Annotated in this window: 59 protein-coding genes and 2 tRNA genes (1 of these 61 only partly in view); 31 read left to right on the forward strand and 30 right to left on the reverse strand. The window is 50.5% G+C overall.

Annotated elements, in window-relative coordinates; all coding sequences use genetic code 11:
* Positions 1-1,746, reverse strand: the 5' portion of a protein-coding gene (locus SE18_RS14330) for an ABC transporter ATP-binding protein (RefSeq protein ID WP_054535151.1). 141 nt of this gene lie to the left of the window's left edge; only the first 1,746 of its 1,887 coding nucleotides appear in the window; its start codon is at positions 1,744-1,746; its stop codon lies off the left edge, out of view.
* 142 nt (positions 1,747-1,888) lie between these two features.
* Here SE18_RS14330 and SE18_RS14335 point away from each other — a divergent pair, with 142 nt between their 5' ends.
* From SE18_RS14335 to SE18_RS14340, 3 genes are all read left to right on the forward strand, one after another.
* Positions 1,889-2,596 (forward strand): zinc metallopeptidase, encoded by a 708-nt coding sequence (locus tag SE18_RS14335; protein WP_152976652.1) that lies wholly within the window; start codon positions 1,889-1,891, stop codon positions 2,594-2,596.
* Between the two features lie 51 nt (positions 2,597-2,647).
* Entirely contained in the window at positions 2,648-2,770 is a 123-nt protein-coding gene (locus SE18_RS28165) for a hypothetical protein (protein WP_269083554.1), read from the forward strand.
* Between the two features lie 104 nt (positions 2,771-2,874).
* Positions 2,875-4,296: a protein kinase domain-containing protein gene (locus SE18_RS14340; protein WP_054535152.1), complete on the forward strand. Its 1,422-nt coding sequence runs from the start codon at positions 2,875-2,877 to the stop codon at positions 4,294-4,296.
* A gap of 277 nt (positions 4,297-4,573) precedes the next feature.
* On the opposite strand, the gene SE18_RS14345 is transcribed toward SE18_RS14340, so the two are convergent.
* The 13 genes from SE18_RS14345 to SE18_RS14405 form a co-directional block, all read right to left on the reverse strand.
* Positions 4,574-5,680 (reverse strand): NADH-dependent flavin oxidoreductase, encoded by a 1,107-nt coding sequence (locus tag SE18_RS14345; RefSeq protein ID WP_054535153.1) that lies wholly within the window; start codon positions 5,678-5,680, stop codon positions 4,574-4,576.
* Positions 5,681-5,827: 147 nt separating this feature from the next.
* Positions 5,828-6,055 (reverse strand): hypothetical protein, encoded by a 228-nt coding sequence (locus tag SE18_RS14350; RefSeq protein ID WP_054535154.1) that lies wholly within the window; start codon positions 6,053-6,055, stop codon positions 5,828-5,830.
* Between the two features lie 12 nt (positions 6,056-6,067).
* The gene (locus SE18_RS14355; protein ID WP_054535155.1) at positions 6,068-6,295 is read right to left on the reverse strand and encodes a DUF6504 family protein; all 228 of its coding nucleotides are present in this window, start codon (positions 6,293-6,295) and stop codon (positions 6,068-6,070) included.
* Between the two features lie 395 nt (positions 6,296-6,690).
* Positions 6,691-7,044 (reverse strand): DUF309 domain-containing protein, encoded by a 354-nt coding sequence (locus tag SE18_RS14360; RefSeq protein WP_054535156.1) that lies wholly within the window; start codon positions 7,042-7,044, stop codon positions 6,691-6,693.
* On the reverse strand, positions 7,037-7,333 hold the full coding sequence (locus SE18_RS14365; protein ID WP_054535157.1) for a hypothetical protein: 297 nt from the start codon (positions 7,331-7,333) through the stop codon (positions 7,037-7,039). Before SE18_RS14365 ends, SE18_RS14360 begins: the two co-directional genes overlap by 8 nt.
* Positions 7,311-7,805, reverse strand: coding sequence for a zinc ribbon domain-containing protein (locus SE18_RS14370; protein WP_054535158.1), 495 nt, complete (start codon positions 7,803-7,805; stop codon positions 7,311-7,313). Before SE18_RS14370 ends, SE18_RS14365 begins: the two co-directional genes overlap by 23 nt.
* Positions 7,806-7,967: 162 nt before the next feature.
* Positions 7,968-8,678 (reverse strand): dTMP kinase, encoded by a 711-nt coding sequence (tmk, locus tag SE18_RS14375; protein WP_054535159.1) that lies wholly within the window; start codon positions 8,676-8,678, stop codon positions 7,968-7,970.
* A 42-nt stretch (positions 8,679-8,720) separates the two neighbouring features.
* Positions 8,721-10,424 carry a R3H domain-containing nucleic acid-binding protein gene (locus tag SE18_RS14380; protein ID WP_054535160.1) on the reverse strand — a complete coding sequence of 568 codons (1,704 nt, stop codon included), beginning with the start codon at positions 10,422-10,424 and terminating at the stop codon, positions 8,721-8,723.
* A gap of 39 nt (positions 10,425-10,463) precedes the next feature.
* Positions 10,464-11,471: a hypothetical protein gene (locus SE18_RS14385; protein WP_152976653.1), complete on the reverse strand. Its 1,008-nt coding sequence runs from the start codon at positions 11,469-11,471 to the stop codon at positions 10,464-10,466.
* A 469-nt stretch (positions 11,472-11,940) separates the two neighbouring features.
* Positions 11,941-12,513, reverse strand: a complete 573-nt coding sequence (locus SE18_RS14390) for a hypothetical protein (RefSeq protein ID WP_054535162.1) — start codon at positions 12,511-12,513, stop codon at positions 11,941-11,943.
* Between the two features lie 4 nt (positions 12,514-12,517).
* The gene (locus SE18_RS14395) at positions 12,518-13,930 is read right to left on the reverse strand and encodes a 4Fe-4S binding protein (RefSeq protein WP_054535163.1); all 1,413 of its coding nucleotides are present in this window, start codon (positions 13,928-13,930) and stop codon (positions 12,518-12,520) included.
* Between the two features lie 17 nt (positions 13,931-13,947).
* Entirely contained in the window at positions 13,948-14,325 is a 378-nt protein-coding gene (locus tag SE18_RS14400; protein ID WP_054535164.1) for a FixH family protein, read from the reverse strand.
* 71 nt (positions 14,326-14,396) lie between these two features.
* Entirely contained in the window at positions 14,397-14,744 is a 348-nt protein-coding gene (locus SE18_RS14405; RefSeq protein WP_054535165.1) for a hypothetical protein, read from the reverse strand.
* A 122-nt stretch (positions 14,745-14,866) separates the two neighbouring features.
* Here SE18_RS14405 and SE18_RS14410 point away from each other — a divergent pair, with 122 nt between their 5' ends.
* The 3 genes from SE18_RS14410 to SE18_RS14420 all read left to right on the forward strand — a co-directional run bounded on the left by SE18_RS14410 (position 14,867) and on the right by SE18_RS14420 (position 16,488).
* Entirely contained in the window at positions 14,867-15,220 is a 354-nt protein-coding gene (locus tag SE18_RS14410) for a hypothetical protein (protein ID WP_054535166.1), read from the forward strand.
* A gap of 91 nt (positions 15,221-15,311) precedes the next feature.
* The gene (locus tag SE18_RS14415) at positions 15,312-15,806 is read left to right on the forward strand and encodes a disulfide oxidoreductase (RefSeq protein ID WP_083469912.1); all 495 of its coding nucleotides are present in this window, start codon (positions 15,312-15,314) and stop codon (positions 15,804-15,806) included.
* Positions 15,799-16,488, forward strand: a complete 690-nt coding sequence (locus SE18_RS14420; protein WP_054535167.1) for a DsbA family protein — start codon at positions 15,799-15,801, stop codon at positions 16,486-16,488. Before SE18_RS14415 ends, SE18_RS14420 begins: the two co-directional genes overlap by 8 nt.
* A gap of 53 nt (positions 16,489-16,541) precedes the next feature.
* Here SE18_RS14420 and SE18_RS14425 read toward each other — a convergent pair whose 3' ends face one another.
* Complete coding sequence (locus tag SE18_RS14425; RefSeq protein ID WP_054535168.1) at positions 16,542-16,955, reverse strand: MerR family transcriptional regulator; 414 nt, start codon at positions 16,953-16,955, stop codon at positions 16,542-16,544.
* Positions 16,956-17,031: 76 nt separating this feature from the next.
* Between SE18_RS14425 and SE18_RS14430 the strand changes: the two genes are divergently transcribed.
* Positions 17,032-17,286: a hypothetical protein gene (locus SE18_RS14430; RefSeq protein ID WP_054535169.1), complete on the forward strand. Its 255-nt coding sequence runs from the start codon at positions 17,032-17,034 to the stop codon at positions 17,284-17,286.
* A 49-nt stretch (positions 17,287-17,335) separates the two neighbouring features.
* On the opposite strand, the gene SE18_RS14435 is transcribed toward SE18_RS14430, so the two are convergent.
* The 9 genes from SE18_RS14435 to SE18_RS14475 all read right to left on the reverse strand — a co-directional run bounded on the left by SE18_RS14435 (position 17,336) and on the right by SE18_RS14475 (position 25,210).
* Positions 17,336-19,006, reverse strand: a complete 1,671-nt coding sequence (locus SE18_RS14435; protein WP_054535170.1) for a hypothetical protein — start codon at positions 19,004-19,006, stop codon at positions 17,336-17,338.
* Between the two features lie 155 nt (positions 19,007-19,161).
* A tRNA-Met gene (locus SE18_RS14440) sits at positions 19,162-19,237 on the reverse strand.
* A gap of 47 nt (positions 19,238-19,284) precedes the next feature.
* Positions 19,285-19,359, reverse strand: a tRNA-Met gene (locus SE18_RS14445).
* A gap of 41 nt (positions 19,360-19,400) precedes the next feature.
* Positions 19,401-20,357, reverse strand: coding sequence for an STAS domain-containing protein (locus SE18_RS14450; protein ID WP_054535171.1), 957 nt, complete (start codon positions 20,355-20,357; stop codon positions 19,401-19,403).
* 128 nt (positions 20,358-20,485) lie between these two features.
* Complete coding sequence (gene fusA, locus SE18_RS14455) at positions 20,486-22,591, reverse strand: elongation factor G (protein ID WP_054535172.1); 2,106 nt, start codon at positions 22,589-22,591, stop codon at positions 20,486-20,488.
* A gap of 166 nt (positions 22,592-22,757) precedes the next feature.
* Positions 22,758-23,231 (reverse strand): 30S ribosomal protein S7, encoded by a 474-nt coding sequence (gene rpsG / locus SE18_RS14460; protein ID WP_054535173.1) that lies wholly within the window; start codon positions 23,229-23,231, stop codon positions 22,758-22,760.
* Between the two features lie 16 nt (positions 23,232-23,247).
* Positions 23,248-23,688: a 30S ribosomal protein S12 gene (gene rpsL / locus SE18_RS14465; protein ID WP_054535174.1), complete on the reverse strand. Its 441-nt coding sequence runs from the start codon at positions 23,686-23,688 to the stop codon at positions 23,248-23,250.
* 365 nt (positions 23,689-24,053) lie between these two features.
* Positions 24,054-24,506, reverse strand: a complete 453-nt coding sequence (locus SE18_RS14470) for a hypothetical protein (RefSeq protein WP_054535175.1) — start codon at positions 24,504-24,506, stop codon at positions 24,054-24,056.
* Positions 24,503-25,210 carry a hypothetical protein gene (locus tag SE18_RS14475; RefSeq protein WP_054535176.1) on the reverse strand — a complete coding sequence of 236 codons (708 nt, stop codon included), beginning with the start codon at positions 25,208-25,210 and terminating at the stop codon, positions 24,503-24,505. Before SE18_RS14475 ends, SE18_RS14470 begins: the two co-directional genes overlap by 4 nt.
* A gap of 134 nt (positions 25,211-25,344) precedes the next feature.
* Between SE18_RS14475 and deoC the strand changes: the two genes are divergently transcribed.
* Together deoC and SE18_RS14485 are read left to right on the forward strand one after the other, a co-directional pair.
* The gene (gene deoC / locus SE18_RS14480; RefSeq protein ID WP_054535177.1) at positions 25,345-26,331 is read left to right on the forward strand and encodes a deoxyribose-phosphate aldolase; all 987 of its coding nucleotides are present in this window, start codon (positions 25,345-25,347) and stop codon (positions 26,329-26,331) included.
* Between the two features lie 4 nt (positions 26,332-26,335).
* The gene (locus SE18_RS14485) at positions 26,336-26,701 is read left to right on the forward strand and encodes a DoxX family protein (protein ID WP_054535178.1); all 366 of its coding nucleotides are present in this window, start codon (positions 26,336-26,338) and stop codon (positions 26,699-26,701) included.
* Positions 26,702-26,763: 62 nt separating this feature from the next.
* Here SE18_RS14485 and SE18_RS14490 read toward each other — a convergent pair whose 3' ends face one another.
* Entirely contained in the window at positions 26,764-27,294 is a 531-nt protein-coding gene (locus tag SE18_RS14490; protein ID WP_054535179.1) for a GNAT family N-acetyltransferase, read from the reverse strand.
* Positions 27,295-27,461: 167 nt separating this feature from the next.
* Between SE18_RS14490 and SE18_RS14495 the strand changes: the two genes are divergently transcribed.
* From SE18_RS14495 to SE18_RS14510, 4 genes are all read left to right on the forward strand, one after another.
* Positions 27,462-27,890, forward strand: coding sequence for a CBS domain-containing protein (locus SE18_RS14495; RefSeq protein WP_054535180.1), 429 nt, complete (start codon positions 27,462-27,464; stop codon positions 27,888-27,890).
* Positions 27,891-27,910: 20 nt separating this feature from the next.
* Positions 27,911-29,323, forward strand: a complete 1,413-nt coding sequence (locus SE18_RS14500; protein ID WP_054535181.1) for an FAD-dependent oxidoreductase — start codon at positions 27,911-27,913, stop codon at positions 29,321-29,323.
* A 1,319-nt stretch (positions 29,324-30,642) separates the two neighbouring features.
* A complete protein-coding gene (locus tag SE18_RS14505) occupies positions 30,643-32,379 on the forward strand; it encodes a S8 family peptidase (RefSeq protein WP_054535182.1) in 1,737 nt (578 codons plus the stop codon).
* Between the two features lie 147 nt (positions 32,380-32,526).
* Positions 32,527-32,826, forward strand: a complete 300-nt coding sequence (locus SE18_RS14510; protein ID WP_054535183.1) for a hypothetical protein — start codon at positions 32,527-32,529, stop codon at positions 32,824-32,826.
* A 90-nt stretch (positions 32,827-32,916) separates the two neighbouring features.
* On the opposite strand, the gene cobT is transcribed toward SE18_RS14510, so the two are convergent.
* Together cobT and SE18_RS14520 are read right to left on the reverse strand one after the other, a co-directional pair.
* The gene (cobT, locus tag SE18_RS14515) at positions 32,917-33,960 is read right to left on the reverse strand and encodes a nicotinate-nucleotide--dimethylbenzimidazole phosphoribosyltransferase (protein ID WP_236706876.1); all 1,044 of its coding nucleotides are present in this window, start codon (positions 33,958-33,960) and stop codon (positions 32,917-32,919) included.
* Positions 33,950-34,642, reverse strand: a complete 693-nt coding sequence (locus tag SE18_RS14520) for a PRC-barrel domain-containing protein (protein WP_054535184.1) — start codon at positions 34,640-34,642, stop codon at positions 33,950-33,952. The genes cobT and SE18_RS14520 overlap by 11 nt, the downstream gene beginning before the upstream one ends.
* A gap of 117 nt (positions 34,643-34,759) precedes the next feature.
* On the opposite strand from SE18_RS14520, the gene SE18_RS14525 reads away from it, so the two are divergent.
* Together SE18_RS14525 and SE18_RS14530 are read left to right on the forward strand one after the other, a co-directional pair.
* A complete protein-coding gene (locus SE18_RS14525) occupies positions 34,760-35,518 on the forward strand; it encodes an alpha/beta hydrolase (protein ID WP_054535185.1) in 759 nt (252 codons plus the stop codon).
* A gap of 102 nt (positions 35,519-35,620) precedes the next feature.
* Positions 35,621-36,406 carry an enoyl-ACP reductase FabI gene (locus tag SE18_RS14530; protein ID WP_054535186.1) on the forward strand — a complete coding sequence of 262 codons (786 nt, stop codon included), beginning with the start codon at positions 35,621-35,623 and terminating at the stop codon, positions 36,404-36,406.
* Positions 36,407-36,470: 64 nt separating this feature from the next.
* On the opposite strand, the gene SE18_RS14535 is transcribed toward SE18_RS14530, so the two are convergent.
* Positions 36,471-36,683, reverse strand: a complete 213-nt coding sequence (locus tag SE18_RS14535) for a hypothetical protein (RefSeq protein WP_054535187.1) — start codon at positions 36,681-36,683, stop codon at positions 36,471-36,473.
* Between the two features lie 139 nt (positions 36,684-36,822).
* On the opposite strand from SE18_RS14535, the gene SE18_RS14540 reads away from it, so the two are divergent.
* The 13 genes from SE18_RS14540 (at position 36,823) to SE18_RS14600 (ending at position 48,506) form a co-directional block, all read left to right on the forward strand.
* Positions 36,823-37,308, forward strand: a complete 486-nt coding sequence (locus SE18_RS14540; RefSeq protein WP_054535188.1) for a hypothetical protein — start codon at positions 36,823-36,825, stop codon at positions 37,306-37,308.
* Positions 37,309-37,664: 356 nt separating this feature from the next.
* Positions 37,665-38,687, forward strand: a complete 1,023-nt coding sequence (locus SE18_RS14545) for a WXG100 family type VII secretion target (protein WP_054535189.1) — start codon at positions 37,665-37,667, stop codon at positions 38,685-38,687.
* Positions 38,688-38,710: 23 nt separating this feature from the next.
* Positions 38,711-39,223 carry a DUF4919 domain-containing protein gene (locus SE18_RS14550; RefSeq protein WP_054535190.1) on the forward strand — a complete coding sequence of 171 codons (513 nt, stop codon included), beginning with the start codon at positions 38,711-38,713 and terminating at the stop codon, positions 39,221-39,223.
* A gap of 4 nt (positions 39,224-39,227) precedes the next feature.
* A complete protein-coding gene (locus SE18_RS14555) occupies positions 39,228-40,328 on the forward strand; it encodes a WD40 repeat domain-containing protein (protein WP_054535191.1) in 1,101 nt (366 codons plus the stop codon).
* A gap of 309 nt (positions 40,329-40,637) precedes the next feature.
* Positions 40,638-41,804, forward strand: a complete 1,167-nt coding sequence (locus tag SE18_RS14560) for a WXG100 family type VII secretion target (protein WP_054535192.1) — start codon at positions 40,638-40,640, stop codon at positions 41,802-41,804.
* A gap of 110 nt (positions 41,805-41,914) precedes the next feature.
* Positions 41,915-42,283, forward strand: coding sequence for a hypothetical protein (locus SE18_RS14565; protein WP_152976654.1), 369 nt, complete (start codon positions 41,915-41,917; stop codon positions 42,281-42,283).
* A gap of 69 nt (positions 42,284-42,352) precedes the next feature.
* The gene (locus SE18_RS14570; protein WP_054535194.1) at positions 42,353-42,679 is read left to right on the forward strand and encodes a hypothetical protein; all 327 of its coding nucleotides are present in this window, start codon (positions 42,353-42,355) and stop codon (positions 42,677-42,679) included.
* 239 nt (positions 42,680-42,918) lie between these two features.
* The gene (locus tag SE18_RS14575) at positions 42,919-44,262 is read left to right on the forward strand and encodes a WXG100 family type VII secretion target (RefSeq protein WP_054535195.1); all 1,344 of its coding nucleotides are present in this window, start codon (positions 42,919-42,921) and stop codon (positions 44,260-44,262) included.
* A gap of 82 nt (positions 44,263-44,344) precedes the next feature.
* Entirely contained in the window at positions 44,345-45,154 is an 810-nt protein-coding gene (locus SE18_RS14580) for a hypothetical protein (protein WP_054535196.1), read from the forward strand.
* A gap of 55 nt (positions 45,155-45,209) precedes the next feature.
* Positions 45,210-45,551, forward strand: a complete 342-nt coding sequence (locus SE18_RS14585) for a hypothetical protein (protein WP_152976655.1) — start codon at positions 45,210-45,212, stop codon at positions 45,549-45,551.
* A gap of 295 nt (positions 45,552-45,846) precedes the next feature.
* Positions 45,847-47,208, forward strand: a complete 1,362-nt coding sequence (locus SE18_RS27835) for a WXG100 family type VII secretion target (protein WP_083469916.1) — start codon at positions 45,847-45,849, stop codon at positions 47,206-47,208.
* Positions 47,209-47,297: 89 nt separating this feature from the next.
* Positions 47,298-48,110: a hypothetical protein gene (locus tag SE18_RS14595; RefSeq protein ID WP_054535198.1), complete on the forward strand. Its 813-nt coding sequence runs from the start codon at positions 47,298-47,300 to the stop codon at positions 48,108-48,110.
* Between the two features lie 3 nt (positions 48,111-48,113).
* On the forward strand, positions 48,114-48,506 hold the full coding sequence (locus SE18_RS14600; protein WP_152976656.1) for a hypothetical protein: 393 nt from the start codon (positions 48,114-48,116) through the stop codon (positions 48,504-48,506).
* Between the two features lie 27 nt (positions 48,507-48,533).
* Here the strand turns inward: SE18_RS14600 and SE18_RS14605 are convergent, their stop codons facing one another.
* Positions 48,534-49,097 carry a hypothetical protein gene (locus SE18_RS14605; protein WP_152976657.1) on the reverse strand — a complete coding sequence of 188 codons (564 nt, stop codon included), beginning with the start codon at positions 49,095-49,097 and terminating at the stop codon, positions 48,534-48,536.
* A 116-nt stretch (positions 49,098-49,213) separates the two neighbouring features.
* On the opposite strand from SE18_RS14605, the gene ppgK reads away from it, so the two are divergent.
* Complete coding sequence (ppgK, locus tag SE18_RS14610) at positions 49,214-49,957, forward strand: polyphosphate--glucose phosphotransferase (RefSeq protein ID WP_054535201.1); 744 nt, start codon at positions 49,214-49,216, stop codon at positions 49,955-49,957.
* 28 nt (positions 49,958-49,985) lie between these two features.
* Here the strand turns inward: ppgK and purB are convergent, their stop codons facing one another.
* Positions 49,986-51,362 carry an adenylosuccinate lyase gene (gene purB / locus SE18_RS14615; RefSeq protein WP_054535202.1) on the reverse strand — a complete coding sequence of 459 codons (1,377 nt, stop codon included), beginning with the start codon at positions 51,360-51,362 and terminating at the stop codon, positions 49,986-49,988.
* A gap of 497 nt (positions 51,363-51,859) precedes the next feature.
* On the opposite strand from purB, the gene rpsA reads away from it, so the two are divergent.
* Together rpsA and SE18_RS14630 are read left to right on the forward strand one after the other, a co-directional pair.
* Positions 51,860-53,131, forward strand: coding sequence for a 30S ribosomal protein S1 (gene rpsA, locus SE18_RS14625; RefSeq protein ID WP_152976658.1), 1,272 nt, complete (start codon positions 51,860-51,862; stop codon positions 53,129-53,131).
* A 318-nt stretch (positions 53,132-53,449) separates the two neighbouring features.
* Positions 53,450-55,963, forward strand: a complete 2,514-nt coding sequence (locus tag SE18_RS14630; RefSeq protein ID WP_054535204.1) for an ATP-dependent Clp protease ATP-binding subunit — start codon at positions 53,450-53,452, stop codon at positions 55,961-55,963.
* Positions 55,964-56,005: the final 42 nt, after the last annotated feature.

Below are 56,005 nucleotides of genomic sequence, written 5' to 3' on the forward strand. Positions count from 1 at the left end.
TGCTGCCAGAATCGTCGAAAGTCGGTGGGCAATCACAATGCTGGTGCGATCTTTGAGCAATGGTTGCAAAGCTGCTTGAATTAATGACTCTGAGCGTGAGTCAAGTGCCGAGGTCGCCTCGTCGAGCACCAAAATCCGTGGGTTTTTGAGAATAACCCGTGCAATCGCAATCCGTTGTTTTTCGCCGCCAGAGAAGCGATAGCCTCGTTCGCCAACCACAGTATCGTAGCCATTGGGCAGGCTGACGATCAAATCGTGAATGTTGGCAGCACGGCAGGCAGCTTCTAATTCTGCATCAGTTGCATCGGGCTTGGCATAGCGCAAATTAACCCGCAAACTCTCGTGAAACAAAAAGGTTTCTTGGGTAACCATGCCAATTGCTTGGCCAAGGCTATCCAAATCTAGTTCGCGCACATCAACGCCATCAATCAACACCCGACCGCGACTGGCATCATACAAGCGCGGCAGCAAATAGGTGAGGCTAGTTTTGCCCGCGCCAGAAGGCCCAACCAAAGCCACCAATTGGCCTGGCTTGGCGGTAAAATCAATATCTTCTAAGGCCCATTCGCGGGTGGCAATGGGGCTGATGAGGGTGGTTTCTTGGCCATTGCGTGAGCTAAGAATCGGATCATCATCAGCTTGATAGCGAAACCAAACATGCTCAAATTGCACTTCGCCACGAATGCTATCCAACATTTTGGGTTGGGCTGGGTCGAGAATTTCTTGCGGCAAATCGAGAATTTCAAACACCCGCTCGAATGAAACCAGCGACGAAGCTAATTCAACTCTGGTGTTGACCAAGGTTGAAATTGCCCCATACAAGCCGGGCAAATACAAGGCCAAGGCAATAATATCGCCAGTGCTGAAGCTACTTGAGGTAATTGCCAGATAGCCGCCAAACCAATAGACCGAGGTTACGCCAACTGCGCTGACCAAACCAACCATCACAAAAAACGAGCGCATCACCAACGAGGTGCGAATGCCAAGATCGCGCACTTCGCCTGCATGCTGGCTAAATTTGGCCACCTCATCGTTGCGGCGTCCAAAAATCTTGACTAGCAATGCACCGCTGACATTTAATGTTTCGCCCATTAATGCGTTCATATCGCTGTTGGCTTGCATCTGCGAGCGGGTCAATGTGCGCACGACACGCCCGACGCGCCGCGCTGGCAGCATAAATAATGGCAATACGAGCAAGGCCAATAAGGTTAAGCGCCACTCGATTGTCAACATAATAAAGAGCGTGATGCTGACCGTGATGATATTTGTGATCAGCGTAATCAACGTACCTGTGACTGCCCGTTGCGAGCCAACCACATCGTTATTGAGCCGCGAAACCAATTCGCCCGATTTGGTGCTGGTGAAAAAGCGTAGGCTCATGCGTTGCATATGGTTATACAAAGCGCGGCGCAGATCGAAAATAATGCCCTCGCCAACTAGCGCTGAATTGCGCCGTTGCCAAATATCCAGCAAACCGCCGACCAGGGGAATTGCCACCAAGCCCACAGCAACGAGATTCAGGCGGCCAAGATTGCGCTGTGGAATTGCCACGTCAATCAAATGGCGCACCAACAACGGCGTAATCCGATCAAGCAAGGTTCCGATGAAAATTGTAAACAAGACCACAATGATGCCGCTGCGATAGGGTTTGGCATACCCCCATACACGCTGTAACAACATGCGGCTGATAGTGGGTTGTTCGTCGTCGTTCGCGCGAACAAACCCTCGCCAGCCTCCACCATTCATAGTAGCTCCTTCAATAGTGTTTGAGTGTGCAGATTATTAATGTCATGCTAACACGTCTAGGCCCAGAGCTTGCTATACTTAAGGTTAGAATTTTCTGTCCATGCGGACAGGAACATTGACAAGCATCCTCTGGAGGATACCGATGATCTTCGACCCAATGTATTTCATTTTTGCCATTCCTGGCATGCTGTTTGCTTTCTGGGCGCAGTGGTATGTGAAATCAACATTTAGCAAATATGCGAATGTTGGTAATATGCACCGCATGAATGGCTTTGATGTTGCCCAACGTTTGATGAGTGCCGAAGGTCTCAACTATGTGCGGGTAAATCAAGTTGCTGGCCAACTTACCGACTTTTATAATCCCGCCGATAAATCGATCAACCTCTCGCAATCGTCGGTTACGCCATCGGTTGCTGCAATGGCGGTTGTCGCTCACGAGTTGGGCCACGCCTTGCAAGATCGCGAAGGCTACACGATGTTGCGTTTGCGTAGCTCGATTGTGGGCATTGCCAACATTGGCAGTAGCATTGGCACATGGTTGGTGATGGGTGGCTTGATGTTTGGCGCTGCTTCACGCAGTGGCGGTTTCGGCTTTACCATGGCTTTGATTGGCTTGGCGTTATTTGCTGGCGCGGTGCTGTTTACCTTAGTCACCTTGCCCGTCGAATTCAATGCCTCAAGCCGAGCCAAAAAAATGCTGATCGCCAACGGCCTAGTTAGCCCACAAGACCAAGCTGCGGTTGCTAAGGTTTTGAATGCTGCTGCATGGACGTATGTTGCTGCTGCTGCACAATCAATTTTGACCTTTGCCTACTTTGCATTTCGAGTTTTTGGCGGTCGCCGCGACTAAAAATGCTATACTAGCGCCTAGTACCGCTTTTGATTTAGGAGGAATAATTCAATGGATGATGATTTGAAGCGTCGGGTTGTTTATGGTTTGCTTAGTTTGGCGTTGGGCACGTTGGCCACTCGTTTGGCCTTGTACATCACCAACAAAATTTTGGGCGAGCCAGAAACGATCTAAGCTGCGCCAAATAATTGGCAATGAGAGGCGTATAGTTACGCCTCTTTCTTGTTTAAGCCTGCTATAATCGCGGCACGATTGGCTCATAGACGAAGGAAGCTGCAATGAATCAAACCTTGGCAAATCGCTACCAATTGTTGGCAACGCTTGGGCAAGGCGGCATGGCGACGGTTTATCGCGCCCATGATTTGCTGCTCAAGCGCGATGTGGCCTTGAAGGTTTTGCGGCCAGAGTACGCCAATAATCCAAGCCTGAGCCAGCAATTTAGCGCCGAAGCCCAAACTGCGGCGCAATTGAGCCACGCCCATATTGCCCGCATTTTTGATGTTGGCCACGATCCAAGTGTTGGGCCGTTTTTTGTCCAAGAGCTGATCGATGGCCAAAGCCTTGATCAAATGTTGCCCGTGGTCGCGCCCCAAGCGTTAACGTGGACGCGCGAAATTGCCTTAGCCTTGGCGGCAATTCATCAACAAGGCTATGTGCATTGCGATGTTAAACCACAAAATATTAAAATTAATCCTGATGGCCATGCGATTTTGCTTGATTTTGGCATCGTGCAGCCAATTGGCACGACCAACCACGATCAAGTGTATGGCACGCCCCAATATATCGCGCCAGAACGGGCTGAAGGCGGCGCAACAACTGAGGCCAGCGATATTTACGCTTTAGGGATTATGCTGTATGAGCTGTTAACTGGCCGCGTGCCACTTGATGGCGATTCGGCGTGGGCGATTGTGCAGCGCCATCTAAATGAAGGTGTGCCTGCTTTGCGCCAAGCCTTGCCAGGCACCGCCACTGCCATCGAACAGCTAATCAAGCGGGCGACTGAGCGTGAGCCAAGCAAGCGTTTTGCCTCTGCCCAAGCCTTGGCAGGCGAGATTGAGAGCATTCAACAGGGCGCAAATTCGGCCACAATTTCGATGCCAGTGCGCCAACGCTCTACAGTATCAATTCATAATATGGAAACGACTGCTGTGCGCGTGCCACCAAAAACCGCTGCTTTGGTTCAGTCGCAAGTGCAGCCCACGCCAACCAAAGCCTTGCTTGCCACGCCCAAACCAGCGGCTAAAAAGCAAATTGGCCTAACCCTAGCAGCGTTGGCGTTTGTGGCCGCAATAGCCGTGGCCTTTGCCAAATTAAGCGGCGATTCTGAACAACCTAGCCCAAGTGGTAATCCTGTGGCCGTAGCAACTACCACGCTTGCGCCGGTGGCCGAAGCAACCGCAACCGTTGCGCTCGAAGCGACTCAAGCGCCAGAGCCAACTGCTCCCAGCGAGCAAGCGCCAAGCATGCCCAATTTTGTGGGCCTCAAACGTGGCGAGGCCGAGCAACAAGCCCGCAATTTGGGGCTGAGCATTAATTTTATCGAGCAACCAAACGATCAAGCCAAAGATCGCATTCTGAGCCAAGAGCCAACAGTTGGCAGCCCAATTGTCGCCAACAGCCAAATCAACTTGGTGATTGGGGTCAAAGAGGCCAAAAAGCCCAAAGGCCCAGGCAATGGCAAGGGCAAAGACGATGATTAGAGCGTAGAGCAAAGAACATAGAACATAGAACAAGGATGAGGGTAAAGTCAGAAGGCAAAAATCAAAAATCAAAATCAAAACAAAGAGCATAGAGATTGGAGCAGGTTTTGGAGATTAGGCTATTTAACGCAGAGGCGCAGAGCAGAGAAAAGGATGAAGGATGAAACCACGAAGAACGCGAAGTGATGGTGAACGATGAGGTTTTAATCATCATTGACTAAAAACGCTAGTCTCTAGCCCTTCGTGTTCTTCGTGTTCTTCGTGGTTAATATGCTCGTTATTCGGCGGCGATTTTTACCCAGCCAGCGCGTTGGATGATGCTTTCATACAAAGGCCGTGGCAAGGTGCAAATAATATCGCCATCTTTGGCGGGCAAGGCTTGGCGCAAATCGGTGCGGCCTGCTTTGACCTTATTTGGCCAATCTGGCTCCCACAGGGCTACCCGCCCAAGCGCAACCAATTCAGCGCCATCTTGTAATGGCAATTCTGCTTGCTCAACGGTTTCGATGCCACCAACCGCCATCAACGGCACGCGACCAGCCAATTTTTCAATGACCAACGTGCTGAGGCGTTGGGTTGATTGCGGATCGCGCATTGAGCCAGCAGCATAATTGCCCAACGAAATGTGCAAATAATCCAAGCGGCAATCTGCTAAACGATCAACCAACACTAAGGTATCGTCAAACGTGATGCCTGGATTTTCAATTTCTTCAGGTGAGAAGCGATAGCCCACAATAAACTGATCGCCGACGGCTGCGCGCACAGCTTTGGCCAAGGTAATTGGATAGCGCAAGCGGCGTTCCAAATCGCCACCCCACTCGTCGTCGCGGCGGTTTGAATGCGGCGAGAAGAATTGCTGAATCAGGTAGGTATTTGCGCCGTGGATTTCCACGCCATCAAAGCCTGCAACGGCAGCCCGTTTGGCAGCAGCAGCAAAATCGGCAATGCTCTTTTCGACTTCGGCGGCAGTCATGGCTCGTGGCTCAAGGTAGCCTTGGCGTTCGGCAGCAATCGCCGAGGCTGAACGTGGCGCTGGTTCGCGCAAGACCTTGGGGTCTGCCATCCGCCCACCATCGTGAATTTGCAAAATTGCAATTGCGCCTTCTGCTTTGATAGCGCTCGCAGCTTTGCGTAATGAATCGAGCTTGTCGTCGTTGTCACAGCCCCATTGGTTGATAAATGCTTGGCCATCTCGATCAACATAGCAAGCGGCGGTAATCACCGTGCCAAAGCCACCAGCAGCGCGGCGTTGCAATAAGGCGACTTCGCCGGGGCTAATTTGGCCTTCTGGCGTGCCAGAATAGGTGGTCATCGGGGCAAGAACGAGGCGATTGGGCAGGGTAACTCCACTGACGGGTAGCGTGTATGGCTCGAACAATGACATAAAATCCTCGTGACACAATATATCGAATTACGCATATGTGCGTATCCCAATATATTGTGCCACAAGTCGATTTTTTAAACGGGCAAGCTAGAGGAGAATTAACACAAATCTTACAGACGGGGAATTGAGCAAGCTACTTCCGGCAACCTACGAGCTAGCAACGATGCCTTCGATGCCAACCCAAAAGTTATCTTTGCGGACATACGAGCGGGAAACGATGCGCACGCCCTCGACATCTTCATCGAAGATCTGGGTGGCGTTGACCAGCACGACATTGGGCCGTTCGCCAAAACGATCTTCATAAGCAAAGATGGCTTCGGCAATTTTGAATCGTAACTCTTTCCGCGGATGATCATCAAACCAAGCTAAATACACGGTTGGCCTCCTCTAGCGTTCAACGCACCACGCATTTAAGCGCACATCTTGAAAAATGTTGTAAACCTGATTGTTGGTGCAGCGCACCCGAAAATAGTGGCGTGGCGGTCGTGCCCAACGCGCCTCTCTGCTCCACACTCGTTCAATTCTCGCGACCTGATGGCTAATTCCACGCCATAAAAAGGCCATCGGCAAATAATTATGACGTTTGTGAGTTAATTGAATTGGCTCAATCTGCATCTCGGTTACCCTTCGTGTTGTACTCAATTCGTGACAATGCTCCAAGCATCGTGGCTGGTAAAAAGCCTTGCATAGGGCTTGAAAAGCCCGCAAACGAGGGTGCGCACCGTGGATTACAAGCAGCAGCTTGGAGAAATCTGTGTTTTGAGTATACACGAACACATGTTCTATGTCAATTAAATTGAGCCTAAACTTGTGGGGAGATATGATTTCTAATGGTATTGGAGCATACTCATGGTTCGCCACCCTTCCGTCCCTCCGCCGGAGGGAAACGCCGGGGGTTTTCATCCCCCAACACCCCCTAAAGTTCAATTGATGGAGTGTAGGGGCAACCTGATGAAACTTGAGACGTTGGTTCTAAAAAAGTGTCAGCCTTAAGCTAAATAGAGTGAAGATTAGAGCTGAATTCGTGGAACCAGATCCCAATCGATGCGGCCTTGACCAGTGCGCAAATCAGGAGGAATCAGGCTGGCGCAGGCTTGACTATACTCGCGAATGCCTCGAATATCGAGGTTGTATTGATTGATTTCAAAGGGAGCAAGCATCTCGTGGGCGCTGGCAAGCAGTTGGCGTGGGCTATCGACAATGCCCAAGCGCAGTTGGTTGAGCGCAACCGAAAGTCGAATCAGGCCGCGATAGAGATCGCTGCGGTCGGCAAACCACAGTTCTTCCAATTGCAACACTCCATCAACAAAGCGCTCTTCGTTGAAAGCAGTGATAAAACCTTGCCAATGCTCTTGCTCATTCATCGTCAACAACCTCAATCACAATCCCGCCGAAGCGTGCTTCCTTGGCGCAACAGCGCTGGCCGTTAATCCAACACTGGTCGGATGGATAGGCCGCTTGATCAGCGCGATAGCTGCCAGCACAGCCAGTGCCCATCAAGCCAGTATTGAAAAACTGCACTCCACGGCCATGCTGATCAGTCGCCAATGCCACGCAAGCGGCGCAAACATAGCGCGGATAACGTGGCATTGGCTGGACAGCATTGTCGCAAATTGGGCAAATCTGCTGCTTAGCGGGCGTACTGTTGTTCATATTCTGCTTGACGTAATGGCTGGCTATTGATGCGCGTGTTGGCAGGAGCTGCACAGTATGGGCAAACCTGCCAAGTCAAATCGATGACCCGTTCGCAGTTGCCACAATTGCGGCGCAAGTGGGTTTGGCAGTGGGGGCACAATACAAAATCGGCCTGAATGCTGCGTTGGCAATTCGGGCAGACATGCTCATCCTCAATATCGCGGCGCATAAAAGTTTCTTCCAATTCGCGCTCGTATTTTTGAGTGAGCGTTTCGCGCGGACGCACCAACATATATAACAGCAACCCTGCAAATGGCAAAAAGAAGGCCATTGAGGTTGAAAGCACTTGCACCAAAATATCGTTGGAGCGGCTACTAATATCGCGGTATGTCCATACCAGCGAAGCAACCCAGAGGAGCACCAAATAGCCCCCAACAATCATGCCAACAATCGGCAAGATGCTTTTAAGTTCTGCAATAATTTCTGTCATGTTCCTATGCTTTCCTGAAGAATGCCCCAGCATTGCGGGGCGACTGCATGGGTTTAGAATACTGGCACGTTGCCACGATTGGGCTATTGTACCATATCAAACCACAGCCCAAGCGCATCTCAGCCTGATAGCCGACTGAGATGCAGCTTATACCATTGGGGCTTAGCTCAAGGTTTGGATTTTGCTGAGATAGGGCTGAACAGCCGCCAGCAGTTGAGCAGTGAGGCTTTCACGTTCAATGTCTGCATCAAAGACCTGCCAGCGTTGTGGATCGGCGGCGATCATTTCAAGGTAGCCGTTGCGCACGCGTTCGTGGTAGGCGATTTCGCGGGCATCGAGCCGATTCCAATGCTCGCTTTGGCTTGGGGTTGGTTGCGGCAAATGCGGCAATGGCAAGGCCAATTGGCTCGATTCGCGAAAATCATCGCGCTGCTTGCGTTTGCGCTGCAAGCCTTGCTCCACTGGCAAATCGAGGAAGAAGGTGACATCGGGCTGCAAGCCGCCAGTCGCAAAACGGGTGATTTCGCGCAGCTCAGTCAAATTACGGCCTAGGCCATAGCCTTGGTGGGCAAAGGTCGAATCGGCGTAGCGATCGCACAAAACAATACCGCCCAGCTTCAGATAGGGCAAGATCACCTCGCCAACTAACTGGGCACGAGCGGCAGCAAACAAAAGAGTTTCAGTTGTCGGCTCCATCGCCGTCCATTGACCATCGAGCACAAGCCGCCGTACAGCATCGCTAATCGGCGTTCCGCCTGGCTCGCGAGTTAAGATGACTGGATAGCCAGCCTGTTGCAGATAATCCTTGAGGTAGCGGGCTTGGGTGCTTTTCCCGCTACCTTCCGGGCCTTCAAAGGTAATGAACAAGCTCATGGTTCCCCTACAGTCCAACAGCGTTGAGGCCACGATGCCGATTTAGCGGAAGATCCGAATCCGGCGCCGTGGTTCTTTGCCAGTACTTTCTGATTGTAGATTGTACCGCTCAACAATCTGATGTTGCAACCTGCGTACATACGAGCTTTGTGGGCTCAGTTCGATACTTTCGGTTGAGCCATCCATAACTTGGCTAATTGCCTCTTCGACCTCTTCCATGGCCTCGCTCAACGGGTCGCTGGGCGTGACGCTAATTTCGAAGGCCGAGCCAAGGCATTCTTCCATTTGAGTTTGGGTATTCGAGCGCAATACATACACTGGAATGCCCCGTTCCTCTGCATCGCGGAGGCGCGTTGGGTGTTGGCGATAGTAATTTTTCAAGGTAATGACCATCGTCGCTTGATCCATTTCGCGCACCAAACTGGCGGTAATGCCCAACCGATCAAGGGCTTTTTCCAAGCGATTGCGGCTTACGCCAAAGGCAAAGATGCGCGCTGGGGCGTTTTTGCCTGGCTTTTTGATCAAGACACTAGGTTCTTCGGTTTTTAAGCTTGCGTTCGGGTTTGGGTTCATGGTCATCGCATAGCGTTCGCGTTCTTCGCGTTGGGCTTCGCGGCGTTCGCTTTTGCGCCGCCAATCGCGCTCGCCATGGTCACGGTCGCGCTCACGCTCGCGGCTGCGATAGCCACCACGCCGGGTAAGCATGGTGCTGGCTTCGCTATCTGCCCGTTCTGGCCGACCTTCATGCACCTCAATATGGCCTTGTTCGTCTTTGGTGCGTTGTTCGGCGTTTGGCTCATTGCCCTGCAAAATCGAATCGACAGCTGAAGCGACTTCTTGGTAAATTGTCACGTCATCCCAGCTTTGAATTTCGACCAACACATCGAATGTTGGTGGAGCTTTGCGTTCGAGCACCGTTTTTTGGGTGCCCCGCCGCCGTGCTTCTTCATCGCCCAAGGTCACTGCCTGAATCCCGCCGATAAGATCGGAGAGGGTTGGGTTGAGCATAAGGTTTTCCAAGGTATTGCCGTGGGCAGTGCCAACCAATTGCACCCCGCGTTCGGCGATGGTGCGCGCAGCTTGGGCTTCCAATTCCGTACCGATTTCATCGATCACAATCACTTGGGGCATGTGATTTTCGACCGCCTCGATCATCACATTGTGTTGCTCAGCAGGCCGAGCCACTTGCATCCGCCGAGCACGGCCAATTCCAGGGTGAGGAATATCGCCATCGCCAGCGATTTCATTCGACGTATCGACGATCACCACCCGTTTGAGGAAGTCGTCGGCCAAAACCCGAGCAACTTCGCGCAGCATGGTGGTTTTACCAGTCCCAGGCTTGCCCAGAATCAAGATCGATTTGCCAGCCTCGACCAAATCGCGCACAATTTCGATTGTGCCATAGACGGCACGGCCAACCCGACAGGTCAGGCCAATCACCACGCCCGAGCGATTGCGAATCGCTGAAATGCGGTGCAGCGTGCGCTGAATCCCAGCGCGATTATCTTCGCCAAACTGGCCAATGCGTTCAGTCACATAATCGAGATCTTCGCGTCCGACCTCAGTTTCGCTGAGGAAACTTGATTGGTCGTGGCGAAAACGCGCTTCTGGCAAGCGCCCCAAATCCATGACAATTTCTATAACTTGATCTTTCTGTTCGTGAGTTGCCAACGGCTCGGCCAAACGTGGCGGCAAGGTTGACAGCAACAGATCGATATTATGAGTAATTTCGCGACGATCTAACATGTTTAGTTGCATCCTTCTCAAACACACGCCGGAGTGTGTTTAGATAGACGGTTCGGAGCGAACCGAAGATGACAGCGACGGCTTAACGACGCTTTCTCTCGTTCCTTCCAGCACAGGCCGCAACAACGGGTTGCGCAATGGCACTGTCAGTTCCTTGACCGTAAGGCGTTGATCTCCAATATGTTCAAAGCCGATCTCCTCTAAGTTGTGATGCAACTCGCCATGATATTCTGGCAGCAGGAGATAGACGACACCTTGATGGGCATTGGCCAATTGGCTCATTCCAAATCGAATAACCGACGAGGCTAAGCGTTGCTCAGCAGGATCGATCAGAAGGCTCATGACTGCGGCGTGTGGGCCAAGCCACACATGTAACGCCGCGCGTAAAATATCATCTCGGCCATCGCGCCCAAGCACCCATGAGCGCTGACGAACTCCATGACGCGCAACGACCGGCAGTTGCCATGATCGCGACGTTCGTCCTTCATATCGTACAACAGTTGCAGGGGTGATCGCCTCATACAATCGTTGGATTGCATGCGGGTCGCGGCGCTGTTGTGGGCGTAAAACAATGATTGAACTGCCTTCGGCAACATCGGGCGTTAACGTGCGCCAAACCTGTCGCGTAGCATAACTTTGAAAGCCAAGTTGGCGAAAAACTTCCAAATAGGGTGAATTCGAAGCCAAGGGCGCAAAAACGCGCTCAATATTGCGCGAACCCATGCGCACCACAAACGCTTCGAGCAAACGATACCAAACATCGGGGTCGGTTGGCTGGCGCATGCCACGCCGAAATGGTTGCGATGCCAGATACACCAAATCTGCATCTGCACTATTTAATCGATACCAACCTTGCACATAGCCCCGGAGTCCACGCTCGTGATAGACCAGCGTATGGCGGTCTTGGGCGAATGGCAGCAAACAGCGCAGCGCAAAGCTCATCGGGCGATGACTGCCCGCCAATACTTGCTCACTGCCCAATAACATATAGGTGTACGGTGCGCGCCGTAACTCAAGACTATCGACTAATCGAACAGGTCGAATCAAGCCAGATTCTCCATCGCATAAGCTGCATTGCCCGATTCCGCTGTGCCACTTTGTACCTATCTATCATCGCACAAATTGGGCCAGAAAAAAACTAGCAGAGTATTAATAAGTATGAAGGATGAGGCATGAAGGATGAATTCAAAAGTCAGAAGGCAGAAATCAAAAGATGAAAGAGTATAGAACAGAGCGCAGAAGGAAAGGGGATCGGGTGTTGGGGATTGGGGATCGGAAATTTAATGCTGCGCCTCTGCGTTAAATACCTGTTCGTTTACCGCAGAGAGTGAGGGATGAAGTCAGAAGGCAGAAATCGAAAGAACATAGAACAAAGAGCATTGAACATAACGGAAGGCAGAAGGCAAAACCAGAAATCAAAATGATGATCCACAAAGGACACGAAGTAAAAGAGTTAAATTGCCTCTTTGTGTCCTTCGTGTCCTTCGTGGTTAAATAATGCCTGAACCCTAGCCCCTCATGCTCTCTGCTCTTCTTTGTTCTCCGCTTGTTGCTGCTTGAGCATGGCATTGCGGCGCATGGTCAGAGTCCAAATTGCCCCAACCATCAAAAATGGTGCTAAACAGATCAGGGTGGTGATCCACGGCGGAAAAGGTGGCGTAACCAGCACTTTAAATTGATGCTGGCCCGTTTGATTGCCGGCAGTTACGCTTACATCGAGCGTCCAATAGCCTTCTTGATCAAACTCGATTTTTTGTTCGATGCTGGCTTTCTGACCTGTGCTCTGGCCTGTAGCGCTTGAGTTGCTTGGTCCAGTGCTATTGGCATCAGCAACGGCCTGAATCGCGATCGTCACTTCGCCATCAGCCATGCTGCTTGGCAGTTCAATATCGCTGTAAAACGTGCCAGTACCAACATCGGGGTCGGCCTTCATCGAAAGCGTAAACTCGCCCAATTTTTGGTCGTAGAGCACAGTGTATGGCTCGCCAAAGTGGGCCGCTGCTGGCTGCAACGGCACGAGGCTCACGAGAATCAGGCTGGACACAAACATTCCTCGTAAGAGAATCAGCCAGCGTTGGATGGTTTGCATTTAATTATCCTTCTAGAATGCCACGCATATCCATGGGTTGGCTCAAAAGCCACATCGCGCTACCAGCCATCGCCACGATGACCAGCGCCCATGGTAGCCAAGCCCAGCGTTGGCGTTGTTTGGTGATTGTGGTTGTCGTTTGCCATGTGATCACTGCTGAAAGCACGCTGCCGAGCAAAATCATGCCCATTTGAAACGGGTAAATCATCGCTTGCGGCACCAGCGGGCTTAATCCAGTCACTGGCATCCAGCTAAAATTGATCCCTGCTTCGGCCAACAGCGAGCGCAACACTGGCAAAATTGTCCAAAAGCCAATGATAAAGTGAAAAGCATAATGGGCTGTCCACATGGCGATGCCAATTGGCAAAAAGCCCTTCATAAAGCGATTGATGATCGCGATCAAGCGTTCGTTATGGCCGCTGATCCGCCGAAACAGCCAAGCCGCACCACCGAGCAACACCACTGGCTCAATCACCAAGGCCAAGATAAAGACTACACTCAGCAAAAAGGTTTCGCTGGTGATCGCAAATTGAGTGGTCAGCCAGTTGTAAAAGCTATAAACTGGGCTGATCATGCCAAACGCGTTGAGCAATGCGCCCCACGTAAACACCAACATCAGCAAACTAAAATCGCTGCGCTCTTCGATTTTGCCAATTCCCGAGCGTGGTTGGAGGCTAATTAATTCTTGACCTGGCACGCGTGCCAACAAACCAATGTTATCGTGTGGGCAAGCATGAATACAATCCAAACACATTGTACAATCGAGGTTGCCAACTTTTTTGGGCTGGAACAACCATAATTCACAGCCAGGCTGATCATCTCGCCCCACAATACAATCTTTGGTTGCGCAGGTTTGGCAACGTTGGGGTTGGCGCACCGCCACCTCAATTGGCGAGAGCGTGGAACTCAACATATTGAATTGGCCCAGCGGACAGACATATTTACAAAATGGCGCACCCTGAAAGCTGCTATCGATCAGCAGCGCAGCCGCGAAATAGCTCACAATTAAGATTGCTGTCCACCACGGCGAGGCCCACAAATCAAAGCGCTCGTAGGCAAAGAAGAACAGCACCAACAAACCTGCCGCTAGCCATTTATTGCGCAGCCAGGTTGGCCATTTGAAGCGCGGCTTGATGATCCGGCGTGCCAGATTGCGCGGCAACATAAACGGGCAGGCCATACAAAACAGATTACCCACGACCAACAAGGCCAGCATCAAAAAGCCACGATAATGCACCCACACAATCACCGTGGCGCTATTTTTGGGAGCCAGCTGCGCGCCAGTCAAGCCATCCCACACCATCAACATTGCTAAGGCAAATAGCGGCAGTTGCAGTGCAAATCGTGCATAGCGCCAGCGCCCAAGCCAGCGCAAGCCAGGTAGTTTCAGCAAATCGATTGCCGGAATCTGTTGCATGATTCAACTCCCTTGGGTTATTGAATGTTGAAGGCTGGTAAGGTTCGTTGCATCACTGCGCCATTGGCCTCAGTTACATTCACAATCAAGACCCATTCTCCAAGCATCGAAAAATCAATGCTCGCCTGATATTTGCCTGCGCCAAGCGCCTGCATTTGGACAATTTGCGATGGCATCCCAGCGTGGGTCATGGTTGCTTCGATTTGGACTTTGGCATTGTCGAGCGGCGTTGAGCCATCGTTAATCACCAAAACAATGGTTTGGATACCCATTGCATTTGGCGTTTGCTCAAGGCTCATCAGCAAGCGAGGGTCGTCGCTTGGCGTGCGGCTACAGCCGAGTAAACTAAGGAACATTAAACTAAGCAGGATTAATTGCCCATAACGGAATAACATTGCAAAACCTCAAAAATATTAAATACCCCACAGCAGTGGGCATTGGGCCAATCATTCGACGCTTGAAATGATTAAAGAGTTTTTGGGGGTGGTACGTATTGCGGGTGAAACCACATTGCATAGCGCAAAAGCGGCGTTTCCCAATAGCGCCAACGTTGTTTGAGTGGGCTTAAATTGGGCAAATTACTTGGTAGATGCCAACTTAATGGGTTATACATGTGGTCGGCGATTGGATTGAGTGGCAACGACAGCGGCACTTCGGAGCTTGATTGCGGCTCGTCGTTTAACTGCGGCATACATGGGTAGAACCACCAGCGCATATTTGGCTGGGGTTGATTGGCTTGGCCAATTGGTAGCAGAATCAGCACAATTAAGCTGCTGAGCCAGCAATAGCCCAAAAATGATTGTTCGTATGCCATGTTTGTTCCGCCCAGTTAACCACAATCTGTACTATAGCAAACTCGCTGGCAAACGCCAAATTTGGCCTTTTAAGCCGATTTTGGTATAGTATAGTTAACGAAAAGGATTGTAGGTTGCTTGTATGGCCCATGAATTGCACATTTTACGCACTATGACGTGGCTCAGCACCATTGTGTTGCTGCTGATTCCGTTGGTGCTTGCGCCATGCCAACCGCGGATGTTGATGAGTTATCAATATCCGTGTGCGACCCAAGTCAGCCAAGGTTTTGCTGATGAGCATCATAGCGAACAGCCGATCTCTACGCCAGCAAAATCGCCAAGTGATGCCTGTGTTAGCCATGCAGCTCCGTTTTTGCTGGCTTCCGAGCAATTTGAGTTAATCCTTGTGGCTGATCAACTGCATTGGATGCCTGATCCGGTGCACTATCGTTCGCCAAGTTTAGCCCTCATTGTGCCCCCTCCGAAAGCCATTTAATCCTTCAAGATCGTGGTTAATGGTCAATCTGCCGTAGCATCGGCTGATCTGATCGATCTGTGTGCTCGAAAAATAACCAAAGAAGGATAATATGCAACCCTCAGCGATTGAATCATCGGATCTTCACGATGCTGATGATCGAACGATTAGTTCATTTGGACAGCGTGTCCGTCAAAATCTTGGCTATTTAGCTTGGCTTCAGGCGGTAGTTGCCACCCTTGGCAGCCTCTATTTTAGCGAAATCAAGGGCTTTCCGCCGTGTAATTTGTGCTGGTATCAACGGATTTTTATGTATCCCTTGGTGGCAATTCTCACTGTGGGGATCATCCGCCGCGATTCGGCAATGCGTTGGTATGCGTTGCCGTTGAGCGTTGGCGGTTGGCTCATCGCCAGCTATCACTGTTTGCTGACCTATGGCGTCATTTCAGCTGAACTTGCGCCGTGCAGCGCTGGGGTTTCGTGCCTTGCCCGTTGGATCAATTGGTATGGCTTTATTACGATTCCCCTTTTAGCCTGGGTCGCCTTCAGTATCATTACCGTTGCTTTGTTATTTGTTAAACCAGCGAAGGAGCTTGATCATGAGTAAATCGATTGCTAGCAATAAAAAACGCCAAAGCCGCACCCGCAAGCCGCAAGGGGGTTTGCCCCGTGAAGTTAAAATGTTGCTCTGGTTGAGTATTCCAGTTTTGGTGATTGTGGCTGTGGTGATGTTGACCCAAACTGGAGCTAATTCTTCCCAGCCAGTCGATATTTCGCGCTTGATTTATGCCGATAGCCCTGTTTTGGGTAAGAATGATGCGCCTGTAACGGTGGTTGAGTTTCTTGATCCTGAGTGTGAATCCTGCCGCGCCTTCTATCCAATTGTCAAAGATGTGCTGGCCCAAAATGGCGATAATGTGCGCTTAGTGGTGCGCTACTTCCCCTTGCACAACAACTCGGTTTTGGCGATTGCCGCCACCGAAGCTGCTGGCAATCAAGGCAAATATTGGGAAATGCAAGAGTTGTTGTTCAGCAAGCAAAGCGAGTGGGGCGAAAAACGAACTCCCCAAACTGCGCTGATGCTGCAATATGCCCAAGAGTTGGGGCTTGATGGCGACAAATTTGCCAAAGATCTGAGCGACCCAGTGATTATGCAGAAGATCGAGCGTGATAATGCTGATGCGCAAGCGCTGAACGTGCGCGGCACCCCCAGCTTCTTTGTCAATGGCAAGCCTGTTGCGACCCTCAGCCAAAGCGCCTTACAAAGCGCCATCGACGACGCAAAGTAAAGCTTGGTAGCGCTGCCTGATCATCGATTGAGCAGCGCTTTTTAGATCGGCGCTCAACCTTCGCCTGCCCAACCTTCGTTACAGCCCTGTTCGTTGCTAATGCGACAATCTTCGAGCCGCAAGCATTGGCATTGCATCCCATATGTGAGCAATGCTTGCATTTGCTGTAAGACCTGCATTTGCTGGGCAACTTGGACGAGTTTGTTGCTGGCCATGGTTTGCCAGCGCTCTGAGGGCGGTGTAGCAGCTTCAAATCCATGAATTAATGTTTGAACTTCAGCAATCGAAAAACCAGCTTTGCGAGCCAAATTGATCAAGCTAATCCATTGCAACACACTTGGATCATAGCGGCGGCGGGTATTATGGCGCTGCGGCTTGGGAATTAACCCCATCTGCTCGTAATAACGAATTGCTGACGTTTGAAGGCCGGTTTGGGCTGCGACCTCGCCAATTGATAATCCTTGCATTGGTCAAAACTCCTGCTTGACTTAAAGTGCACTTCACATGATAGCGTATCCCTGTCAGGTTATAAAGGAGTATTTGATGAAACTGTTGCAAGAGTGTTTTGGTTTGCTGCGCAGCAAAGTTGGTTTATTGCTGATTGCGGGGGTTATGCTTGGCGTATTCTTTTTTGAGCGCAGCGCGTTGGGTGGATTATTGGCAGGCGCAACGCCAATCGTCATGCTGCTTGCTTGTCTGATTCCATGTGCAATTCCATTATTGTTTTTGCGCCGTAAGCAGCCAACCAACCAGTGTGCTTGTGGCGACCCCAATTGTAGCGGCCTGACCAGCAAATAAAAAAGCCGTCGCCCTTGGTTTGTTCAAGGGCGACGACTGATAAGGCTTATTACCAACCTAGGTTAGGGATTTGTTCGGCAGCCAAACGCCCAAGTTGCACTTTGAATTCAGCAGGATTATCTGGATGCCATTCAAAGCGGGCGCGCTCAAACCATTGGGTCAGCACCCGATCACCATCAGGATTGGTTTCCATGTGCGGAGCAGTAAGCGGCAAGCCAAACAAGGCTAATGATTCAGCGTAACTAATCCCAGGTTCGCCTAAATCGAGGCCATGGTTTTGCCAATAGCTCAGAAATGCGCCGCAAAGCTTGCGATCGGTGGTGGCAAAATGTTGGCATTGACCAGGCAATTGTTCGGCGCCAGCTGAGCTATCACCTTCGGTTTGCCAATTGCGATTGAGCGTTACCAAGCGTTCAGCGCCTAAGCGACCCAACGAAACCTCATATGGCGTGCCTGCCAACTCAGGGTGGTGCTCGTAGCGCTGGCGTTCGAGAAACTGCACCGTGTAGGTTTTGCCAGTATCTGCATTAACTTGGCTAAATTCTTCGCTTTGAGGATAGCCAAACACTGCCAAGCCGCCATTTTTTTGCCAATATTGCTCAAATAAACCGCCAAGCGAGTGCATGCTTTCAGGGTAATAGCTGCGATTCGCGAGCAAAGGATCATTTGCTTGGCGCGGCGCAGTTGGCATGACCTCAGCGAGTGGCCGCACATGAATCACTGGTTTGGCACCGCGAGTATCGCTCCAGGCTACCAGCGAATTATTGATCGTAATCAATGGACGATTACTATCGCTATAGCCAAAGCGATCGATTGTAAACATGCTTTTTTGCCGAATATCAACCCCAACGAGGTTCAGCTCAGCAGTCGCCTGTTCATCAAAATTGAGCGCTACCAAGAAATTGCCACTGCCAGCGAAGCCATAGAGCGCATCAAAACGACAGTTATTTGCTTGGATTAATGTTTCGCTATTTGCTAAGCTTCGAGCATATAAATGCCTGTCGTTGCAATAATAAAAGCTTTTATTGAGCAATAAATTTTGTTTAATCCCCATATTACAAACAGATTCGCTTAATTTTTGGGGAGCTTGTGAGCCATCCAAGGCAAGATAATGGATTTCCGCGCAGGCACTATATTTATTCGCAATATGGGTGGCATACGCCCAGCTAACAATTTCCCCATCGCTTTGCAACGAATCAGTGCCATAAATTGTGGCTACTTCGCTGCCAACCAACATGGGAGCCTGATTGCCAGCCAGATGCCATTTCCAGATTTGGTTGCTGATTGCAGGTGGTGCTCCTTCTAGTTCCAACCAAATCAACCAATCGCCAGCAACCGTCCAACGCATGTGGTTTTCTTGATGTGGCACTTGCAAAATGCTCTTGGTTTGGGTCGCCAGTTCATACTGATAGACATGTTGATTATCGCGCCAGATTACTCGACCATTTGCAATAAAGAAATCATAGGTTTGATTTTGCACACTGCCAAGGCTAATGCTAGTTCCGGTCGTGAGATTGGTTAGCATTAATTCGCTTGTGTAATTGACGAAATCTGTGCGCCAAGTGCGCCATGCAAGCCAATTGCCATCAAGTTTAAGCTGCGTAATCGCATGCTCGCTCACAATATCGCGGCTACTGATTTGATTTTGTTGGGCGGATGCAGGCCGAAGTATAAAGCCGAGGCTCAAAATCACAATACCAATGCGCCATAACCATTTCATCGCTGGTCCTTTCTACATCAAGACTAACGCGACGATTGTACGCAAAGCTAAGCTGATTTTGGCTATACGCTGACTGAAACCTGACTTGTGGGAATCTGATAGGAAGCTGAGAGGATTGAGTGAGAAGAAGAAACTTTGGGGCCTAAAATAAAAAATGGTGCCGATGACTGGAATTGAACCAGTGACCTAACGATTATGAGTCGTTCGCTCTAACCCCTGAGCTACATCGGCACAGAATGAGCGGCTTGGTATAAGCAAGCCGCTCAAATCTTTAGTTGTGGTTGCGGGGAGAGGATTCGAACCTCTGACCTTCGGGTTATGAGCCCGACGAGCTACCACTGCTCCACCCCGCGTTGACCTATGTATAATAGCATACACTGAGTTACTTGTCAAATTAGTGCTTCCTCAAGCTATAAACGCTCTGTTCAAGCGCAATTTGGGGGGTTTGGGCGGTTTTGAACAACTCGCGATCGACTCCAAGATCGCCGAATTGCATGGCAATTTCTGCTGAAGCGCTGGTAACGGTAACATCGCAGCCAAGCAGCCGAATTGCCTGAATCATGAGCAGCACATGTTCGGCAGCATCATTGGCCAGCTCGCGCACCCCTGCCATATCCAGAATGAGCAGGCGGGTGCGTTGGCGATGGATAGTTGCCAGCAAGCGTTTTTGAATGTGCTCAATTCGTTTGGTATCGAGTGCGCCGACGAGCGGCGCCAACAACACATTGGCGGCAATCGTCACTGCTGGAGTTTCGAGGGTTTCGACCAAGGTAAACAGGCGTTGTTGCTCCTGATTTTGCTTGAGCAAGGCATCTGCTTGGTTGCGCATTAACGTTGATTGCGCTTTGATTCGGCGCTGCTCGCCATCGGATTTACTGATAGTTTCGCGTAGGGCCAACAAATTTGTTTCATTGATGGTGCGAATCAGCACCATTGCGGCAACGATCAGGCCATAGGCAACCAGATTATCGACTGCTGCATAGACTCCATCGAAATTCGATCGGACTAAAATGCCCCCATAGCCAACAACGGCGCTGATAATCACAGCCGTTGAAGAACCCATAATCAAGGCCATTAACGGCGGGATCAGGGTCATGAGGCTGACTGGCTGGGTTTTATCGACAAAGACTGCGCAGATAATCGTCACAAAGCCAACCATTAACCAGCGACTCCACTCGATGCCGCGCCAATAGGCAACGCTAATTCCAATCAGCACCAGCAAAATGCTGCCCATCAAGAGGGGTTCTTGCCAGCCATTGCGCAGGCCAAGCACTACATCAATTGCGGCAGTTGTGATATTTAACAGCACTAAAAGGGCAAGAATTGCTTGGCGTTGAGTAATTCGGATCATGGAGTTGGCTCCGGATTGCTGGAAGCAGGATTGCATCTGTGTGCTTTATTATACGCACAAAAAAGTTAAAAGAAAATGGGCCGATTGGTATACCCAATCGACCCATTTGTTGTGCTTTGTAGCAGGGTTTAGCTGCGAGCTTTTTCGACCAATTCTTCTTGCAAGTTGCGTGGAATTGGCTCGTAGTGATGGAATTCCATCGAGTAGGTGGCGCGGCCTTGGGTTTGTGAGCGCAAATCGTTGACATAACCAAACATGTTGGCCAATGGCACGAAGCCACGCACGACTTGAGCGTTACCGCGAGCTTCCATACCTTCGATCCGGCCACGGCGACTGTTGACGTCACCGATGACACTACCCATGTAATCTTCGGGCACAATCACTTCGATCTTCATGATTGGTTCCAAGATTTGAGGGCCGCCACGGCGAACGCCGTCCTTCAAGGCCATTGAAGCGGCAATCTTGAAGGCCATTTCCGACGAGTCAACGTCGTGGTATGAGCCGTCGAACAAGGTTGCTTTGACATCGACCACTGGGTAGCCAGCGATAACGCCAGTTTCCATGGCTTCGCGGATACCTGCTTCGACTGCTGGTACGTATTCGCGAGGTACAACCCCACCAACGATACCATTGACGAAGATATAGCCTTCGCCTTCGCCTGATGGCTCGAACTTGACTTTAACGTGGCCGTATTGACCTTTACCGCCCGATTGGCGCACGAACTTGCTATCGATATCGACGCTCTTGGTGATGCTTTCGCGGTAGGCCACTTGAGGCTTACCAACGTTGGCTTCAACCTTGAATTCGCGCATCATGCGGTCGACGATAACTTCCAAGTGCAATTCGCCCATCCCGCGGATGATCGTTTGGCCAGTTTCGACATCGGTGTTCAAGCGGAAGGTTGGATCTTCTTCAGCCAAGCGTGAGAGTGCAATCGACATCTTGTCTTGGTCGGCCTTGGTTTTTGGCTCGATCGCCACCGAGATAACTGGTTCTGGGAACTTGATACTTTCCAAAACCACTGGATCATCTGGTGAACAGATGGTATCGCCAGTGAAGGTATCCTTTGGACCCACCACAGCAGCAATATCGCCTGCGTACACTTCCTTGATTTCTTCGCGGTGGTTAGCGTGCATTTGCAGCAAGCGGCCAACCCGTTCGCGCTTGTTCTTGGTGGTGTTCAAAACGTATGAGCCAGTTTCGAGCTTACCTGAGTAAACGCGGAAGTAGGCCAACTTACCCACGAATGGGTCAGCCATAATTTTGAAGACCAAGCCAGTGAACGGTGCATTTTCGTCTGCTGGGCGCTCGATGAACTCTGCGTCTTCAGCTTCTGAATCAACGCCTGGGCGCACAGCCTTGGTCACTGGAATTTCCAATGGTGAAGGCAATAGCAACACAACAGCATCGAGCATGCGTTGCACGCCCTTGTTCTTCAAGGCTGAACCACACAAGACTGGTACCAATTTGTTGCCGATGGTGGCAGCGCGCAGGGCGCGGCGCAATTCTGGCACTTGCAATTCTTCGCCTTCGAGATAGAGCATCATCAACTCATCGTCGGTTTCGGCGATTGCTTCGAGCATATAATCGCGGGCTGCTTTGGCTTTTTCAGCCAATTCAGCAGGAATTTCGCGTTCTTCTTGAACTTTACCAACATCGTCCATATAGAAGATAGCTTTGTTTTCCATCAAATCGATGATGCCTTGGAAGCGATCTTCGGCCCCGATTGGCAATTGGATCGGCACTGGCTTAGCGCCAAGGCGATCAACAATCATGCTGACGGTACGGTCGAAGTTTGCGCCCATGCGGTCCATTTTGTTGACAAAACAAATCCGAGGCACGCTATATTTATCAGCTTGGCGCCACACCGTTTCTGATTGTGGCTCCACACCGGCCACTGCGTCGAACACCACTACGCCACCGTCGAGCACGCGCAATGAGCGCTCTACTTCAGCGGTAAAGTCCACGTGGCCAGGCGTGTCAATAATATTAATTTGATAGCGTTGCTCAGCATATTCCCAGTGAGCGGTGGTAGCAGCAGCGGTAATCGTGATCCCACGTTCGCGCTCTTGTTCCATCCAGTCCATGGTGGCAGCGCCTTCGTGGACTTCACCGATCTTATAGTTACGACCGGTATAGAACAAAATCCGTTCGGTGGTAGTCGTTTTCCCTGCGTCAATGTGGGCAATAATCCCAATATTGCGTACTCTGTCGAGTGGTGTCGAGCGAGGCATTCCTTACTCCGTTACATGGTTAGTATTAGTTGGTGACAGCCTGCACGGCGGTGACGTTGTATTGTACCATAAGTATGCAGGCAAAAAGCGGCTAAACTCGCGTCTAGCCGCTCTGGTCACCGACCCAATTGTTCACGACGCTGGTCGTGAGGGGTGGCCATAAACTTTAGAAGCGAGCGTAGTGTGAGAAGGCGCGGTTGGCTTCAGCCATACGGTGAACTTCTTCACGACGCTTGACGGTTGCACCAGTGTTGTTGAAGGCATCGACCAATTCGAGCGCCAAGCGTTCGTGCATTGGTTTGCCACTGCGAGCGCGAGCTGCGGTCAACAACCAACGAATTGCCAAGGCAATCCGGCGGTCGCTTTTAACTTCGACTGGCACTTGATAAGTTGAACCACCGACGCGCTTTGGGCGAACTTCGATGGTAGGGCTTGAGTTGCGCAACACTTGTTCGAACAACTCAACTGCTTCGCGGTTCAAGCGCTGTGAAGCAACGTCTAAGGCGCGATACACGATGTTTTCAGCGACACTTTTTTTACCGTGCATCATGACCTTGTTGATCAACATTTGCACGTGTATGCTGTTGTGAATTGGATCACCAGGCACAATACGCTTGGCAATTTTTCGTCGTCGTGGCATTGTATTTTACCCTACCTTATTTTTTCTTCTTGCCCGTTGCAACTTGAGCGTTCTTCTTGGTGCCGTACTTCGAGCGACCTTGCTTGCGGTTGTTGACACCTTGTGAGTCCAAGGTACCGCGCACAATGTGGTAGCGCACGCCTGGCAAGTCTTTTACCCGACCACCGCGAATCAAGACCACTGAGTGTTCTTGCAAGTTGTGACCTTCACCTGGGATGTAGGCGGTCACTTCCATTTGATTCGACAAGCGAACCCGTGCCACTTTGCGCAACGCCGAGTTTGGCTTCTTGGGGGTCATGGTCTTAACTTGCGTACAAACACCACGCTTTTGGGGTGCGCCGCTGCCGCGGGTAAGCTTGCCCTTCAGCGAGTTGTAGATGAAACGCAGCGCAGGTGCCTTGGTCTTTTTAACCACAGGTTTACGGGGCTTGCGGATCAACTGGTTGATCGTTGGCATTCAATTCCTCCAAAAATCTTGGAAATACCGAGTTTTGACGGTTCTCACGTCTACTATACCGTGAGCGTGTTCTAGCCTAACTAGCTATGGCATTGCCGCCCCAATGCCGCGAACAGTCAGAATCAATTGGTGTTCAATCAGCCAGCTGGTTGATTGACCCCAGCGAAAAATTGCAGCAAAAAAAGCATGCCCACCACGGGGCATCGACCGCCCAGTATAGCACCTGCCTAGGCCTATGTCAAACCACGCCTACATTTTTAGCTGCTCTATAAAGCAGGTTGGGTGTTGTGCGAAAAACATGGCTATTCAGCAAGCAAATTTTAGCGGGTGCAGCGGATAATCGATAGTATCTTGCAATAAGAATGTTAACGCTGCCAAATGAGCATATTATTTTGATCAAACAATTGAATTAATTGTAATTCACGATCATTTGGGATGACTACCCCAAAAAATCCTTGCTGCGGTTTGATATCAAAATCTCTTGTGCTCCCATCGCTCATTACTAAATGGATGCGACTTGCTTGGAGATCAAGGACATAGCCACCATAAAAAGTCCCTGCTTGCTGCTCCGAAAAGCGCTCTTCACGCTGGCATTCTACAATCTGATCAGTCAGTTTGAACGAAATTATACTTCCACCATTGCTTCCAACACAGGTTAATTGCAAGCTTGAATCAACCATTAGTTGAACTGGATGTTGGGTTAAACGATAGCTTTTGGCCTGAAATTGACTGGTTTGAGGATTAATACTATTAGCTTGCTGGCTATTACATCCAATCAAGAGCAGTATCAGCCAAATTATTCCTTGGCTATATTTCATTGGTTGCTCATTTGCTGGGCTGCTGCCAACAAATCCCAGCCCATTGCTGTCTCCAAGCGGGTGCAGCCAGCGCTCAACAGTTCGCGGGCTTGGCCAAGCTCAGTAACACCATTAACTTTAATCCCCATCGCTGCGTTGATTGTGCGTCGCACATCAGCGACCAGCGTTGCTGAAACCGTCACCAAATCAAGCTCGTGGGTCGTTGCTTGGGCACAGGCTCGCAACCCAATTTGGGCCTGATCGCAGGCAGTTAAATTGAGTTTGATCAACGGCTTGGGATCATAGGAACCTGGCAGATTTGCTCTTAGCCAAGCCTCAAACTGTTCAGCCTCGCGCATAATCGCCTGCGGCACAAGTAATTCAATTTCGCTGACGCCAAGCCTCAGGGCATGCTCGGTTTGTTCGCGACTAAGGCTTATAATGCCGATGCGCAGCCCACTGCCAGCAGTTGCATCAACCCAAGCTTCTGCTTGCTCAAACGGCACGACCAAACAGCCAATTCCGGCGGCAATCGCTGCTTGCGCTTGGCGTTGGAGTTCAGCGAATGGCAGCACAGTGCTGATCAATTGATCAAGCAAGGCAGCTAAGGCGCGGGGGGCATCGCTGCGCGCTTGCGGCAAGCCAACAAGTTGCGCACGTTCGCGCAGCGTTCGTAGCACCATTCTGCTTACTGTGGCTTCGACCGAATGGCGAATTGTAGTCATCGAGATGAACTCCTTGCTTGCACTAAGCACAAGCGCTTGTGGTATTATCAGCGCAACAATCCGCATTGTGGATACCGAATTCTGATACTACCAATATGGGTTGGGCGGTTGTGGCTCGACCCCAAGGATGAACTATGCAAACCGAAGTGGAGCGTGTCACGGCAATGACGCACGAACAACGTAACCCCATCAGCCCGCTCGACCTTGGCTGGGTCAATAGCTTGCGCGTCAATCGCTCGGCAGTCGAGCGCCGCGTGAGCACTTTGCCAAATCGGCGCACGGTTAAAAAGGATTGGCAGGCAGCCTGGCTGTTAAAAGCAATTAGCTGCATGGATTTAACCACCCTCTCTGGTGATGATACCGTTGGCACTGTCCAGCGTTTATGTTTAAAAGCCCGCCAACCAATTCGCGGCGATTTGGTCGATGCACTTGGGATTCGCAGCCTTAACCTGACGGTTGGTGCGGTCTGTGTTTACCATACCTTTGTTGAAACCGCAGTGCAAGCACTTAAAGGTACTGCTATTCCAGTTGCTGCGGTCTCAACTGCCTTCCCCGCTGGCTTGGCCCCAATGGAGCTGCGCTTGCGCGAGATTGAAGCTTCGGTGGCTGCTGGCGCAAGTGAAATCGATATTGTGATTTCGCGCCATCTGGTGCTCAATGGCGATTGGCAAGCCTTATACGACGAAGTGCGGCTTTTTCGCGAAGCGTGTGGCGAAGCCCATATGAAAACGATTTTGGCAACTGGCGAGCTAGGCACTTTGCGCAATATTGCCCAAGCCAGCCTGGTTTGTATGTTAGCTGGCGCTGATTTTATCAAAACTTCGACTGGCAAAGAGCCAGTTAATGCAACCCTGCCAGTTTCGTTGGTGATGGTGCGCGCCATCCGCGATTACTATGAGCAAACTGGTTATAAAGTTGGCTTCAAGCCCGCTGGTGGCATCCGAACTGCTAAGCAATCATTGGATTGGCTGGCCTTGATCAAGGAAGAACTTGGCGATGCTTGGCTGCATCCACATCTGTTTCGCTATGGCGCGAGCGCGTTGCTGGGCGATATTGAACGCCAATTAGAGCATTATGTAACTGGCCAATATTCGTCAGCAATTCGCCATCCAATGGGGTAGTGCAATGAAACGTGTCGTTCGTGGGTTGCTTGCAAGTTTTATGCTGGGCGTTGGGGTATTACACTTTACCAATCCCAAGCCATTCGTCAAAATTGTACCACCTTCGTTGCCTCGACCACGGAGTTTGGTCTATCTGAGCGGCCTGTTTGAGATTTTAGGTGGCCTTGGTTTATTGTTGCCTAGCGTGCGGCGCAAAGCTGGTTTAGGCTTGATGGCCTTGTATTTGGCGGTTTTTCCCGCCAACATTCAGATGCTCAAGCAAAACGCACCACTGTTTGGCAAACAACGCCCATTTTTATTGTGGCTGCGCTTGCCGTTTCAACCATTGCTCATTTGGTTGGCATGGTGGGTTTCCAGCGACGATAACTAGTTGCCCTAACTAAGATTAAAAAACGAATCCCTGCGCTGAAGTTGTGCAGGGATTCATGCTTTTTAGCCGAGATTTGCCCATGCCTGTCTCGTTTGGCGAAACAGCACATGCGGCAGGTTAGCACGCTCAAAATTGCGTTCATAGACCATGCCTAATTTTTCTGCCACCCGTTGCGAGGCATAATTCGTTGTCATGGTGAACAACACCAGCGAATCGAGCTGTAATTGCGCAAAGGCCACCGCCCGCGCTTGGCGCGCAATTTCGGTTGCCAGGCCTTGGCCCCACCATTCGGGCAATAAGGCATAGGCAATTTCGGTCTCTGGCTGATTATCGAGCTGAACCAAGCGCAAACCGCCGCGCCCCACAAACGCCCCGCTAGCCCGATCGTGAAATACACATAAGCCATAGCCTGCTTGCTGCCAATCCTGCACTTGGGTTTCCAAGCCTTGCTGGGTGCGTTGGCGATCTTGCAGGCCACCAAGGGTTGCCATCATGGTTGGATTTTGGTGCATCGCGGCGATTAAATCGATGTGTTCAAGGCCAATTTTGCTGGCAACCAAACGTTGCGTCGAGAAAACCTCAGGATCGAGCATAAAACCTCGTATGCAATTTCAAATCAGCGATTGTGACCAAAATTAATTATCAGTTAAGCATGGTAGGCACTGATCTTGCCTATCGCAAGCGACATAAGTATGATACTATCAGCATGGCATCGTTGCCCTACATCGTCCCCATTCGCTGATAGAATTGGAGGTACGCTATGAAGATCAAGCATGTGCTTGCAACCAAAAGTCCAATCATTCATACGATCAATCCCCAAACACCACTCAGCCAAGCCGTTGCGATTTTATCCGAACACAACATTGGCGCGTTGGTGGTGATTGAAGATGATCGGATTGCGGGAATTATCTCCGAGCGGGATATTATTCGGGCTGCCGCCCAAGACCCAGCAATTTTTGAGCGTCAAGTGCAGCATGTGATGACGGCCAATGTAATAACCGGTCGCCCCAGTGATGATCTTAAAGCGGTGCTCCAAACCATGACAAGCCGCCGCTTTCGCCATTTGCCAATTCTCGATGGTGACATTCTGCTTGGCATTGTGTCGATTGGCGATGTTGTCAAGGCCCAACTTGGGGAATATGAAGGCAAGCTCGATACCCTCGAAACTCAAATTATCGAAGAGGGCTAGACGCTCAAAGGATTGTTATCATGACAACTGTGGGAACTGAAGCGCAGCCATTACGGGTTGCGATCATTGGTTCTGGGCCATCGGCGTTTTATGCAGCCGATCATTTGCTCAAACAAAGCGACTTGGTAATTGAAGTTGATATGTTTGATCGTTTGCCAACGCCGTTTGGTTTGGTGCGCGGCGGGGTTGCTCCCGATCACCAAAAGATCAAAACGGTTACCAAGGCCTTTAATCTCGTGGCCAAAAATCCACGTTTCCGCTTTTTTGGTTATGTTGAATATGGCAAAGATCTGAGCCACGCCGATTTGGTCGAGCATTATCATCAAATTTTATATGCTACTGGCGCTCAAAGCGATCGCCATATGGGCATTCCTGGCGAAGATTTGACCAATAGTTTTCCGGCGACCGCCTTTGTTGCTTGGTATAACGGCCATCCCGATTATCGTCATTTGCAATTCGATCTTTCGCAAGAGCGGGTGGCTGTGGTTGGGGTTGGCAACGTGGCAATTGATGTGGCGCGGATTTTGTGTCTTTCGCACGAAGAATTGGCCCGCACCGATATTGCCGATCATGCGCTCGAAGCGTTGAGCAAAAGCAATATTAAAGAAGTGTATTTGCTAGGCCGCCGTGGCCCTGCCCAAGCTGCCTTCACCACGCCCGAAGTTAAAGAATTGGGCGAGCTTGAAGAAGCAGACGTGGTGGCAATTTCCAGCGAAGTTGCGCTCGATGATGTGAGCCGTGCAGCGTTGGAAGCTGGCGGCGATAAAGCAGCCCAAAAGAAAGTTGAATTGCTCCAAGGCTATGCAGAACGCCAGCCAGAAGGCAAAAAACGCCGCTTAATCTTCCGCTTTTTGGTTAGCCCAACCGAAGTGCTGGGCGATAGCGATGGGCGAGTAGCTGGTTTGCGCTTGGCCAAAAACGAACTCTACGCCAGCGATGCAGGCAGTATTGCCTCGCGCCCAACTGGCGAGACCGAAGATTTGCCAGTCGGCTTGGTGTTTCGCTCGGTCGGCTACCGCGGCGCGCCCTTGGTTGATGTGCCATTCAACGAACGCTGGGGAACCTTCCTCAATGAAAAAGGCCGACTTATCGACCCAACCAGCCAACAGCCAAAAGCTGGCGAATATACCGCTGGTTGGATCAAGCGTGGGCCAAGCGGCGTGATTGGCACCAATAAACCAGATGCGGTGGAAACCGTGCAATGTATGCTCGAAGATGTGGCTGCTGGCCAATTGCTCAGCCCAAGCCACGCCGATCGCGAGAGCATTGAAAAATTGGTGCAGGTACGGCAGCCCAACTATGTGACCTTTGCAGATTGGCAACGCCTCGACGAGATTGAGGTTGCCAATGGCGCGGCGACTGGGCGGCCACGAGTCAAATTTACCAACATCGAAGATATGCTGGCAGCAATTGGCAAAAATGTAACCGCCTAAGTGGTTTTAGTTCGCAATCTGAGGCCCACACCTGAGGAAACTTTGGTGTGGGCTTTTTGTTTTTTGATCCACGAAGCGCACAAAGCTGAGAAACCGCGAAGAATGCGAAGAGCACGAAGGTCGTTTTGCCACAGATTGGCACAGAGTATGGGGATGCTGCTTACGCTAGGAGAGCGTTGACAGATTTTTGCAGCAGATTGCCTAGAATAAGCACTTTTTGACCATAGAGTGTCAGCGATTTGCACAGTGACGCTAAAAATTAATGGTATAGATTAAAGGTGTATTTGCTGAACGGATTTCTGCTACTGTAGTACTATAATAACCGCTATGCTAGCCCATGGTGTAGGACTAAGGTCATGCTTTGCAGGCCGCAGTTAAACCTTTTTGTGGATTTGAGGGGGGGTAGCTATCCCCCTTTAGTACCAAAGAACCATTAAAATTTTTGACAAGAAACCGATCTCGGCGTACAATAAACCTAACAACCCACCTACGATAGCCTGTAGAAGCCATTTTTCTGATGAATCATCACTATTCGGCCTAGGAATCAGTTTGGTTCATTCTCAATGGTTTGCTTGTGAGCGTTCTCAGCATCGATAGCGAAAGTTTACAAGCCATCCAAACACCCTACAGCTAGCGTATTGCCTAACACCATGACACTCCATAAGAATCTGACCAATGTACGGGATCATCTTCCTGTAGATTGCGAGGGAGGCCAACATGATCATTATCTTCTAGATCAATCGAGCTTTTGCAACTGGACATCTGTGAAGGATTTGTGTATGAGTGTGATAATCTTCTAAGATTGAGGGTGTGCAGGTCTCGGAGTCCAACTGTTGCTCTGCCCCAAAACAGGGTGGAACACTACCGATGATTGCGATTCATCGCTGGAGTAACGAGGCATTGTGAATTCACAGCTATATTTGGTTGTGTTGAGGCCATATGCACTAGCTGGGAGGATTTTCATGATCATCATTTTCTAAAATAACCATCTCATAGCAACTACCAAACAGCTCATGATCTTTAGATCATGGGCTGTTTTTTTGCCTACTTTTGGGACTTATGCCAAATAAATATTAATAATTTTGACAATTTCGTTAAAATGATTTAATATATCTTGCATACTCATCGCGATGAGTACCCGACGTTGTTCGACTGGCCACTTATCTTTCATCCACAGAAAGGGGCATGCGACTTCGGAAGCTTCCAACGACCTCACCGATTCCTTCGCAACAATACTGTGTTCGTGTGGTAATCCAGCCAGTGTTTGGTATTGGGATTGCCCATGGTAAATTTGCAACCCACATATTGAGGAGGCACCCTTGAAGCGTCTGTTTGTTTCATTCGTGTTGATCTGCAGCCTAGTTATTATCTTCAGTGCGCCCAACCCTTCATTTGGTCAAACTCGCAACCCTGGCAAACCTGTTGATCGGGTTGATGTTGCTGCACCGGCAGTAGCAGGCCAATTTGTGGTCAAATTCAAAGCCACAACCGAAAAAGCCAACCGATCAGCGGCTCTCAAAGCGATTGGTGCTGTGCAAATTGATCGGATTGCAGCCCTTGATGCAGAAGTTATTGAAGTTGCGAACCTCAAAAGCAACGATACCCTTGCTGGTCGCGAAGCTGTCTTAGCCAGCTTGAAGCAAAATCCTAATGTCGAATATGCCGAACCAAACTTTATTTATTCCATGAATTTTACGCCCAATGACCCAAGCTTAAGCTCACAATGGGCATGGGGTGTCATTCAAGCATATACTGGCTGGGATATTACTCAAGGTAGCAGCAGTGTTGTGATTGCAGTTGTTGATACTGGGATTCAAAGCAACCACCCTGATCTTGATGCCAAGATGGTGGCTGGCTACGACTATATCGACAACGATGCAACCCCAACCGACGGCAATGGCCACGGCACCCACGTTGCAGGCACCAGCGCCGCAGAAACCAATAACAGCACTGGTGGTGCTGGCACTTGTCCCAATTGTAAGTTGATGCCAGTGCGCGTGTTGAACAACAGTGGTAGTGGAACCTTGGCCGGTGTGGCCAACGGCATCACCTACGCTGCTGACAACGGGGCCAAAGTTATCAACTTGAGCCTTGGTGGTGGCGGTTCGACCGCATTGCAAAATGCTGTTGATTACGCTTGGGGCCGCGGTGTATTCTTGGCATGTGCTGCTGGGAACAGCAACACCTCAAGCACCACGAGCTCGTACCCAGCAGCCTACACCAACTGTTTTGCAGTTGCCTCAACCACCTCAAGCGATGCTCGCTCATCGTTCTCGAACTACGGTTCGTGGGTTGAAGTTGCTGCCCCTGGTTCGAGCATCTACTCAACCTGGATCAACAGTGGCTACAACACGATCAACGGGACCTCAATGGCTACGCCGCACGTTGCTGGTTTGGCTGGCTTGTTGGCCTCACAAGGCTTGAGCAATAGCCAAATTCGCGACCGCATCTGCTCGACCTCAGATACGATTGCTGGTACGGGCAGCAACTGGACCTGTGGTCGGATCAACGTGTACCGCGCAGTCAACAATGGCGGAACCACCCCAACCCCAACGCCACCACCAACCACGCCAACCGTCGTTCCACCAACCGCAACCCCACCTCCAGGCGGCGGTAGCATCGTCAACGGTGGCTTCGAAAGTGGCACAACTGGTTGGACTCAAGCTTCGAGCGGTGGCTATGGCTTGATCGATACCACCCGCCCACGCACTGGTAGCTACAGCGTGTATATGGGTGGCTATAACAATGCTAACGAAGGCTTGTATCAAACCGTAACCGTGCCAGCAGGTTCAGCATTGAACTTCTACTGGTATCAAACCAGCAACGAAGGCACAACGACTGCCTACGACTACCTGCGCGTGCGGGTCTACAACACCAGCGGAACCCTGTTGGGAACCTTGGCAACCCGCTCAAATGTCAACACCGAAAACGCTTGGGTCGCTGAAAGCTTGAGCTTGGCAGCCTATGCAGGCCAAACGGTGCGCATCCGCTTTGAAACCACAACAGATAGCTCATTGACGACATCGTTCTTTGTTGATGATGTTAGCCTACAATAAGCTAAGCATGCTTCCCTAGTCTGCAATCGAACAACGTCAGTCGCACCCGTCAACAGCAATGTTGGCGGGTGCGGCGTTTTACAAGCGCCCATCGTTACGCTAAAATAGAGCGTAGCAACCACCAACCAGTTAAGGAGTGAGCGATCAATGTCCAGTGAGTCAAACAACCATTTGACCAACAAGCGTACCTATTCAATTATTGGCACGCTGTTTGTGATTGTTTTAGCAGTGCTCTCGTTTATTGTTGTGCCAATGAAGTTGTTTGCTGATGATTCGCCAGCAGGGGCTTTGGCATTTTTGGCAATTATGCTGGGCTTAGTGGTCACGGTTATTGCCTCGATTTTGGCTCCAATCAAGCAACAAGAGTATACCGATTTTGCGGTGCGCCCACCAATGGAGCTTGATTTGGATAGCTTCGATGCCAAAAAAGATGGGGTTTCGTGGTAGAGCTTGTTAGTTTGAAGCACGGCTAGTAATTTCTTCTCACCCCACCCCGCGCCTGTTCAAGGGGCGCGGGGCTTTTTTTGTGCCAATCGCTTATGAGTTGGCAGTATCAACTTGGGCGCTGGCAAAGGTTGCCATTTCGCCAAGAATCTTGCATGCTGCTTGCAGCAACGGGATTGCCAACGCAGCGCCGCTGCCTTCGCCCAGCCGTAAATCGAGCTGGAGCAAGGGTCGCAAGCCAAGCTGTTGCAGGGCAATGCGGTGGCCTGGCTCGGCGCCGCAATGGGCTGCAATACAATATTCAATTGCTTGCGGAGCTAGCGCTTGGGCCACCAAGGCCGCAGCTGTCGTAATAAAACCATCAAGTAAGATTGCAACCCGCCGTTGGGCAGCACCCACAATAATTCCCGCTAAGATGCCAATTTCAAAGCCGCCAACCTCGATTAATGGCCCCAAGCCGTCAATATTTTCTCCAACCCGCGCCACTGCTTGAGCAACAACCGCAATTTTATGCTGATATTGTTCTGATTGCACCCCAGTGCCATGGCCAGTCACCGTTGCTGCTGCTTGCTGGCAATAAATTGCGGTTAAACATGCGGCGGCAGTGGTGTTGCCAATGCCCATCTCGCCAAGCGCAATCAAATCGTGGCCTGCATCGGCAAGCTCATGGGCTAGCGCAATGCCGCGTGCAAGGGCAGATTGGGCTTGGGCCTGGCTCATTACTGGTTCAATTGCCAAATTCTTTGTTCCAGCCCCCAGCCATTCGCTGCGAAAGTTCGGTGCGCTGCTGCTGATGGCGGTTTGCACTCCAGCATCAACAATCAATAATTCGGCCCCAGCATGGCGCGCCAAGACGCTGACTGCTGCGCCACCAGCCAAAAAATTGGCAACCATTTGGGCGGTAACGCTTGAGGGATAGGCACTCACGCCAGATTCAGTCACCCCATGATCTGCTGCTGCCACAATAATGATTGGTTTTTGAATCGTTGGTGGGCATTGTTGGCGAATTCCGGCCAATTGAATTGACAAAGCTTCGAGCTGACCAAGCGCTCCTTGGGGCTTGGTCAATTGGTTCTGGCGTTGCTGAGCTTGCGCGATTGCCGCCTGATCAAGCGGCGCGATCGGTTCAATGTTCACTACTTGCTCCAGGAATAGGTTGATCGCCGCGCAGAATAGCATCAATCTCATCCGAGGACAAGCGTTGAACATCAGCTCGGCTCGGCTTGGGTTCGCTTGGAGTTGGGGTGCTGGTAGGGGCTTCAACACTCACCCGCGTGCCCGTCAATGGCATAACCATGGTTAATTTTGGGTCGGGGATCGTTGGCTCAAGCCCTTCGAGCGTATCGCGCAAGGCCTCATCGTAAATCACCACCGCATCGCTGCCAATGCCCGCCACGCCAGCGCTGAGCACATATTGGCGCTCGCCCTTCAAAACCCCGCGCGTAATCACATAGCCGACGATTAAACCTGTTTCGTCGAGCAGCAATTCGCCAATTGTGCCCAATTTGTTGCCAGAGCGACCAATTGCCGTCGTGCCAGTCAAGTGAATTTTCTTCTCTAAAATGCTATGAAAATGGGGAATAGCGTTGGCGCGGAGCACTTCGCAGCCAGCTTTGACCAAAATCACATCGCCCGCCCAAACCAGCACTTGCGCCCATTCAACCACCGTAGCCTCGCGAAACAAACCGCCTGTGTTGGTAAGCAAGCCAACAATGCGGCCGGCAGCGTGATCGACCAACAGATCGGCGACCGAACCAATAATATTGCCAGTATCTACCCGAACAATCGACTTTTTGACCAATTCTCCTGCCTTATACATTGACTTAACTCCATAACTAAATCGCGGCTAATGACGCGCTGCGCAGTTGACGAGCCGCTAAAGCCTGCGGTATGCTTGGCTCAGTTCCAGCATCTCGGATGGAGACGAGCAGCCACCATGCATCAATTAGAGGTCATTGCTTGCACCAGTACGATGCTCGATCTGGTTGTGCCGATCGCCGTGCTTGTGCCGCCCGACCATTCAGCCAACGGGCCAGCGTGTCCGGTTGTTACCTTGCTCCACGGCTTGTCAGATAGTTATATGTGCTGGTTGGATTATACGAATATCCGGCAATATATTGCTGCGACGCGCTTAATTGTGGTAATGCCGCATTGTGGTCGCTCGTTTTATGCCAATGGCCTTGGTGGCCAGCAGATTGAGGAATTTCTCGCTGTCGAGTTGCCTCAATTTATTGATGCTCAGTATACGACAATCAAGCAACGTGAGGGGCGGGCAATCGGTGGCGTTTCGATGGGTGGCTATGGTGCGTTGCGCTTAGGCTTGGGCTATTCGCAGCATTGGAGCACCGTGTTTAGCCATAGTGGCGCAGTTGATGCCCCGCGCTGGATCGATGATCCCTCGAATATGGTGATTTTCGGGCCGGTCGGTAGCCCAATTCGCCAGCAATATAGCCTTTTTCGCATGATCGACCAATTGGTGGCGCCAATTCCTGCAATGCATTTTGATTGTGGGCTTGACGATTTTTTAGTCGAGGAGAATCGTTCATTTCATCATGCACTACGCCAACAGCATATTCCGCATATTTACCGCGAACGGCCTGGCGGCCATACATGGCGCTATTGCGATGAAAATTTAGCCGCGAGCCTTAATTGGGTGTGCCAAGAACTCAATCAGCCAACTCACTGCGAACCATAAGTAGCCCTGGTGGGCGATTGACAAGTTTTGTCAGATTGTTGCCGTTAAGATTTGTGCCAGTGGTGGTGTGCCGCTGAACAATGTGCTAGTTCAGGAGACATAATGGATTTGCTCAAAGGGAAAAAAGCGTTAATTGTTGGCATTGCCAATGATCATTCAATTGCTTGGGGCATTGCGCAAGCTCTCAAACAAGCTGGGGCCGAATTGGCCTTTTCATATGCTGGCGAAAGTTTGGAGCGGCGCGTGCGCCCATTGGCCGAGCAACTTGGCGTCAGTTTTGTGCAGCAATGCGATGTGAGCGACGATGCACAAATTGCGACCTTGTTTGAGAAGCTTGGCGCTGAGTTTGGCCAATTTGATATTTTGGTACATAGCGTGGCCTATGCCAAACGTGAAGATCTTTCTGGCCGCTTTATCGATAGTAGCCGCGATGGCTGGCGCTTGGCAATGGATATTAGCGCTTTTTCGTTGGTCGCGCTCACCAAAGCTGCCTTGCCATTGCTCAATCCCAACGCCAATATTTTGACTCTGAGCTACTACGGAGCCGAAAAGGTGGTGGCCAACTACAACGTGATGGGTGTTGCGAAGGCTGCACTTGAAGCAAGCGTGCGCTATCTGGCCGCCGACCTTGGTCCCGATGGCTTGCGGGTGAATGCAATTAGTGCTGGCCCAATTCGCACGCTTTCTGCTTCGGGCATTGGCAACTTCCGGCGTTTGCACAAGGCGTTTACCAATGCCAACCCAATGCGCCGCGCAATCACGATTGAAGATGTGGGCAATACGGCCTTGTGGCTGTGCTCCGATCTCGCCAGCGGCGTGACAGGTGAAGTGGTTTATGTTGATGGCGGCTTTAATGTGCTCGGGATGAGCGAAGAATCGCAGGCCTAAGGCTGTTGTAGCTGCATAAAAACGCCCCGCCGTTGTTAGATTGTGCGGCGGGGCGTTTTACTGTTTAATCGGCGGCTGTCCAGCTGACATGAATATCGCTGAACAAACGCCCATAACGGGCTAAACGCTCAAGCGGCTCGTTGAAGGCTTGGGCATCGTTTTTGCGGCCTGCCTCGCGCACGATGCCGCGTAATTCCTCGATATTCGTATATAAATCACCAAGCTGAGCTTGAATTGCTTCCAAACGTTCAACCCATTCTTGATCGGTATCGCTCATCTTGAAAACTCCTTGTCATGATAGAATACTGCTATTTTAGCACATCTGTCTTTATTGGGCTGCTGCTTGACAAAGGCTTGCCTGCGTAGCTATTGTAGCGTAGTGCATCAGTGCAGCGTTGATCGAAAAGGGGTGCTATGTGCGTTTGATTGCTATCCTGCTTTTGGGCTTGATTGTATGCGGCTGTGCCAGCCAAACTGCTACGCCAACCCCAATCGCAGCGGCCTTAGTTCGGACGGATATTGAGGGTTTAGCAGCGTTTGTTAGTTTGCCATTTCAACCAACCAGCGTTCAGTGGACGACTACAACCCTAACCGCACAGCCTGATCGTTCGGTGCCTGGCCCGACTGATATGCAAGTTGAAGCCGTTTTGAGCTTTACTGCTGCTGATCTCGAACAATTGCGCGCTCAAGCCCAGCCATTGAGTTGGAAGCCGCAATGGAAGGCAACAACGTTTAAACCATGGTATCCCCAATCAGTGCGTGATGCATTTGCCTTCGATGGTGATGCGTTTCAGTTGACCGTCCCAAGCTACGATGCAATTCCGGTCTTTGGCTCAACTCGCCCGGGGAGCTTTTTCATCACACCTGCTGGCGATGTGTTGCTCTCAATCAGCACCAATTAATGGTTGCCTAAACCGCCTGAGGCTTCAATTAAGGATATTTTATTTGACATAATTAAATATTTGTAGCGCTTAGGATAGGCAATAAATTAAAAATCCCTCACAATTAGCACGTCAAGCCTCTTGACAAAACCTATGCTGGTTGGCTATGCTGCATACGACATCGCTCCTAAACAGCTATTAGTACCTCTGTTGTTGGGCGGCGGGCTATCCAACCTCATGCCGCCACGTTCCTATTGTATTGATTTCGGTGACTAATATTGGTTTAGGAGGATTGCTCGTTCCTCTTTTTTTGGTTTGCAGTGCAAACCCGCTATTTTACGCCATGCGTTATGCTATGGCGACCACAAGGAGCCAAAATGGCAGCAGATCTCGTGCAAAGCGATTACGAACGGCTCGGACAGGTGGCAACGCAGTTTCAAAAACTGCACGATCAACAAACCCAAATGGAAGCCATGGTGCGCCAAACCTACCAACAATTACGCAGTACATGGCAAGGCGATGCGGCGGTCGCCTTTTTTGCTGAGATGGACGATGCGATTTTCCCAACCCTCAAGCGCTTGCAAACGGCCTTGACCAGTGCTAGTACCCTCACCAGCCAAATTTCACAAACTTTTCGTCAAGCAGAAGAAGAAGCCTCAAAATTGATGAAATTCGATGGCAACGGCGGGGCTGCTGGCGGTGGCGCTGGAGCCGCTGGTGGTGGTGCCAGCTATTCTGCTGAAGGTTCAGCGTTTGCCGCAGGTGGTGGCAGCGGTGGGCTTGATCCGGCGGTTAATGCCAAATGGGCAACCCTTACTCCCGACCAACAAGCAGCAGTTTTGCAAAGCATCTCCAACAAAATTTGCGATGAATATGGGATCGAACATGTGCCAGTCACGGTTTCCGACTTGGCCGATCCCCCAGGCTTGGATCTGTTTGGCTATCGCAACGATCAAGGGGTCTTTATCGACCTTGACAACATGGGCGATGCAGACCGCGTGTTGAACACTGTGGCCCATGAAGTGCGTCATGAAGTGCAACGTCAAATGGGTCTTTTGGCCAACCCGAGCAGCTTTGATAAATTCTTGCGCTCGATGGGGATTCAAGAAAGCCCCAAATGGCCAGTTAATGATGTGACTGAAGCTATGGCCAACGAATGGCACGAAAATTTCGCCAATTACATTAGCCCAGAAAGCGATTTTGCTAAGTACGAAAGTCAGCCAGTTGAGAGCGATGCGCGCAAATATGGCGAAAGCTACCGCGATAATTTAACCTTATCCGAGTTCGAGAGCCATATTCCCAAGCCAACGCCGCAACCAGTGCCAGTGCCAACTCCTGGCCCAACGCCAGTGCCACCAACCGCTACTCCGACGCCAACCCCAGTTGGTAAAACCAAGTAGCCGAGTAATCACAAGGATAGTGTATGACATTAAACGATGCAGCGTATCAATATTGGTCACAACCCAATCGCGAGCACTTTATGGTGTTGCGCGAAGCGGTGATGGCCAGCGCTAATTATTCACCTACCATTTCGCCCAACGAAGTAGCGAGCGCTGCTTTCAGCAAAGGCGATTACCCAACGGTAATCAAGCAGTTGCGGAGTTTGTTGCCTGGTGCCTTGCTAAGCCCAGGTTTGCATAATCTGTTGGCAATTGCCTACAACGAGCTTGGCGACAAGGATAATACCTTGCGCGAGGCCCATTTTGCCAAAACCGTGATGGATGGCATTTTAATGACTGGCGATGGCAGCCGCGAACAGCCCTACTATGTGCTCTCGGTGCAAGATGAGTACGATGTGTTGGGCTATTTGGGTAAAAATAGCCAACGCCAAACCCTTGTTCACGATCAAGACCAAAACCTCGATCTGCACATCTGCGATGATGAGAGCTGGGTTTGGTTTGAAGTCAGTTCGCTGATTGTATTAGAAGGAAACTAGGTTCATGCGCTACGTTAACCCCTTGCAGACAATTTCGCGCGTTGGCTGCAAACGAATTTCAAGCTTGCTTCTGGTAACTATCGTTGGCGCATTCTTAACCGCTTGTAGCTCATCGGGAGGCAATCCAGTGCCAACAATCGGAATAAATGTCGCGCCAGGGGTTAACTTTCGCGGCGATGTTGTCGCCCTTCAGTTTCAAGATAATGCGCAACTTTTGGTCGGCGTAGGCTATGATGGAGCATATCGTTGGAATTTGGCAACGACCGCTATTGAACAAAGCTTCGCCCCCAAACAGCTCTTTTTTGGGCTTGCGAGTGCTGCACCACTCGTCGCCTCAACCGAACGCAAAACCATTACAACGTGGGATGCGAGCACTGGCAAACAGGTAGCTGCGTGGAATGCCAAACCCCGCCACTTGGATGCTCAAACCAATGTTTTTGAAGTCAGCGCGCTTGCAATCACGGCTGATCAGCAAACCCTGATTGCTGCCTACAACAAAGGCAGTATGTTGCAGGCCTGGAATTTAGCAAGCGGCGAAGCCACCACGACCTTTGGCGCACCAGCAGATACTGGCTCGATTGTGGAAATTGCGCTTAGCCCCGATGGCCAATTGCTCGCGAGCAACGATTTCAGCGGGGTTGTGCAGGTTTGGGAGGTTGCGAGTGGCCAGCAAGTGCAGGCCTTCAAAGAAGCTAGGCTCAAATATCAGCCAGGCAAATTGGCCTGGAGCCACGATGGCAAATGGCTAGCAGCTAGCAGTGGCGATAAAAATGGTGGCAGTGTGCTGGTTTGGGATACCAATTCGTGGGCAATTGCTGCGACCCATACCAGCGCCGAGCAACAATTTGGGGGCTTGGCCTTTCATCCGCGCACCAATACCTTGGCGATTGGCACCAGCAGCGGCTTGATCGAATTGTATGATCCGGCGAGCAACCAAGTTACAAATACTCTTAAAGGCCACGCCGAGCGCGTAACGACGCTCGCTTGGAACGCCGACGGCAGCCAATTGGCCTCTGGCGGTAAAGAGCCATTGGTGATTATCTGGGATACGACCAGCCTAAGCGAAAAACAACGCTTGCTATTGCCAGCCACCACAGTCCAATAAGCAGCATTCCGCAGGCAACCCACTGGCCTTGCTGGCGGTTGCCTTGCTCTTTTAGTCTAGCAATACCCAGAATGAGTTTTTAACAAAACATACAATCACTAACGATGCTGCATGCAACATTACTCCTCGTTGTAGATTAGTACTTAGCTGTTCAAGTATAACTAGGATGCGTTCTTTTCTTATATTCCTCTTCATATCTTGCTACTACCAATCTGCATTCAATGGTATATTAGCTTGCTCGTTTAGTTAGGGATTAAAGCTCGCTATTTTATGCTCATAGGGTTCCTATGAGCAGCACAAGGAGCCGAAATGGCAGCAGATCTCGTCCAAAGCGATTACGAACGACTTGGCCAAGTGGCAACCCAGTTTCAAAAACTGCACGATCAGCAAACCCAAATGGAAGCGATGGTGCGCCAAACCTACCAACACTTACGCAGTAGCTGGCAAGGCGCTGCGGCAGTTGCCTTTTTTGCTGAGATGGATGATGCAATTTTTCCAACCCTCAAGCGGTTGCAAACGGCCTTGACCAGCGCCAGTATCCTCACCACCCAAATTTCGCAAACCTTCCGCCAAGCTGAAGAAGAGGCCTCAAAGATCGTTAGCTTTGATCAAAGTGCTACACAAGAGGAAAAAGCTGGTGGTGCAGGTGGTGGTAGCGCCACTATTAACGATCAAATGCGTGATGCTTTGGCTGGTAAGGGCTACGATGCTAATGCGATCAAGGCTATTATTGCCAATGCCACGCCTGAGCAGCTCAAAGAAATTTGGTCGGATTCGAGCTTGATGGCTGAATTGCACAAAGAATTGGGTACCGATAATTATCTTAATCTGGTGGTCAGCGTTGGCATGAACCATAGCGGCAGTGTTGCCCATACCAGCGCTCCCGATGCAGACATAGCGATTCGTGATCATCTTAGCTCGTATCTTAGCGATGCAATTGCCGATAATCGCCAAATTACAGGCCGCGTTGGCGTCGTCGATGATACCAACTGGGATATTGCCGGGATCAATCATTATGGCCAAGATGTTTGGGAATCAGGCAAACGCGATGGCATCAATGGCTTTGTCGATAGCGAGGGTCGGGTTTGGATTCATCAAGATAAAGGCAACCCTGGCACGATGATTCACGAAGGCGTGCATAAATATTCCGATGATGCCATGATTTATGTCAGCCAACCCTTGAACGAAGGGGTGACTGAATACTTTACTCGCAGCACAACCGATAATCTGGGCTTGCCCAGCCGTGCTAACTACCAAGGTAATTACGAATTTGTCAGTTCATTATCGAGCTTGGTTGGCGAAGCTGTGGTTGCCGATGCCTATTTTAATGGCAACATGGATGGTTTGAAGGATGCCTATGTGAATGCAGGCTACACTGAAGCCCAATGGGATACGCTGATTGAACATACTCAAAATAATGAATGGGCCGATGCAGAATTGTTGACCGTGCCAATTCCTGCTCCAGGAACACCTTAATGCGTTGGTTGATCTGGATGAGCTGTTTGTTTCTGCTGGCAAGTTGCAGCAGCGCTGAGCCAAATATAGGCAGCATGACCCAAAGCCCAATTAATGATAAGGATCCGCTCATGACCCAAATTACCAATCCCCATTTGGAACGATCGGCGCGCGTACTGGCGACCAGCGACCTCAGCTTAACTCAAGAACCAGCCTTCGTTCCAGCCCAAACCCTTGGTGCCCAAGAGGCACTTGGTTTGTATAATGAAACTTGGCAAATGCATGTGGCGTTGTATGCCTTTGAAAACCAACATCAGCATCAAGCAGCGATTCAAAGCCTGAAGCAGCAACTGCCAAGCCAAGGAGTCTATAGCAGTTTTGGCAGCAATGGGCCAATCTTGTTTGCTGCCTACGCACCAAACGATGGCTCAACAGGCGATCCGATTCGCGCCAAACATCAGGTTGCCAAGCTAGCTACGCTGTTTGCTGGCGAAGAATAAGCTTTATACGCTATCTAGGCTCAGACCATTAATCGTGGTCTGAGCTTTTTTTGTGTGCAGCGAGGCGAAATGAAGCAACTCAAACGAGGGTTAACGCTGATTGGCTATGGCTTGCTGAGCGTGCTAATCGGCTTTTGTTATCTTTTTCCTAGCAGCAACTATCATTCGGCTCAAGGCATTGCGGTCTACGATCCCGATACGGTGCTGGTAATGCAGTGGCTCGTTGCGGGCTTGCTCATTCCAGTTGGCCTGTTACTAGTTCGGGCAATTCGGCAGCGTCAGCAACGCTTTGGTTGGCTTGAAGCTGGCCTGCTGCTAGCTGGCTTGATATTGTTGATTTGGCGTTGGCTTGTATTGAATGCTTATCAATATCCTTTTCCTGAAGCGTTTAATTAGTAATCCTACCTATACCAAAAAATATGCTAGGAAAACCTACAACCATGTTGACAAACAGCGTTAGGTTCATTATGATGATGGGCAATAATCCTTGCAAGAATTATAATTCAGCATATTTCTGTATCCCCAAACCATGTGGCAATAGTAGTTGACCGTGCCAAGTTTGTTGGCAAACAAGGCTTGGATCACGTTCATGGTATTTTAAATAACTGCACATTTGTGCGCTTGCAGGAGGCTATATGGCCGCAGACATCATCGCGAATAGGTATGAGGTCGTTGAACAAGCTGGTGCTCGATTTCAGAAACTGCATGATCAACAAGTGCAAATGGAAGCGATGGTGCGTCGCACCTACGAACAATTGCGTGATGGTGCTTGGCAAGGTGCGGCTGCTACTGCATTCTTTGCCGAAATGACCGACAATGTTTTTCCGGCCCTGAAGCGCTTACAACAAACGCTGATTGTTGGCAGCGAAATGGCCAGCCAAATCAACCAAATCTTCCGTCAAGCAGAAGAAGCCGCCGCAAAATATATGACCTTTGATGGTGGATCAATTGGGGCTATGCTGGCTAATGCTGGGCTTGCTGCAAAGCATGGATTGGACGGTGTAAGCATTGGTGCTGCGCCAGCAAGTGCTTATTCAATTCCAGATGTTCGTAAAACAATCTTTAATGATGATTATATGAATCGCTTGGTCGGTACAAAAATGCAAGGCATGAATGACCCAGCGCTGAATAAAGCCATGGAAACGCTGCTTAATAATAATATTTCGCAAGCCGAAAAAGATGCAGCTTTGGCCCAAATTGCCAAATCACGCGGCATTCCACTCGAAAAAATTCAAGCCGATTATGCTAAATTTGAAAAATTACGTGACACAGCAGCTGAAAAAGGCAGCGTTGATAAACTAGATCAACGTCTTCACCCTAATTTTTTAGGAAGTACTACAAGTTTGCGCTTCGGTAAGGTTCTTGGCGATGTTTTTGATATTGATCCTGTTTTTGGTTCGCTGCTCAGCCCTACTGGTGGAATCGTGGGATGGGGGACCTATGGCGTTGATGGTGGTGATAGTGCTGTTGGCTATCATGGGATTATGCACGATGCAGGTGGCTATCTCCTCAAACATCATGATACTGGTCCTGGCTATGATTACCTTGACTTAGAAGGTCGAGATCGTAAACATCCATTGACTGGTCAGGAATCAGGGATTCGCTATTGGGATGAGAAATTTGCTAAGCTTAATGATGGAATGAGTCCGAGTGATTTGGCCCATCAGAAGCGTATAAATAGAGTTTCTGAATTGGCAGGTGAAGGAATGGGCGAATTTGTCGATCTTCAAAAAGCTGTTGAGAATGGAGTTGATGCGGTTAAGGAGGCTGCAAACGAGGGCTGGAATGCTGCCAAAGATGTAGCCAGCGATGGTTGGAACGCGACCAAAGATGCAGCTAGCGATGGTTGGAATGCGACCAAAGATGCGGCAAATAATGGCATTGATGCTGTCAAAAATGGATTGAACAATGTCAAAGATGCTGCGAGTGAACAATGGAATGCGGCTTCAAGGAAAGCTAAGGATTTATTCAGCTTTTAGTTAATAAACTGCTGACTGATCTGCGATAATCTGCTGGAAAAGACCAGCAGATTATGATTCTTAATCCACTTTGGAGGCTGTGATGCAAACGCTTCGTGAATTGACCTATCCTGTTCAGTTAACATCAATTGAACTTTTTGCCTTGCTGTCACTGGTTTCAGCCCCAGGCTTATTGGGTGTTGAGGTCAAATCGCCACAGGAGCTTGATGAAGCTCAAGCGATAGCATTATGGGAACAAGGCTCAAACGAACTTCGCCAGCATGGATGGTTAGTTGATGATCCATCCAACCAAACCAGTGCAATTAATGAAGAATTACTGTTGTTGATTATTACGGCAGTTAATGCGGAAGTGGTTCTGCTGAGTACATGGCAACAAGCCAGCGGTCAAAAATATAGCGTGGCCTATTATGACCATGGTGCTACGGTTGTTGAAATGAGGATGATTGATGGCTTGTATGAATTTACAGCGCTAGCCAGTCGTGCTCAAGCACTCCAACGTTTCGTTCGCCGTTTTGAGCCAGCATTTCCCCAAATAATTAATCAACCAATCACTTTTCAGTTAACTCAAGAACAAGCAATGGCAGCCAAACAAAACCCCGATCAATCCTATTTAGCAGGTCTAGGCTTAAGTACTGATGCTGCTCAGACATTTGCTGAAAGCTTAAACGATACCCTTGTCTATGGCACAATTGATCTTATCCGCTCGGAGGCAACTCACATTCTCACGAATCGAGCAATTGGAATTATGATTGCTGCAAATACAGCATGGCTTGGCTTTGTCAGCCCCGATGGAGTAATTGATTATTCCTCTGTTGGTGAAGCCGACGTGATCAATTTGCTTGATCAGGAGATGACGAACTTAGCGGAGATCAAAGGTGCCGATGCTGCATAAATGGCTAAGAAGCTGTTTGCTGAATCTGATGGTACTACTCGGAGTAATGTTGCTGATGGCATGTGGTTCAGGAAACAGTAGCACCAAACCGGTGCAAATTCGCGTTCATAACGCCACCGATCGCGGCATCCGCGAGGTGTGGCTTGGTTCAAGTGGTTATACTGATTCCGAGCCAGCCCGCAATCTGGCTGCTGGGGCAACCAGCGCGTACATTGGCTTTGAAACAGCCTTGCCCAATTATTATCAGCTCAATATTGCGATGGATGATGGCGAGCGCTATCTTGGCATTGCTGATCCAAACCCGATGTTTGGGCAAGATGATTTGCCGCCAGGCAATTATCAATTTGAGATTAGCTTGGTCAACGATGAACCGGTTGTAACAATTGTTCAGCAATAGCTGCTGATCCAGCGCTCCACATCCCATTTCTTCGTAGCCTTGCGTGCCAATTTAGCGCAAGGCTCAAAATTGCCCCTAAAGCTTCCGAAAAACGTGTTGACAAATAATCATCTGATTTAGTATCCTAATGAGGTATTAATCCTGTTGAGGGATTAGTACCCATCGTCTTTTTCTTGTCCAAAGTCTTGGAAATCCCATTTGGTATGGCCCGTCTTGTGAGAGAACAAGAATTGTGGAGGTTTTGTGGTATTTTTTGTTGCCGTCGCAGTTGTGACGGCGCTCGCTAGGAGGCTGCATGGCCGCAGATATTGTACAGAATAAGTTTGAAGAAGTGGAGCAAGTTTCCAGTCGGTTCCAAAAACTGCACGATCAACAAGTGCAAATGGAATCAATGATTCGCCGCATGCACGACCAGCTGGTGAATTCTTGGGAAGGTGCTGCCGCTGAAGCATTTTTTGCTGAAATGGCTGATGATGTATTTCCAACCCTCAAGCGCTTGCAAAATGTCTTGAGTGTTGGGAGCCAAGTTTCCAAGCAAATCAACCAAATCTTCCGCCAACATGAAGAAGAAGCCTCGAAGGTTGTCACCTTTGAAGGTAACGGCTCAGCATCAGGTGGCGGCGGTAATGGCACCGCAAGCGCTGGGGGCAGCGGTGGTAGCGCCGACGGCGGCAGTGGTAGCGGCGGTGCTGCTGGCGCTGGGGTTGCTGCTGGTGGCGGTGGCGGCGGCTCATCGTCAGGTGGTGGCGGTGGCGGCTCGGCATCAGGTGGTGGCGGCGGCTCATCGTCAGGTGGTGGTGGTGGCGGCGGTAGCTCATCGTCAGGTGGCGGTGGTGGCGGCGGTAGTAGCACTGCGAGTGCTGGTGGCGGCGGTGGCGGTGGTGGCGGTGGCGAAACCAGCCAAAGCCCAATGTCACCAGATCAAGTCTTCAATGATAAATACATGGGCGATTTGGTCGGCCAACAATTCCAAGGTGCTGGCAACCCTGAGTTGAACTCAGCCATGGAATTGCTCACCAGTGGCAACGCGACTCCTGAACAAGTCGAAGAAGCCCTGAAGAAAATTGCCGCAGCCCGTGGCTTGCCAATCGAAAAAGTTCAAGCCGACTATGCCAAGTTCCTTGAATTGCGCGATCAAGCAGCCAAAACTGGCGCAGCCAACGGTCAATCAGCAGTCGAAGCCATCAACCAAACCTTCCACGGCGATTTCATGGGCAGCACCTCAAGCTTGCGCTATGGCAAAGTCGTCGGCGACGTATTGGGCATCGACCCAGTATTTGCTTCGATGCTCAACCCAAGCGGTGGCTTGGTTGGCCCTGGTAACAAGGCAATTGACTTGGGCGATTCGCCAGTCAGCTATCACGGTGCAGTCCACGATGCTGCTGGCTACCTCTTCAACTACCACGATACCGGCCCAGGCTACAACTACCTTGGCTTGGAACGCCGCGACACGGCCAACCCATTGACCGGCCAAGAATCTGGTATTCGCTACTGGAACGAAAAAATGGGCAACACCGGCATCGGTGCAACCATTAGCAATGGCGCTGGCAGCTTGATTGGCAAAGCCCAAGATGCAGTCAATTGGTTTGGCGATGTCAAAAAGGATGTTCAAAATACCTGGGGTGGAGTCAAAGATTGGTTCTCCAAAACCTTCTAGGTAATCCTTAAGTTCAATCGTATAATGGGCAGTGGCTTGGACGTTGTTGCAACGCCGATCCACTGCCCATTTCAGCAGGAGGCCAGAAGATGGCACAAACACGCGAATTAACCTACCCATTGCAGTTCAGCACTGCCCAATTTTCGTATCTCTTGGGGATGGTTCATGCTCAAAACGTGATCGGTGGCGATGATGCTACGTTGTTCCCAGCTGATCCGGCCCAGCGCCAAGCGCAATGGGATCAGGGTTTGGCTGAATTGCAAGCCGATCAGTGGATTGTTTGGGATGAGGCTGCTGGCCATTTTTCCATGACCGATCCCTTGATGATGGTGATTGCAACTGTCGCCGAACCAGATATGGTGGTGGTTAGCGAGTGGCAACATCGCTCAAGTGGTAGCCAAGGCGTTAGCCACTATTTCTCGCCCAGCGGCATCATCGAAATGAGCTTGGTTGATGGCCAATATACTTTGGTTGCGCTCACGAACATCGATGTGATGACTGAGCGCTTGGCGCATAGTTTGGGCTATCAAGATATTGCGCAGCCAGATGCTGGCTTTAACTTCCCCCGCGAATTGGTCGAGCAAGCCAGACAAAATCCAGACCCACGCTGGTTGGCCCAACAAGGCATCGCGCCAGAAGCTGCCCAGTATTTTGCCGAAACCTTGCAAGCAACCGCTAGCCGCGGCACGGTGACGATTTTGCGTACCATCGAAGCCAAAGCAGTTGGCATGCGCTTGGTGGGCGCATTAATTGGCGCTGGTGGTCAACAATGGCTCGCCTTGCCCCACCCCAATCAAACAATCGACTACTTTACGGCAACCACTGCCAATTTTATGGGCGTAACCAGTTCGTTGATCAACGAGTTGCTCAATACGCCAATTGAAGAGCTAGTGGCTGGCTAGGCTATGAAGATCGTTCGTGTGTGGGCGCTGTTGAGTCTGTTATTAATCAGCCTTGCTGGTTGTGGTGGTGATGACATGGATAAAGTGCATATTCGAATTCGCAACGATAGCGACATCGATATTGAGAATTTTTGGCTTGGCGCTGGCGGGGTTGGCCAAGAAACTACGCCCTATGGTGCAATTAGTTCTGGCCATATTACCGAGTATCAAGCCCACGCGCCAGTGCTTGCCAACTATCGCAAGATGAATTTCGTCACTGTCGATGGCAAACAATATCTCGATGTAATCTATCCCGAAAAGTATGTTGGTACGCCTGAGTTGGCTCCTGGCTACTACACATTTTCGTATGCGCTGGTCAACGATAAGCCGGTGCTGACCTTGACCAAAGATAAATAGATAAATAGGTTGTAAACACCGCAGTTTTTACTTACTGCGGTGTTTTTTTATACGCTGCCAAAGATAGGCTAAGCCCACTCCGACCAACACCACAAAGCTGCCATTAACAAATAGCCACTTGCTAGCACTCAACCATGGCGTGAGCCAATCGATAATGGGCGTGCGCTCAGGATAACGACCCATCACCAGCGCTGCGCCACAATTTTCAGCATAATCAAGCCCTAAACCGATAATTGGCACTAGATTCAGCAAGCGCCAAGGGCTGCCAGCCGCAAACGTGCGTTGGCCCAACCAACTAATGGCGGTGGCCAAAAATAGCGTATAGGCCAAGGGCCAAATCAGATCAAAGCTAAACCGCGCGCTAACATATGCAGCCCGACCTTCTGGGCCGTAGGCTTCTGCAAAGCGATACAAATCATCGGCACTATAGAATAAACTACTATCCGGCGAGCCAACCTCGGCACTATATTGCTGCGACTTTTGGGCTTGTTGCGGTAGGACGAAGCCCAAAAAACCAACGAAAATCGCCAGCCCAACCAGGACCAGCCAACCCTTGCTCTGGCGTTCAAGCCAGCGCGAAAATCTACCCATTGCAATGCTCCAACTAAGCTGCTCGTTATTGCTACGCACAAACTGCCTGCTTGGATCAGACTTCAAGGCATAGTCTGTGCTTGCATTGATTAAGCTACTTTGCAGGAGGATTATGCATGCAGATTTTAGGCCTCGATATTGGCGGCACGGGGATTAAAGCGGCTCCGGTCGATTGTGAAACTGGCAAATTATTGGCCGAGGTGGAGCGCCGCGACACACCGCAGCCAGCCACGCCCGATTCAGTGCTTGAGGTTGTGCAAGAGTTAGTTGAGCATTTTGATTGGCAAGGGCCAATTGGCTGTGGCTTTCCGGCGGTGGTGCAGCGCGGGATTGTGCGCACGGCCTCGAATATTGATCAACGTTGGTTGCATTGCGAGGTGGCATCGCGCTTCAGCAAACATTTTGATCGCGAAGTAACCGTGATTAACGATGCTGATGCTGCTGGCCTGGCTGAAATTACCTTTGGTGCTGGCCGCGAAGTAATGGGAACCTTGCTCATGCTGACCTTGGGCACAGGCATTGGCACCGCGCTCTTCCATGATCACGATTTAGTGCCAAATTTGGAGCTTGGCCAGATTATTGTGCGTAGTAAGCCTGGCCACGAGTGGGCAGCCGCCAGCGTGCGCGAAGAGCAAAATCAAAGTTGGGAGCAATGGGCGCATGGCGTGGAGCTATTTTTGCAAACCATCGAAGTGATGCTGTGGCCCGATTTAATTATTCTTGGCGGCGGCGTTAGCAAAGATGCCGATCAATTTTTGGATCGGATTCGAATACGGGCCAAATTAGTGCCAGCCCGCTTGACCAACGATGCTGGAATTATTGGCGCTGCCTTGTTTGCGGCGCAAGCAAGCCCCGAATAACAGTGTTGCGCTTCGGGGCTACGCGAATTTAAATCTTTTTACGAGCTAGTTTGGCGGCTAAGCCAATGTAGGTTTCTGGGCGTAATGCATGCAATTCCTCACGCACTTCGGGCCGCACATCAAGCTCGTCGATAAAACTATGCAAATCTTCGAGCGTAATTTGGCGCCCGCGAGCCAGCTTTTTCATGGCTTCGTATGGCTCTGGGTAGCGTTCGCGGCGCAAAATTGTTTGAATTGCTTCGGTCAGCACCTCAGGATGGCTGGCCAACTCGGCGTAGGCTTTGTCGGCGTTGAAGGCCAATTTGCGCAAGCCTTTGAGCAAGCGTTGATAGGCAAACAAACTATGGCCAAACGCTACGCCAAGGTTGCGCAGCACGGTACTATCCGAGAGATCGCGTTGCAAGCGCGAAATTGGCAATTTGCGGCCAAAAAATTCGAGCAAGCTATTGGCTAGCAACAAATTGCCCTCTGCATTTTCAAAGTCAATTGGGTTAACTTTGTGTGGCATCGTCGATGAGCCAACTTCGCCAGCCACACTTGCTTGGCCAAACACCGAATCAGAAATGTAGCGCCACATGTCTTGTGAGAGATCAACCAAAATTGTGTTGACGCGGCGCAACGCATCGCCAACCTCAACCACGCTATCATGCGGCTCGATTTGGGTGCTCAGCAAGGTTGGCTCCAAGCCCAAAAACTTCACAAACGCCGAGCTAAATGTGATCCAGTCAACATCGGGCAAGGCTGCTTGATGGGCAGCAAACGTGCCTGTTGCCCCATTCAGCTTGCCAGTTAATCGGATGTGTAAAAGCTGTTCGATTGCGCGGTTGACGCGCGCCGCAAAGACCGCAATTTCTTTGCCCATCGTGGTTGGGGTGGCTGGCTGGCCGTGAGTTTTAGCCAATAATGGTGCTTCTGCATGCGCAATTTGCATATCACGCAATTGGCCAAGAATCTGACCGAGCGCTGGCAACAACACAACATCGCGCGATTCTTGCACCATCAAGGCATAGGCCAGATTGTTGACATCTTCTGACGTCAAGGCAAAGTGGACAGCCTCTTTATATTGGCCCAGCCCAAACTGATCGAGCTTTTCGCGCAGCCAATATTCGACCGCCTTCACATCGTGGTTAACTTTGCGATCCCATGTGGCAATTGCGACTGCATCTTCGACGCTAAATTGACGATATAAATTGCGTAACGCGCCAGCCAACTGACCATCGATGCCTTCGATCAAGCCAATTCGCGGTGCGCGTGCTAAAAATAATAAATATTCAACTTCAACCCGCACGCGATAGCGCCATAAAGCGGCTTCGCTAAAATGACCACTAAGCGCCTCAACATCTTTACGATAGCGGCCATCAAGCGGCCCAATCGCCAGTAAAGCCTGTTGATTAATCTCGCTCATGAGAATCCTCACTATGGTTGGTAGAATTAAATGCACTCCATTGTAGATCAAAAGTATGAAGAACAAAGAGCATAGAACATAGGGCAAAAGTCAGAAGTTTAACGCAGCGGCGCAGAGGAACGATGGCTATAGGCTTTTGGCTGATGGCTATGGGAAATTAATAATCTGAGCCAATCTGTGCAATCTGTGGCTAAAAAATAATGCTTCGGAGAATTCGTGCAATTCGTGGCTAAAAATCTAGCCTGCGTGTGCTTCGTGGCCTTCGCGGTTACACTTCTTCTGGCAATCTGTGGCTAAAAAATCTAGCCTGCGTGTGCTTCGTGCGCTTCGTGGTTGCGTTGCTTCGTGTTCCTTCGTGTCCTTCGTGGATCAACACCTGATCCCCACATCTGAAAAAAACCTTGCCTTTTGCATCCTGCTTCTGTATAATTTTGATATCGGGTTCACGCTGTCCGCCCTTCCTCGGGAATCCTCTTTTGGCAAAAGGACGACGCATTATGGACGAGCAAACAAAACCGGGCATGGATCAATCTGATGTGCTTCCTAGCACAGGATTGGACGCGACCCCAGAGGCCGATCAGTTTAGCGATGATGATCGTGCTTTGCTGGAGGCCTATCTCCGTGATCCAGCCCACGATTATCGCAATCTCAAGTATGGTGATTCGGTCGATGGCACGATTGTTCGCGTTGATCGCGACGAGGTGCTAGTCGATATTGGCTCCAAGTCTGAGGGCGTGGTGCCAGGTCGCGAGATGACCAGTCTGTCGTCGGAAGAACGCGCCGAACTCAAGGTTGGCGATGTCTTGCTTGTTACAGTCGTTCAAACCGAAGACGCTGAAGGGCGTATCGTGTTGTCGATAGATAAAGCACGCCAAGAAAAGAGCTGGCGCGCCTTGCAAGTCAACCACGAAGCTGGCGATGTGATTCACGCTGCCGTGACCAACTACAACAAAGGTGGTCTGTTGGTCAACCTGACTGGGGTGCGCGGTTTCGTGCCATCATCACAGGTTAGCAGTGTTAGCCGTGGCTCCGATGTGCAAAAACAATCGGATATGGCCAAATTGGTTGGCCAAACCTTGCCACTCAAAATTATCGAAATCAACCGCTCACGCAATCGCCTAATCCTATCCGAGCGCCAAGCAGTTCAAGAAGTGCGTGATTCACGCAAGGATCAGCTGCTCGAAAAATTGGAACCAGGTGCAGTGCGCAGTGGTCGTGTGACTAGTCTTTGCGATTTCGGAGCCTTTGTTGATATCGGCGGGGCTGACGGTCTTGTCCACCTTTCAGAGCTTTCGTGGAGTCGCGTTAAGCATCCAGAGGAAGTGCTAAAAGTTGGCGATGCAGTCAATGTGTATATTCTCAGCGTTGATGAAGATAAAAAACGGATTGCCCTGAGCATCAAACGCACCCAAGCTGAGCCTTGGACAACCGTTACTGACCGCTATCAAATTGGCCAAGCTGTTTCCGGCGTTGTGACCCAACTGACGGCCTTTGGCGCGTTTGTTCGGCTCGAAGATGGCATCGAAGGCTTGATCCACATCTCAGAAATGAGCGATGAACGGATTCAACACCCGCGCGATGTGATTAACGAAGGTGATACGGTTTCTGCCCGCATTATTCGGATCGATCCATCACGCAAGCGGATTGGCTTGAGCATGCGCAATGGGAGCAGCGAAGCAGCAGAAGCTGAGCCAGAAACACCTGCTGAAGCCGAAGTGGCTGAGTCAGCAAGCACCGAATCAGCTGAGAGCGATGCTTCTGAAGCATAAACCCAATGGCCTTGCATATGCGAGGGTCAATAGAACCCTCCTTATTCTCCTGCTGCATGAGGCATGCTCATTTCAAGCAAAACGCTAATAAAATGGGCATGCCTGATCCGTAGATAGTGATACAATTAAGGCACGACGCTTCCGATGCGGCACACCCATTGCCAAAGAATGAAGCCGAGATGCTGCCCCAGTTTCGAGAGCACTCCCAATTAGCATTGTACGACCTATCGACACCTAGCAGCATCGACTATTGTCATAGATAACACGCCAAGGCTTAATCTTACTTATCCTAAGGTTGCCTTGCTTTGGAGCAAACATATGGGTGCATACGACAAAATGAGCCGCCGCGCTAAGCAAGTGATGAGCTTTGCCCAAGAAGAGGCGCGAGCGTTTAATCATCCCTATATCGGCACCGAGCATTTATTGCTGGGCTTGATTTTGGAAGGTGAAGGGGTCGCCGCTCGTGTGTTGGCTGAACTTGGTGTTACCATCACAAAAGCCCGGAATGCTGTTGAATTTATTGTTGGGCATGGCGATGGCCCACGCTCAACCTCAGAAATTGATTTAACCGCCCGCGCGAAAAAAGTTTTTGAGTATGCTATCGATGAAGCTCGCAAACTCAATCATACTTACATTAGCACTGAGCATATTTTGCTTGGTTTGGTGCGCAATGCAGAAGGTGTCGCAACTGGGGTGCTCGAAATTATGAATGTTGGGCTTGACCAAGTGCGTACCCAAGTGATGCGCATGATGCGTCAAGGCGTTGGCGGTAGCAGCACACCAAGCCCAAGCGCTGGTGGCGAACGCCAAGCCAAACAAAGCAAAACACCATATCTCGATGCGCTTTCAACCGATCTGACCGAGTTGGCCGAAGCTGGTCGTCTCGATCCCGTCGTCGGGCGCAAAGATGAAATTGAGCGCGTGATTCAAATTTTGTCACGGCGTACCAAAAATAACCCTGCCCTTATTGGCGAACCTGGGGTTGGGAAAACCGCAATCGCTGAAGGTTTGGCGCAACGAATTGTTGCCGATGATGTTCCAGATTCCCTCAAAGGCAAGCGTTTGGTAACGCTTGATATGGGTGCTTTGGTGGCTGGAACCAAATATCGCGGGCAATTCGAAGAACGGCTCAAGCGAGTGGTTGACGAAATTAAAGAAAGCCGCTGTATTCTCTTCATCGATGAATTCCATACGATTATTGGCGCTGGTGGAGCCGAAGGCACGCTCGATGCCGCTAATATTCTCAAGCCAGCGCTTTCGCGCGGCGAATTGCAATGTATCGGCGCTACTACGCTCGATGAGTTCCGTAAATATATTGAAAAAGATGCAGCGCTCGAACGCCGTTTCCAACCAGTGATGGTCGATGAGCCAACCATCGAGGAAACTATCGAAATCTTGCGTGGGATCAAAACCCGCTACGAAGATTTTCATCAATTGCAAATCGAAGACGAAGCGATTACTGCCGCCGCCGTGCTCAGTGCTCGCTACGTTCCCGACCGTTTCTTGCCTGATAAAGCGATCGACTTGATTGACGAAGCTTCATCACGGGTGCGCATGTATCGCTCAGCCACGCCATCAGCCTTGCGCGATGCCTTGCGTGGGCTTGATGCGATTCGCAAGGAAAAAGACGCAGCGCTCGAAGAAGGTCAATTCGAAGTCGTGCAAGATCTGCGGATTCGCGAAGAGCGCATGCTCCAACGCATCACCGATCTTGAAGATGAAGAAGAAAAGAGCCGTGGCTCGGAGCAACGCAAAGGCAAGCCCTACGTTACCCAAGAAGATATTGCCGAAGTTGTGGCAATGTGGACTGGGATTCCAGTAATGCGCTTGGCCAGCGAAGAAACCGAGCGGCTCATGAAGATGGAAGATTATCTGCATGAGCGGGTTATCGGCCAAGAAGAGCCAATTTCGACGATTGCGCGTGCTGTACGTCGTGCCCGTGCAGGCTTGAAAGATCCCAAGCGCCCCATCGGCTCGTTTATTTTCTTGGGGCCAACCGGGGTTGGTAAAACCTTGCTGGCCAAGGCCTTGGCTGAGTTTATGTTTGGCTCAGAAGATGCCTTGATCAAAATCGATATGTCGGAGTTCCAAGAACGTTTCAATACTTCGCGTTTGGTTGGCTCGCCTCCAGGCTACGTCGGCTATGGCGAAGGCGGGCAATTAACCGATGCAGTGCGGCGGCGCCCCTATAGCGTGGTGCTGTTTGACGAAATCGAAAAAGCCCATCCTGATACCTTCAACTTGCTCTTGCAAGTGCTGGAAGATGGCAACTTGACCGATGGTAAAGGCCGACGGGTCGATTTCCGCAATACTGTGATCATTATGACCTCGAACGTTGGGACTGAGCAAATTCGCCGTGGTTCGCGGATTGGCTTTGGTGGCAATCGCAACACAATCGATGTTGAGGACACCCGCAAGAAGGTCGATGACGAACTGAAGCGCATGTTCCGCCCTGAATTTCTCAACCGGATTGATGGGACGATCATTTTCCACCCATTGACCGATATTGAGATTCGCAACATTGCCCGCTTGGAAGTCAACCGCGTGCGCAAGCAATTGGTCGATCATCAAATTGATCTGTTGGTAACCGATGAAACTTTGGATCTGTTGGCCAAACGTGGCTACGACCCAACCTATGGCGCTCGTCCATTGCGCCGCGTCATCACCAATATGATTGAAGATGGCTTGGCTGAAGGCTTGCTGCAAGGTCGCTTCAAAGATGGCGATAAGATTCATATCGAACTTGAGGATAACGAAGTGGTCTTGCGCACTGAGCGCGAGGCCGCCGAGTTGGAAAATCCTAGCGTCGAGCCAGAAGCAGAATTAGTCTAAACTAGCAAACAAAATCGCCCTGATCGTAATGATCAGGGCGAT

It is taken from the genome of Herpetosiphon geysericola, assembly GCF_001306135.1.
GTDB lineage: Bacteria > Chloroflexota > Chloroflexia > Chloroflexales > Herpetosiphonaceae > Herpetosiphon > Herpetosiphon geysericola.

What these genes read in the sequence shown, in the direction of transcription:
- SE18_RS14435 (WP_054535170.1), bottom strand. Translation starts at nt 19,006, where the DNA reads ATGAAATGGTTATGGCGCATTGGTATTGTGATTTTGAGCCTCGGCTTT.
- rpsL (WP_054535174.1), bottom strand. Translation starts at nt 23,688, where the DNA reads ATGCCAACGATCAACCAGTTGATCCGCAAGCCCCGTAAACCTGTGGTT.
- SE18_RS14525 (WP_054535185.1), top strand. Translation starts at nt 34,760, where the DNA reads ATGCATCAATTAGAGGTCATTGCTTGCACCAGTACGATGCTCGATCTG.
- SE18_RS14580 (WP_054535196.1), top strand. Translation starts at nt 44,345, where the DNA reads ATGCAAACGCTTCGTGAATTGACCTATCCTGTTCAGTTAACATCAATT.
- SE18_RS14630 (WP_054535204.1), top strand. Translation starts at nt 53,450, where the DNA reads ATGGGTGCATACGACAAAATGAGCCGCCGCGCTAAGCAAGTGATGAGC.
- SE18_RS14495 (WP_054535180.1), top strand. Translation starts at nt 27,462, where the DNA reads ATGAAGATCAAGCATGTGCTTGCAACCAAAAGTCCAATCATTCATACG.
- SE18_RS14395 (WP_054535163.1), bottom strand. Translation starts at nt 13,930, where the DNA reads ATGCAACAGATTCCGGCAATCGATTTGCTGAAACTACCTGGCTTGCGC.
- SE18_RS27835 (WP_083469916.1), top strand. Translation starts at nt 45,847, where the DNA reads ATGGCCGCAGATATTGTACAGAATAAGTTTGAAGAAGTGGAGCAAGTT.
- SE18_RS14530 (WP_054535186.1), top strand. Translation starts at nt 35,621, where the DNA reads ATGGATTTGCTCAAAGGGAAAAAAGCGTTAATTGTTGGCATTGCCAAT.
- SE18_RS14420 (WP_054535167.1), top strand. Translation starts at nt 15,799, where the DNA reads ATGAGTAAATCGATTGCTAGCAATAAAAAACGCCAAAGCCGCACCCGC.
- SE18_RS14380 (WP_054535160.1), bottom strand. Translation starts at nt 10,424, where the DNA reads ATGTTAGATCGTCGCGAAATTACTCATAATATCGATCTGTTGCTGTCA.
- SE18_RS14595 (WP_054535198.1), top strand. Translation starts at nt 47,298, where the DNA reads ATGGCACAAACACGCGAATTAACCTACCCATTGCAGTTCAGCACTGCC.
- SE18_RS28165 (WP_269083554.1), top strand. Translation starts at nt 2,648, where the DNA reads ATGGATGATGATTTGAAGCGTCGGGTTGTTTATGGTTTGCTTAGTTTG.
- SE18_RS14400 (WP_054535164.1), bottom strand. Translation starts at nt 14,325, where the DNA reads ATGTTATTCCGTTATGGGCAATTAATCCTGCTTAGTTTAATGTTCCTT.
- SE18_RS14370 (WP_054535158.1), bottom strand. Translation starts at nt 7,805, where the DNA reads ATGACAGAAATTATTGCAGAACTTAAAAGCATCTTGCCGATTGTTGGC.
- fusA (WP_054535172.1), bottom strand. Translation starts at nt 22,591, where the DNA reads ATGCCTCGCTCGACACCACTCGACAGAGTACGCAATATTGGGATTATT.
- SE18_RS14535 (WP_054535187.1), bottom strand. Translation starts at nt 36,683, where the DNA reads ATGAGCGATACCGATCAAGAATGGGTTGAACGTTTGGAAGCAATTCAA.
- SE18_RS14575 (WP_054535195.1), top strand. Translation starts at nt 42,919, where the DNA reads ATGGCCGCAGACATCATCGCGAATAGGTATGAGGTCGTTGAACAAGCT.
- SE18_RS14485 (WP_054535178.1), top strand. Translation starts at nt 26,336, where the DNA reads ATGAAACGTGTCGTTCGTGGGTTGCTTGCAAGTTTTATGCTGGGCGTT.
- SE18_RS14365 (WP_054535157.1), bottom strand. Translation starts at nt 7,333, where the DNA reads ATGAACAACAGTACGCCCGCTAAGCAGCAGATTTGCCCAATTTGCGAC.
- SE18_RS14390 (WP_054535162.1), bottom strand. Translation starts at nt 12,513, where the DNA reads ATGCAAACCATCCAACGCTGGCTGATTCTCTTACGAGGAATGTTTGTG.
- SE18_RS14345 (WP_054535153.1), bottom strand. Translation starts at nt 5,680, where the DNA reads ATGTCATTGTTCGAGCCATACACGCTACCCGTCAGTGGAGTTACCCTG.
- SE18_RS14475 (WP_054535176.1), bottom strand. Translation starts at nt 25,210, where the DNA reads ATGACTACAATTCGCCATTCGGTCGAAGCCACAGTAAGCAGAATGGTG.
- SE18_RS14415 (WP_083469912.1), top strand. Translation starts at nt 15,312, where the DNA reads ATGCAACCCTCAGCGATTGAATCATCGGATCTTCACGATGCTGATGAT.
- SE18_RS14545 (WP_054535189.1), top strand. Translation starts at nt 37,665, where the DNA reads ATGGCAGCAGATCTCGTGCAAAGCGATTACGAACGGCTCGGACAGGTG.
- SE18_RS14355 (WP_054535155.1), bottom strand. Translation starts at nt 6,295, where the DNA reads ATGCAGATTGAGCCAATTCAATTAACTCACAAACGTCATAATTATTTG.
- SE18_RS14500 (WP_054535181.1), top strand. Translation starts at nt 27,911, where the DNA reads ATGACAACTGTGGGAACTGAAGCGCAGCCATTACGGGTTGCGATCATT.
- SE18_RS14585 (WP_152976655.1), top strand. Translation starts at nt 45,210, where the DNA reads ATGGCATGTGGTTCAGGAAACAGTAGCACCAAACCGGTGCAAATTCGC.
- SE18_RS14570 (WP_054535194.1), top strand. Translation starts at nt 42,353, where the DNA reads ATGAAGCAACTCAAACGAGGGTTAACGCTGATTGGCTATGGCTTGCTG.
- SE18_RS14550 (WP_054535190.1), top strand. Translation starts at nt 38,711, where the DNA reads ATGACATTAAACGATGCAGCGTATCAATATTGGTCACAACCCAATCGC.
- SE18_RS14405 (WP_054535165.1), bottom strand. Translation starts at nt 14,744, where the DNA reads ATGGCATACGAACAATCATTTTTGGGCTATTGCTGGCTCAGCAGCTTA.
- SE18_RS14425 (WP_054535168.1), bottom strand. Translation starts at nt 16,955, where the DNA reads ATGCAAGGATTATCAATTGGCGAGGTCGCAGCCCAAACCGGCCTTCAA.
- ppgK (WP_054535201.1), top strand. Translation starts at nt 49,214, where the DNA reads ATGCAGATTTTAGGCCTCGATATTGGCGGCACGGGGATTAAAGCGGCT.
- deoC (WP_054535177.1), top strand. Translation starts at nt 25,345, where the DNA reads ATGCAAACCGAAGTGGAGCGTGTCACGGCAATGACGCACGAACAACGT.
- SE18_RS14410 (WP_054535166.1), top strand. Translation starts at nt 14,867, where the DNA reads ATGGCCCATGAATTGCACATTTTACGCACTATGACGTGGCTCAGCACC.
- SE18_RS14565 (WP_152976654.1), top strand. Translation starts at nt 41,915, where the DNA reads ATGACCCAAATTACCAATCCCCATTTGGAACGATCGGCGCGCGTACTG.
- SE18_RS14520 (WP_054535184.1), bottom strand. Translation starts at nt 34,642, where the DNA reads ATGTATAAGGCAGGAGAATTGGTCAAAAAGTCGATTGTTCGGGTAGAT.
- SE18_RS14340 (WP_054535152.1), top strand. Translation starts at nt 2,875, where the DNA reads ATGAATCAAACCTTGGCAAATCGCTACCAATTGTTGGCAACGCTTGGG.
- rpsA (WP_152976658.1), top strand. Translation starts at nt 51,860, where the DNA reads ATGGACGAGCAAACAAAACCGGGCATGGATCAATCTGATGTGCTTCCT.
- SE18_RS14335 (WP_152976652.1), top strand. Translation starts at nt 1,889, where the DNA reads ATGATCTTCGACCCAATGTATTTCATTTTTGCCATTCCTGGCATGCTG.
- rpsG (WP_054535173.1), bottom strand. Translation starts at nt 23,231, where the DNA reads ATGCCACGACGACGAAAAATTGCCAAGCGTATTGTGCCTGGTGATCCA.
- tmk (WP_054535159.1), bottom strand. Translation starts at nt 8,678, where the DNA reads ATGAGCTTGTTCATTACCTTTGAAGGCCCGGAAGGTAGCGGGAAAAGC.
- SE18_RS14470 (WP_054535175.1), bottom strand. Translation starts at nt 24,506, where the DNA reads ATGAAATATAGCCAAGGAATAATTTGGCTGATACTGCTCTTGATTGGA.
- SE18_RS14430 (WP_054535169.1), top strand. Translation starts at nt 17,032, where the DNA reads ATGAAACTGTTGCAAGAGTGTTTTGGTTTGCTGCGCAGCAAAGTTGGT.
- SE18_RS14600 (WP_152976656.1), top strand. Translation starts at nt 48,114, where the DNA reads ATGAAGATCGTTCGTGTGTGGGCGCTGTTGAGTCTGTTATTAATCAGC.
- SE18_RS14560 (WP_054535192.1), top strand. Translation starts at nt 40,638, where the DNA reads ATGGCAGCAGATCTCGTCCAAAGCGATTACGAACGACTTGGCCAAGTG.
- SE18_RS14555 (WP_054535191.1), top strand. Translation starts at nt 39,228, where the DNA reads ATGCGCTACGTTAACCCCTTGCAGACAATTTCGCGCGTTGGCTGCAAA.
- SE18_RS14450 (WP_054535171.1), bottom strand. Translation starts at nt 20,357, where the DNA reads ATGATCCGAATTACTCAACGCCAAGCAATTCTTGCCCTTTTAGTGCTG.
- SE18_RS14605 (WP_152976657.1), bottom strand. Translation starts at nt 49,097, where the DNA reads ATGGGTAGATTTTCGCGCTGGCTTGAACGCCAGAGCAAGGGTTGGCTG.
- purB (WP_054535202.1), bottom strand. Translation starts at nt 51,362, where the DNA reads ATGAGCGAGATTAATCAACAGGCTTTACTGGCGATTGGGCCGCTTGAT.
- SE18_RS14490 (WP_054535179.1), bottom strand. Translation starts at nt 27,294, where the DNA reads ATGCTCGATCCTGAGGTTTTCTCGACGCAACGTTTGGTTGCCAGCAAA.
- SE18_RS14510 (WP_054535183.1), top strand. Translation starts at nt 32,527, where the DNA reads ATGTCCAGTGAGTCAAACAACCATTTGACCAACAAGCGTACCTATTCA.
- SE18_RS14360 (WP_054535156.1), bottom strand. Translation starts at nt 7,044, where the DNA reads ATGAATGAGCAAGAGCATTGGCAAGGTTTTATCACTGCTTTCAACGAA.